The 55,514-nt window shown below is 61.4% G+C and carries 59 protein-coding genes and 1 other RNA gene (1 of these 60 running past the window's edge); 39 read left to right on the forward strand and 21 right to left on the reverse strand.

Features of this window, described 5'->3' with window-relative positions:
* Positions 1–271: 271 nt before the first annotated feature.
* Positions 272–700 carry a DUF4124 domain-containing protein gene (locus DES49_RS09420; protein ID WP_133736169.1) on the reverse strand — a complete coding sequence of 143 codons (429 nt, stop codon included), beginning with the start codon at positions 698–700 and terminating at the stop codon, positions 272–274.
* Between the two features lie 156 nt (positions 701–856).
* Between DES49_RS09420 and DES49_RS09425 the strand changes: the two genes are divergently transcribed.
* A complete protein-coding gene (locus DES49_RS09425) occupies positions 857–1,846 on the forward strand; it encodes a metallophosphoesterase (protein WP_133736170.1) in 990 nt (329 codons plus the stop codon).
* On the opposite strand, the gene DES49_RS09430 is transcribed toward DES49_RS09425, so the two are convergent.
* Both DES49_RS09430 and DES49_RS09435 read right to left on the reverse strand, forming a co-directional pair.
* A complete protein-coding gene (locus DES49_RS09430; protein ID WP_133736171.1) occupies positions 1,843–2,322 on the reverse strand; it encodes a CDP-archaeol synthase in 480 nt (159 codons plus the stop codon). The genes DES49_RS09425 and DES49_RS09430 overlap by 4 nt on opposite strands.
* A gap of 46 nt (positions 2,323–2,368) precedes the next feature.
* Positions 2,369–3,754 carry a class II fumarate hydratase gene (locus DES49_RS09435; protein ID WP_133736172.1) on the reverse strand — a complete coding sequence of 462 codons (1,386 nt, stop codon included), beginning with the start codon at positions 3,752–3,754 and terminating at the stop codon, positions 2,369–2,371.
* A gap of 274 nt (positions 3,755–4,028) precedes the next feature.
* Between DES49_RS09435 and DES49_RS09440 the strand changes: the two genes are divergently transcribed.
* Together DES49_RS09440 and DES49_RS09445 are read left to right on the forward strand one after the other, a co-directional pair.
* A complete protein-coding gene (locus DES49_RS09440; RefSeq protein WP_133736173.1) occupies positions 4,029–4,946 on the forward strand; it encodes an alpha/beta hydrolase in 918 nt (305 codons plus the stop codon).
* Between the two features lie 65 nt (positions 4,947–5,011).
* Positions 5,012–5,779, forward strand: a complete 768-nt coding sequence (locus DES49_RS09445; RefSeq protein WP_133736174.1) for a DUF8198 family protein — start codon at positions 5,012–5,014, stop codon at positions 5,777–5,779.
* On the opposite strand, the gene DES49_RS09450 is transcribed toward DES49_RS09445, so the two are convergent.
* Complete coding sequence (locus tag DES49_RS09450; RefSeq protein ID WP_133736175.1) at positions 5,749–6,030, reverse strand: polyhydroxyalkanoic acid system family protein; 282 nt, start codon at positions 6,028–6,030, stop codon at positions 5,749–5,751. The two genes, DES49_RS09445 and DES49_RS09450, sit on opposite strands and share 31 nt — an antisense overlap.
* Positions 6,031–6,139: 109 nt before the next feature.
* Between DES49_RS09450 and ubiE the strand changes: the two genes are divergently transcribed.
* The 10 genes from ubiE (at position 6,140) to DES49_RS09500 (ending at position 14,084) form a co-directional block, all read left to right on the forward strand.
* Positions 6,140–6,889, forward strand: coding sequence for a bifunctional demethylmenaquinone methyltransferase/2-methoxy-6-polyprenyl-1,4-benzoquinol methylase UbiE (gene ubiE / locus DES49_RS09455; protein ID WP_133736176.1), 750 nt, complete (start codon positions 6,140–6,142; stop codon positions 6,887–6,889).
* Complete coding sequence (locus DES49_RS09460; protein ID WP_133736177.1) at positions 6,889–7,518, forward strand: ubiquinone biosynthesis accessory factor UbiJ; 630 nt, start codon at positions 6,889–6,891, stop codon at positions 7,516–7,518. The genes ubiE and DES49_RS09460 overlap by 1 nt, the downstream gene beginning before the upstream one ends.
* Positions 7,515–9,167 (forward strand): ubiquinone biosynthesis regulatory protein kinase UbiB, encoded by a 1,653-nt coding sequence (gene ubiB, locus DES49_RS09465; protein WP_133736178.1) that lies wholly within the window; start codon positions 7,515–7,517, stop codon positions 9,165–9,167. The genes DES49_RS09460 and ubiB overlap by 4 nt, the downstream gene beginning before the upstream one ends.
* Positions 9,164–9,577, forward strand: coding sequence for a phosphoribosyl-AMP cyclohydrolase (gene hisI, locus DES49_RS09470; protein ID WP_133736179.1), 414 nt, complete (start codon positions 9,164–9,166; stop codon positions 9,575–9,577). Before ubiB ends, hisI begins: the two co-directional genes overlap by 4 nt.
* Positions 9,577–9,915, forward strand: a complete 339-nt coding sequence (locus tag DES49_RS09475; RefSeq protein WP_133736180.1) for a phosphoribosyl-ATP diphosphatase — start codon at positions 9,577–9,579, stop codon at positions 9,913–9,915. Before hisI ends, DES49_RS09475 begins: the two co-directional genes overlap by 1 nt.
* 231 nt (positions 9,916–10,146) lie before the next feature.
* On the forward strand, positions 10,147–10,398 hold the full coding sequence (gene tatA / locus DES49_RS09480) for a Sec-independent protein translocase subunit TatA (RefSeq protein ID WP_133736181.1): 252 nt from the start codon (positions 10,147–10,149) through the stop codon (positions 10,396–10,398).
* 11 nt (positions 10,399–10,409) lie between these two features.
* The gene (tatB, locus tag DES49_RS09485) at positions 10,410–10,778 is read left to right on the forward strand and encodes a Sec-independent protein translocase protein TatB (RefSeq protein ID WP_133736182.1); all 369 of its coding nucleotides are present in this window, start codon (positions 10,410–10,412) and stop codon (positions 10,776–10,778) included.
* Positions 10,775–11,536 (forward strand): twin-arginine translocase subunit TatC, encoded by a 762-nt coding sequence (gene tatC, locus DES49_RS09490; protein WP_133736183.1) that lies wholly within the window; start codon positions 10,775–10,777, stop codon positions 11,534–11,536. Before tatB ends, tatC begins: the two co-directional genes overlap by 4 nt.
* Positions 11,533–12,258 carry a 16S rRNA (uracil(1498)-N(3))-methyltransferase gene (locus tag DES49_RS09495; protein ID WP_133736184.1) on the forward strand — a complete coding sequence of 242 codons (726 nt, stop codon included), beginning with the start codon at positions 11,533–11,535 and terminating at the stop codon, positions 12,256–12,258. The genes tatC and DES49_RS09495 overlap by 4 nt, the downstream gene beginning before the upstream one ends.
* On the forward strand, positions 12,255–14,084 hold the full coding sequence (locus DES49_RS09500) for a chloride channel protein (RefSeq protein ID WP_133736185.1): 1,830 nt from the start codon (positions 12,255–12,257) through the stop codon (positions 14,082–14,084). Before DES49_RS09495 ends, DES49_RS09500 begins: the two co-directional genes overlap by 4 nt.
* Positions 14,085–14,246: 162 nt before the next feature.
* Here DES49_RS09500 and DES49_RS09505 read toward each other — a convergent pair whose 3' ends face one another.
* From DES49_RS09505 to DES49_RS09520, 4 genes are read right to left on the reverse strand one after another with little or no spacing between them, the layout of a single operon-like run.
* Entirely contained in the window at positions 14,247–15,503 is a 1,257-nt protein-coding gene (locus DES49_RS09505; RefSeq protein WP_243865002.1) for a UbiH/UbiF/VisC/COQ6 family ubiquinone biosynthesis hydroxylase, read from the reverse strand.
* Positions 15,496–16,752 carry a 2-octaprenyl-6-methoxyphenyl hydroxylase gene (ubiH, locus tag DES49_RS09510; protein WP_133736186.1) on the reverse strand — a complete coding sequence of 419 codons (1,257 nt, stop codon included), beginning with the start codon at positions 16,750–16,752 and terminating at the stop codon, positions 15,496–15,498. Before ubiH ends, DES49_RS09505 begins: the two co-directional genes overlap by 8 nt.
* Complete coding sequence (gene pepP, locus DES49_RS09515) at positions 16,745–18,088, reverse strand: Xaa-Pro aminopeptidase (protein ID WP_133736187.1); 1,344 nt, start codon at positions 18,086–18,088, stop codon at positions 16,745–16,747. Before pepP ends, ubiH begins: the two co-directional genes overlap by 8 nt.
* Positions 18,089–18,101: 13 nt before the next feature.
* Positions 18,102–18,713, reverse strand: coding sequence for a UPF0149 family protein (locus DES49_RS09520; protein ID WP_133736188.1), 612 nt, complete (start codon positions 18,711–18,713; stop codon positions 18,102–18,104).
* A gap of 143 nt (positions 18,714–18,856) precedes the next feature.
* Here DES49_RS09520 and DES49_RS09525 point away from each other — a divergent pair, with 143 nt between their 5' ends.
* From DES49_RS09525 to DES49_RS09540, 4 genes are all read left to right on the forward strand, one after another.
* Positions 18,857–19,063, forward strand: coding sequence for a TIGR02449 family protein (locus DES49_RS09525; protein ID WP_133736189.1), 207 nt, complete (start codon positions 18,857–18,859; stop codon positions 19,061–19,063).
* Positions 19,063–19,362 carry a cell division protein ZapA gene (locus DES49_RS09530; RefSeq protein WP_133736190.1) on the forward strand — a complete coding sequence of 100 codons (300 nt, stop codon included), beginning with the start codon at positions 19,063–19,065 and terminating at the stop codon, positions 19,360–19,362. Before DES49_RS09525 ends, DES49_RS09530 begins: the two co-directional genes overlap by 1 nt.
* 44 nt (positions 19,363–19,406) lie before the next feature.
* Positions 19,407–19,591: non-coding RNA, 6S RNA (gene ssrS, locus DES49_RS09535), on the forward strand.
* A 39-nt stretch (positions 19,592–19,630) separates the two neighbouring features.
* A complete protein-coding gene (locus tag DES49_RS09540; protein WP_133736191.1) occupies positions 19,631–20,245 on the forward strand; it encodes a 5-formyltetrahydrofolate cyclo-ligase in 615 nt (204 codons plus the stop codon).
* Between the two features lie 14 nt (positions 20,246–20,259).
* Here DES49_RS09540 and DES49_RS15505 read toward each other — a convergent pair whose 3' ends face one another.
* The 5 genes from DES49_RS15505 to DES49_RS09560 form a co-directional block, all read right to left on the reverse strand.
* Entirely contained in the window at positions 20,260–20,427 is a 168-nt protein-coding gene (locus tag DES49_RS15505; RefSeq protein ID WP_166646055.1) for a hypothetical protein, read from the reverse strand.
* Between the two features lie 191 nt (positions 20,428–20,618).
* Positions 20,619–22,136: a threonine ammonia-lyase, biosynthetic gene (gene ilvA, locus DES49_RS09545; protein WP_133736192.1), complete on the reverse strand. Its 1,518-nt coding sequence runs from the start codon at positions 22,134–22,136 to the stop codon at positions 20,619–20,621.
* A gap of 120 nt (positions 22,137–22,256) precedes the next feature.
* Positions 22,257–22,580: a c-type cytochrome gene (locus tag DES49_RS09550; protein ID WP_133736193.1), complete on the reverse strand. Its 324-nt coding sequence runs from the start codon at positions 22,578–22,580 to the stop codon at positions 22,257–22,259.
* Between the two features lie 126 nt (positions 22,581–22,706).
* Entirely contained in the window at positions 22,707–23,675 is a 969-nt protein-coding gene (locus DES49_RS09555) for a sigma-54 interaction domain-containing protein (RefSeq protein ID WP_133736194.1), read from the reverse strand.
* Positions 23,676–23,723: 48 nt separating this feature from the next.
* Entirely contained in the window at positions 23,724–24,404 is a 681-nt protein-coding gene (locus DES49_RS09560; protein WP_133736195.1) for a sulfite exporter TauE/SafE family protein, read from the reverse strand.
* Positions 24,405–24,637: 233 nt separating this feature from the next.
* Between DES49_RS09560 and DES49_RS09565 the strand changes: the two genes are divergently transcribed.
* On the forward strand, positions 24,638–26,611 hold the full coding sequence (locus DES49_RS09565) for a TonB-dependent copper receptor (protein ID WP_243865003.1): 1,974 nt from the start codon (positions 24,638–24,640) through the stop codon (positions 26,609–26,611).
* 127 nt (positions 26,612–26,738) lie between these two features.
* Complete coding sequence (locus DES49_RS09570; RefSeq protein ID WP_243865004.1) at positions 26,739–27,431, forward strand: alpha/beta hydrolase; 693 nt, start codon at positions 26,739–26,741, stop codon at positions 27,429–27,431.
* Here the strand turns inward: DES49_RS09570 and DES49_RS09575 are convergent.
* Complete coding sequence (locus DES49_RS09575) at positions 27,428–27,766, reverse strand: hypothetical protein (protein ID WP_133736197.1); 339 nt, start codon at positions 27,764–27,766, stop codon at positions 27,428–27,430. The two genes, DES49_RS09570 and DES49_RS09575, sit on opposite strands and share 4 nt — an antisense overlap.
* A 153-nt stretch (positions 27,767–27,919) precedes the next feature.
* Here DES49_RS09575 and nosR point away from each other — a divergent pair, with 153 nt between their 5' ends.
* The 7 genes from nosR to rpiA are packed head-to-tail and all read left to right on the forward strand — an operon-like array spanning position 27,920 to position 36,374.
* On the forward strand, positions 27,920–30,067 hold the full coding sequence (gene nosR, locus DES49_RS09580; RefSeq protein WP_133736198.1) for a transcriptional regulator NosR: 2,148 nt from the start codon (positions 27,920–27,922) through the stop codon (positions 30,065–30,067).
* 40 nt (positions 30,068–30,107) lie between these two features.
* Positions 30,108–32,021 (forward strand): TAT-dependent nitrous-oxide reductase, encoded by a 1,914-nt coding sequence (nosZ, locus tag DES49_RS09585; protein WP_133736199.1) that lies wholly within the window; start codon positions 30,108–30,110, stop codon positions 32,019–32,021.
* A 60-nt stretch (positions 32,022–32,081) separates the two neighbouring features.
* The gene (locus DES49_RS09590; protein WP_424955229.1) at positions 32,082–33,371 is read left to right on the forward strand and encodes a nitrous oxide reductase family maturation protein NosD; all 1,290 of its coding nucleotides are present in this window, start codon (positions 32,082–32,084) and stop codon (positions 33,369–33,371) included.
* A complete protein-coding gene (locus DES49_RS09595) occupies positions 33,368–34,300 on the forward strand; it encodes an ABC transporter ATP-binding protein (RefSeq protein WP_133736201.1) in 933 nt (310 codons plus the stop codon). Before DES49_RS09590 ends, DES49_RS09595 begins: the two co-directional genes overlap by 4 nt.
* A complete protein-coding gene (locus DES49_RS09600; protein WP_133736202.1) occupies positions 34,293–35,123 on the forward strand; it encodes an ABC transporter permease in 831 nt (276 codons plus the stop codon). The genes DES49_RS09595 and DES49_RS09600 overlap by 8 nt, the downstream gene beginning before the upstream one ends.
* Positions 35,124–35,138: 15 nt before the next feature.
* Complete coding sequence (locus DES49_RS09605) at positions 35,139–35,642, forward strand: nitrous oxide reductase accessory protein NosL (protein WP_133736203.1); 504 nt, start codon at positions 35,139–35,141, stop codon at positions 35,640–35,642.
* A gap of 60 nt (positions 35,643–35,702) precedes the next feature.
* On the forward strand, positions 35,703–36,374 hold the full coding sequence (gene rpiA / locus DES49_RS09610) for a ribose-5-phosphate isomerase RpiA (protein ID WP_133736204.1): 672 nt from the start codon (positions 35,703–35,705) through the stop codon (positions 36,372–36,374).
* An 8-nt stretch (positions 36,375–36,382) separates the two neighbouring features.
* On the opposite strand, the gene DES49_RS09615 is transcribed toward rpiA, so the two are convergent.
* A complete protein-coding gene (locus DES49_RS09615) occupies positions 36,383–37,531 on the reverse strand; it encodes an acyl-CoA dehydrogenase family protein (protein ID WP_133736205.1) in 1,149 nt (382 codons plus the stop codon).
* A 186-nt stretch (positions 37,532–37,717) separates the two neighbouring features.
* On the opposite strand from DES49_RS09615, the gene ppa reads away from it, so the two are divergent.
* Positions 37,718–38,242, forward strand: a complete 525-nt coding sequence (gene ppa, locus DES49_RS09620; protein WP_133736206.1) for an inorganic diphosphatase — start codon at positions 37,718–37,720, stop codon at positions 38,240–38,242.
* Between the two features lie 29 nt (positions 38,243–38,271).
* Here the strand turns inward: ppa and DES49_RS09625 are convergent, their stop codons facing one another.
* Positions 38,272–40,245 (reverse strand): EAL domain-containing protein, encoded by a 1,974-nt coding sequence (locus tag DES49_RS09625; RefSeq protein WP_133736207.1) that lies wholly within the window; start codon positions 40,243–40,245, stop codon positions 38,272–38,274.
* Positions 40,246–40,360: 115 nt separating this feature from the next.
* Here DES49_RS09625 and DES49_RS09630 point away from each other — a divergent pair, with 115 nt between their 5' ends.
* From DES49_RS09630 to purD, 10 genes are all read left to right on the forward strand, one after another.
* On the forward strand, positions 40,361–41,977 hold the full coding sequence (locus DES49_RS09630) for a diguanylate cyclase (protein ID WP_133736208.1): 1,617 nt from the start codon (positions 40,361–40,363) through the stop codon (positions 41,975–41,977).
* 120 nt (positions 41,978–42,097) lie between these two features.
* Positions 42,098–42,535: a type II 3-dehydroquinate dehydratase gene (aroQ, locus tag DES49_RS09635; protein WP_133736209.1), complete on the forward strand. Its 438-nt coding sequence runs from the start codon at positions 42,098–42,100 to the stop codon at positions 42,533–42,535.
* Positions 42,536–42,549: 14 nt separating this feature from the next.
* Complete coding sequence (gene accB / locus DES49_RS09640; protein WP_133736210.1) at positions 42,550–43,017, forward strand: acetyl-CoA carboxylase biotin carboxyl carrier protein; 468 nt, start codon at positions 42,550–42,552, stop codon at positions 43,015–43,017.
* 17 nt (positions 43,018–43,034) lie between these two features.
* Positions 43,035–44,378: an acetyl-CoA carboxylase biotin carboxylase subunit gene (accC, locus tag DES49_RS09645; RefSeq protein WP_133736211.1), complete on the forward strand. Its 1,344-nt coding sequence runs from the start codon at positions 43,035–43,037 to the stop codon at positions 44,376–44,378.
* A gap of 4 nt (positions 44,379–44,382) precedes the next feature.
* On the forward strand, positions 44,383–45,279 hold the full coding sequence (gene prmA, locus DES49_RS09650) for a 50S ribosomal protein L11 methyltransferase (protein WP_133736212.1): 897 nt from the start codon (positions 44,383–44,385) through the stop codon (positions 45,277–45,279).
* An 18-nt stretch (positions 45,280–45,297) separates the two neighbouring features.
* Positions 45,298–46,476 carry a DUF3426 domain-containing protein gene (locus tag DES49_RS09655; protein ID WP_133736213.1) on the forward strand — a complete coding sequence of 393 codons (1,179 nt, stop codon included), beginning with the start codon at positions 45,298–45,300 and terminating at the stop codon, positions 46,474–46,476.
* A 177-nt stretch (positions 46,477–46,653) separates the two neighbouring features.
* Positions 46,654–47,664 (forward strand): tRNA dihydrouridine synthase DusB, encoded by a 1,011-nt coding sequence (gene dusB / locus DES49_RS09660; RefSeq protein ID WP_133736424.1) that lies wholly within the window; start codon positions 46,654–46,656, stop codon positions 47,662–47,664.
* An 11-nt stretch (positions 47,665–47,675) separates the two neighbouring features.
* On the forward strand, positions 47,676–47,969 hold the full coding sequence (fis, locus tag DES49_RS09665) for a DNA-binding transcriptional regulator Fis (RefSeq protein ID WP_243865020.1): 294 nt from the start codon (positions 47,676–47,678) through the stop codon (positions 47,967–47,969).
* A 48-nt stretch (positions 47,970–48,017) separates the two neighbouring features.
* Positions 48,018–49,604: a bifunctional phosphoribosylaminoimidazolecarboxamide formyltransferase/IMP cyclohydrolase gene (gene purH / locus DES49_RS09670; protein ID WP_133736215.1), complete on the forward strand. Its 1,587-nt coding sequence runs from the start codon at positions 48,018–48,020 to the stop codon at positions 49,602–49,604.
* A gap of 8 nt (positions 49,605–49,612) precedes the next feature.
* Positions 49,613–50,899, forward strand: a complete 1,287-nt coding sequence (purD, locus tag DES49_RS09675; protein WP_133736216.1) for a phosphoribosylamine--glycine ligase — start codon at positions 49,613–49,615, stop codon at positions 50,897–50,899.
* Between the two features lie 14 nt (positions 50,900–50,913).
* Here purD and DES49_RS09680 read toward each other — a convergent pair whose 3' ends face one another.
* Positions 50,914–51,348: a PGPGW domain-containing protein gene (locus tag DES49_RS09680; protein ID WP_133736217.1), complete on the reverse strand. Its 435-nt coding sequence runs from the start codon at positions 51,346–51,348 to the stop codon at positions 50,914–50,916.
* A gap of 119 nt (positions 51,349–51,467) precedes the next feature.
* On the opposite strand from DES49_RS09680, the gene DES49_RS09685 reads away from it, so the two are divergent.
* Positions 51,468–52,181 (forward strand): DUF2914 domain-containing protein, encoded by a 714-nt coding sequence (locus DES49_RS09685; protein WP_133736218.1) that lies wholly within the window; start codon positions 51,468–51,470, stop codon positions 52,179–52,181.
* Between the two features lie 12 nt (positions 52,182–52,193).
* On the opposite strand, the gene arsH is transcribed toward DES49_RS09685, so the two are convergent.
* From arsH to DES49_RS09705, 4 genes are read right to left on the reverse strand one after another with little or no spacing between them, the layout of a single operon-like run.
* Positions 52,194–52,916 (reverse strand): arsenical resistance protein ArsH, encoded by a 723-nt coding sequence (arsH, locus tag DES49_RS09690; protein WP_133736219.1) that lies wholly within the window; start codon positions 52,914–52,916, stop codon positions 52,194–52,196.
* On the reverse strand, positions 52,909–53,943 hold the full coding sequence (gene arsB, locus DES49_RS09695; RefSeq protein ID WP_133736425.1) for an ACR3 family arsenite efflux transporter: 1,035 nt from the start codon (positions 53,941–53,943) through the stop codon (positions 52,909–52,911). The genes arsH and arsB overlap by 8 nt, the downstream gene beginning before the upstream one ends.
* A gap of 35 nt (positions 53,944–53,978) precedes the next feature.
* Positions 53,979–54,401, reverse strand: a complete 423-nt coding sequence (gene arsC, locus DES49_RS09700) for an arsenate reductase (thioredoxin) (protein ID WP_133736220.1) — start codon at positions 54,399–54,401, stop codon at positions 53,979–53,981.
* A complete protein-coding gene (locus DES49_RS09705; protein ID WP_133736221.1) occupies positions 54,401–54,760 on the reverse strand; it encodes a metalloregulator ArsR/SmtB family transcription factor in 360 nt (119 codons plus the stop codon). The genes arsC and DES49_RS09705 overlap by 1 nt, the downstream gene beginning before the upstream one ends.
* Before the next feature lie 165 nt (positions 54,761–54,925).
* On the opposite strand from DES49_RS09705, the gene DES49_RS09710 reads away from it, so the two are divergent.
* A protein-coding gene (locus DES49_RS09710) for an SAM-dependent methyltransferase (protein WP_133736222.1) crosses the window boundary here: on the forward strand, positions 54,926–55,514 show its start. Its footprint extends 737 nt past the window's final position; only the first 589 of its 1,326 coding nucleotides appear in the window; its start codon is at positions 54,926–54,928; its stop codon lies off the right edge, out of view.

Here is a 55,514-nt window from a genome sequence, read left to right on the forward strand (position 1 = left end):
CAAGCGATGACGGAACGGTCAGACCGAGAGTGACAGAGCCTGTTAAGCCTTACGGCTGATACAAGCCGACTAACGAATGAGGCCATCACTCACACCCATCATCATCCTGGCCCGGGCATAAGAGCCCACAAAGAGGCCGAATGTAGAGCTGCAGTCTCAAACCGCTTCGCAATCAAATGGCGTTGCTTGACCGCAGGGGGAGTCCATGTAGTAAAGGCTTAAAGCCTCGATTCGTCAGGGCTTTTTTATTGCCGAACAAGATAGGCCAACCCTACCTGCATTCATTGAACTCCTTCGACCGCAACCGGCGCCGCCTAGCACGCAGGCGGTTGCCCTTCGGTTCCCGGTAGCCTGCCCGCAACTGATTATTGATGCGCTCCAGCGCGGCCTCATACTCGCGGCACCGTTTCTCCTGCCGCAACTTTTCCTCACGAGCATGGGAGCCGCCAGCCTCGTCATCGTCCTTATCGGAAAGGTCGGGCCAATCATCCCGGGGCTCGGGTAACTGAAGATCGGAGTTGGGATTTTCCGGAGGCTCCCAGCGCTGGTAGTCCCGGGTTTCCGGAGGGCGATCGGAAAAACGCTGCTGACCGGTTTCGTCCTGCCACGTGTAGACCTCCGCCCGGGCGGTAGCCGTGATAACAAGCAGGATGAAAGGATGCAGAACGGACGGGGCTCGTCGGCCCAACATTACTGGCATGGTGCTTTCTTCCCTGAAAGAGGCTTCCAAAAACGCTGCGCAGGATCCTGATCCGGCTGAGCGCTGTCAATGTTTCGCCATACCGTAATGCTTCGGGGCGGCGCCAATGCTGTTATGCTATAGGGGACAATGCAGCTTCAGGGAGTCCGTTACGGCATGCATGGGCAACCCCCGGTTTCAGCCTCCAACGTCGACGATGTTGAAAGGCTCTATCAGCTCGAGCTTCGCCTGGGTGCGGACCACGCCCGGCGGCGGCTTGCCATTGAAAAGGAGAAGGAAGCCCGGGTACTCAGCCGCGAAGGCAAGCACCTGCACCTGGAGAACGCCTACTCCCTGCCCTCCATGATCCGACTCTGCCTGCAGATGAGCGGGCTTTACCGCCGGGCCCAGGCCAACAGCCGCGAACTTCGCGTTACCGAGAACCGTTTTATCCTGCCGGAGCTGCCCAGGGGCCTCGAGGGGCTGACGCTGCTGCAGCTGAGCGACCTCCACGTGGACATGGACGAGGCCAATCTCCATGCCGTCATGGAAACCGTCCGCCCCCTGGAGTATGACCTCTGTGTGATCACCGGCGATTACCGCCGGGATACCTGGGGAGACATCAACCCGGCCATGGATGGGATGCAACGCCTGAGGAACCACCTGAACGGGACGGTGCTGGCCATCCTTGGCAACCATGACAGCGTGCTGATGGTGCCCGAGCTCGAAGCCATGGGCTACCAGATGCTGATGAATGAGAGCTACCGGCTGGAGAAGAATGGAGAGAGCCTCTGGATTGCCGGCGTGGACGACCCGCACCTGTACCAGACGGACGACCTGGAAGCGGCTATCGCTGACATCCCCGCAGCGGCCACATCCCTGCTGCTCAGCCACACACCGGAAATCTACCAGGAAGCGGCCATGGCCGGCTTCGACCTCTACATGTGCGGCCACACCCATGGCGGCCAACTCTGCCTGCCCGGCGGTTTGCCGCTGACCCTGGACGCCAGGTGCCCACGCCACCTCGGGCGCGGCGCCTGGGAGTACGATGCCATGCAGGGTTACACCACCACCGGCGCAGGCACCTCCATACTCAACGTGCGCCTGAACTGCCCCCCGGAAGTGACCCTCCACCGGCTGACGCGCGGCCCCAACGGCGTGGGTTAGTGCGGACGGCGGCGAAGGCCCCAGCGATACAGCAGGGGCGATCCCCAGATATTGAGCACGGAAAAGATCAGTGCGGCCAGGAGCAGCACCCACCAGGGCGCGTCGAGCATCCACCAGGCGGGAATCGCCGGGAGCAGGCCTTCCGGTAACTGGTCCAGCCCCCGGGCACGATCCCCGGCAACCAGCCCCAACCGGCGCTTGGTAAAGCTCGAGGCCAGATCCCCCAGCATCGCGAAGGCCGCAAAGACCCCACCGAAGACCGCACCCAGCCCCATGAGCCAGGCAATCAGGCCGGTCGCAGCCACTGAAATAGCCAGTCCCCGCCAGCTCTTGCTGCGGCCAAACAGGCGCCGCCCGTCCCACAGTGTCCAGCCGCAGTCAACCGGATAGCCCCGGTGGCCAAGCAGGGTGCTGAGCACCATCGGGGCTCCGTTGGCAACGATCAGCAGCACGACAAGGTCCAGCGTAAGCAGCATCGTTCAGAGCCCCAGTATCAGGTGGTGCCCGCCGGCAAGTACCGGTTCAGGCGTCCGGCAGGCCTCCACGGGTCTGCTTGATCGGGTCGAGGAGGTCACGGAGCTCGGCTTCGGGGACATCCGTCTCCTCTTTCGCCACATCCAGTATGGACTGGCCTGTGGCATACGCCTTCTTGGCAACTTCCGCAGCCTTGGCGTAGCCGATGACCGGGTTCAGCGTGGTGACCAGCACCGGGTTCTTGCCCACGGCCTCGGCCATGACCTCACTGTTAACGGTAAAGCCGGCAATCGCCTTGTCCGCCATCAAGCGGGCCGTATTGGACAGGAGCTTGTTCATCTCCAGCAGGTTCCAGCCAACCAGCGGCAGCATCACGTTGAGCTGGAAGTTACCCGACTGGCCGGCCATGTTGACGGCCGTATCAAGGCCGGTGACCTGGGCTGCAACCATGGCGGCAGACTCCGGGATTACCGGGTTTACCTTGCCGGGCATGATGCTGCTTCCCGGCTGCAGGGCAGGTAACGTGATTTCCCCGAGGCCGTGGATCGGGCCGCTGTTCATCCAGCGCAGGTCATTGGCCATCTTCATGAACACGGTTGCAAGGCCGCGGTAGGCGGCGGACATGCCGACAGGGGCATCAATGGCACTCTGGCCAACAAAGGGATGTTCCATGGCCGTGAAATGATGGTCCGTCAGCGCGCTCAGTTCCTCGGCGAAGAGGCGGGCGAAATCCGCGTGCGCGTTCACCCCGGTGCCCACGGCCGTGCCGCCCTGGGGAATCTTCAGAAGCTCGGTTGCCGCGTTTTCCAGCCGTGTCCGGGCATTGCCGATCTGCTCCCGCCAGGTCCGCAGTTCCTGCGCCATGGTCACGGGCATGGCATCCATCAGGTGGGTACGGCCGGTCTTGACCACGGATTCGGTCTCGGATTCGCGCTTCTGGATGGTCGTGGCCAGGTGATCAAGTGCGGGCAACAGGTGCTCGTGCACCTGGGTCACCGCGCTCAGGTGAATCGCGGTGGGGATCACGTCGTTGCTGCTCTGGCTCATGTTCACGTGGTCATTGGGGTTGACCGGCTCCGGGCTCTGCTCGGTTGCCAGGCGTGCAATCACCTCGTTGACGTTCATGTTGGTGCTGGTACCGGAGCCGGTCTGATAAACGTCCACGGGAAACTGGTCTTCATGGGCACCGGAAAGGACGCGGTCGCACGCCTGCTCAATGGCGTGGGCGCGGTCGCCGTCAAGCAGCCCCAGCACCGCGTTCGCACGGGCCGCACTGCGCTTGATGCGCACCACCGCCTGGATGAAACCAATCGGCATCGCATGGCCGCTGACGGGAAAGTTATCCACGGCCCGCTGGGTCTGCGCGGCCCAGAGCGCACTTTCCGGAACTTCCACTTCACCCAGACTGTCTTTTTCGATGCGTTTATCGCTCATTACCGGCCTCCGTTATGTTGGCAACGCTGAACTTGGATGCGGCTATAGTGCCTTTAGCGGCGCCGGTTTTCCAGTACGGGGCGAGCCTGAGGAGCAAGCAATGGGCCCTGGGAACGCGACTCAGCGGCCCTGTGACCAATGTCGCACCTGGCGAATGCGATTACAAAAAATAACATTCGGCAGACAATCTGTTCCTATACTAGAAATTAAAGGAAATGTCATAACGTCGTAACAAAAGGCGATACCCAAGCCGTTCGACAGGAGACAGCGCCCAATGAAAGCCAGCGACGTACGAAAGCTCAAGAAGCGGATTGCTCCGGCCTACACCGAAATGTTCTCAGGGCGGGTGTACAAGGTTGGCGAGGGCGCTGTTTCCGTGCGCAACCACAGCGGCGAAGCCCGGCATACCGTGATCGGCGTCCATGGTTTCCTGGAAAACCACTGTTACTTCACCCAGCTCTATCAGGAGCCGACCACGGAACTGATCCTGCTGACCTGCTCGAACTACCACATCCCGGTCAGCGGCCCCAACATCGAGCGCCCGGCGTGGGTCCAACGCAATACCTACCCCGTCGCCACCATCGAGTACGATGCACGCATCCTCATCCAGACGCTGGAGAACCTGCCCTCTTCCCGGCAGGTGCGCGTCCATGGCCATTCCAGGGGCGGCGGTGTGATCATCGAGGCGGCGCGCCAGCGGCCTGAGCTCTTCCGCAATGTGGATGTGGTGCTGGAAGCGCCGGTACTGCCCCAGGGGCAACTCCACGCGCTGGTCCGCACCATCCTGGAGCCGGTCAGCCATGGCATGTGGCCCTGGATCGTGCGCGCCATCAACAGCACGCCCACCTCCACTTACGGACAGACCTTCTTCGGCCGTATGAACGGACGCAAGAAGCAGCTCCTGACCCGCATGTTCGCGGCTACCCAGGATCATCTGACCATTGTGCGCAACCTCGAGAACATCATGGCGTGGATGGAACAGTGGAACCCGGAAATACTGGCCAACATCCGCCAGGGCACCATCCTGATCCCGGAATCGGACCGGATCCTGGATCGCGAGATCATGCTCGAGAGGGCACGCCACCTGCCCACGGCCGTGCGCATCGTCGAAACCCACAACACCAGTCATTTCATCACCCTGGACAGCCTGGAATGGCTGCCTTCCATGGACGACATCCCCCGGGTCGCCTGAGCGCCCGGATTGTCGCTGGTGGTAATCCCCTCTAAAATGCCGCCCTTCACCCAGGGAGGACCGGCGTGTATCGCTACAAGCTCATCCAAACCCAGCCCCGCACCGCCAATGGCCAGCGCCTGCAGGAGCTGATGCTGGAATACCACGACTTCCGGCACGATCGGATCGGGCACCCGCTGACGGCGGAAGTGGAAGCCCTGGGCAGCTGGCAGGCCCAGCGGCTCCGCCATACCCACCGCGACCTCTACGAATCACCCCGCTACCAGGAAGCCCTGGATTTTCTCCTTGAAGACCTCTATGCCCCCAGGGATTTCACGCGTCGCGACGATGACATTGACCGGATCTTCCCCTACCTGATCCGCCTCAGCCCCGACAGCGCCCTCTTCACCCTCTCCCAGCTCGTGGAGCTGAACCTGCTCAGCCAGAAGCTGGACCTGGCCATGGCGGAGTGGCTGGTCGCCAACATGAGGATGGACGTGCGCGGCATTCTGGAAATGGACGAGGAGGACTACGCGAGCGCCTACCGGGCCTGCGGCCGGGAGACGGAACGTCAGCGCCAGATCGAGCTGGTGGATGCCGTGGGGAGGGACCTGGAGCACTATGTCAGCAACCGTTCACTGCGCATGGCGCTCAGGATGATGCATCGCCCGGCACAGATGGCCGGGCTTGGCGAACTCTACCGCTTCATCAGCGAGGGCGTACACGCCTTCCGCGCCATGGGTGGCGTGGATGAGATTCTGGGGACCATCACCGAACGCGAAACCCGCATCAAGGAGCGCATCATGGCAGGCGAGCCCATGGCTCAGTTCCGCGCCAGTATCTCCTCAAGCTGACGGATCACCTCACCCTCGATGCGGTGGCGGAACGGCCGCAGCATCATGCCCAGCTCCAGGTGGACACCGATCTCCTCCGGCAGGACCTCGACCTCGCCCTTGATACCGGAGCGTCTGAGCCGGAGCTTTTCCCCTTCCCAGTGCCACTCGAAGTCGTAGTGGGATTCCATCTCCCGCGCCAGCTCGTCGGCAACCCGCAGGGCATGCTCATGATCCATGGAGTGCGAGCGACGGACATCAATACGGGACATGGGCTCTTCCTCAATTCATCAATCAAAGCGCGGATTCTAGAAGTTTAGCAGCAAAGACAACAGCCCCACTTGTGGTTAGAATACGCCAAAGTCCCCGCGGAGGTTTCCCATGACGGATCAGGACACGACCCATTTCGGTTATCGTCAGGTTCCCAAGAAAGAAAAGGCCCGCCACGTCGGCCAGGTATTCAGCTCGGTGGCGAGTAAGTACGACCTTATGAACGACCTGATGTCCATGGGCGTGCACCGGCTCTGGAAACGCTTCACCATCGAGCTCAGCAGCGTCCGCCCCGGGCACAGCATCCTGGACATTGCCGGTGGCACGGGTGATCTCACCATGCAGTTCGCCGACCGTGTGGGCGCCGACGGCGAAGTCGTGCTGGCCGACATCAACCAGGAAATGCTGGAAGTGGGCCGCGACCGCCTGACCGACCGCGGCTACGGCGGGCGCATCAGTTACGTCCAGGCCGACGCGGAAAACCTCCCCTTCCCGGACAACCATTTCAACGTGGTCTCCATCGCCTTCGGGCTGCGTAACGTCACCGACAAGGACCAGGCCCTGCGGGAAATGACCCGGGTGCTCAAGCCCGGCGGCAAGCTGCTGATCCTGGAATTCTCCAAGCCGGTCAATCCGCTGGTCAGCAAAGCCTATGACGCCTACTCCTTCACCGCCCTGCCCATCATGGGCAAGCTGGTCGCCGGCGACAGTGAGAGCTACCGCTACCTGGCCGAATCCATCCGCATGCACCCGGACCAGGAAACCCTCAAGGGCATGATGGAAGAGGCCGGGCTGGTCCAGTGCCGCTACCACAACATGACGGCCGGGGTGGTAGCCCTGCACTCGGGGGTCAAGCCCTGATGTCACTGAGGGAGACCCTGGAACAGTCCCTGACGGGCCTGGCCGAGGCCGCCCTGAACCATGGTCTGGCCCTGGACCCGGGCACCCGTGCCTCGGTGCTGGCCCAGCTCGGCTCTCCCGTGAGTTTCCACCTGGAGCCGCCGGGGCTGGCCCTGAGCCTGGTACGATCCGGGGATGGCGTCCGCCTGACCCTGAACGATCCCACGGCACCCTCGGCGGTCGTACGCGGCACGCCGCTGTCCATGCTCTCCCTGGCGCTTGGCGACGCCACGCCCCTGCACCAGGGACGCCTCGTCATCGAAGGCGAGGAGGAACGGGTGGCCGCCCTCACCCATACCCTGGCCGAACTCGATCCGGACCTGGAATCCGTGCTTGCCGGCGTCATGGGCGATGTTCCCGCCCACCTGCTGGCCCGGCGCCTGCGCAGCGTCCTGGGCTGGACCCAGCAGGCCCATGAGGCGCTGTTTGCCAATATCGAGGACTACATCCAGGAAGAGGCGGGCGTGGTGCCGCCACGCAACGAGGCGGAAGTAATGTTCGAGGACGTCCAGAACCTTGCGGATCGGACCGACAACCTTGAGGCCCGCATCGAGGCGCTCAGCCAGCAATCCGGACCGGAGACGCCGTGATACAGCTCCACCGCCTGATCCGCATTCTCTGGGTTTTCAGCAAGTACCGCCTGGATGAGTTCCTGCGCCTGCTGAGCCTGCCCCTGGGCATACGGATCATCCTGGCAACAGCGCCCTGGCGCCTCTTCCCCGCCCGCCACGAGAGCCGCGGGGAACGCCTGCGCCTGGCCATGGAGGAGCTGGGCCCCGTCTTCGTGAAGTTCGGCCAGATCCTGTCCACCCGCCGCGACCTGCTGCCGGACGACATGGCCGAGGCGCTGCAGTATCTGCAGGACCGGGTACCCCCCTTCCCCAGCGACCAGGCCCGGGAGATCATCGAGGCGGACCTTGGCGGGGCCGTCGGCGATATGTTCAGTGAATTCGAGCGCGACCCGCTGGCATCCGCCTCCGTGGCCCAGGTCCATGGCGCGCGCCTGCACGATGGCCGCGCCGTGATCGTGAAGGTCATCCGCCCCGGCATTGAACGGGTCATCCGCCAGGACATCCGCCTGCTCTACCTGATGGCCGGCCTGCTTGAGCGTTACTGGTCCGAGGGCCGGCGCCTGCACCCGGTCGAGGTGGTCTCGGACTACGAGAAGACCATCTTCGACGAGCTGGACATGCAGCGAGAGGCTGCCAATGCCAGCCAGCTGCGCCGCAACTTCCCGGATTCCAGCCTGATCTACGTGCCCGACGTCTACTGGCCCTACACCTCCAAGCGGGTAGTCACCATGGAGCGGGTCAGCGGCATTCCCATCGGCGACACCCAGGCACTTCTGGACGCCGGCGTGGATATGAAGGTACTGGCGGAAAAAGGGGTGGAGATCTTCTTCACCCAGGTCTTCCGGGACAGCTTCTTCCACGCCGACATGCACCCGGGCAATATCTTTGTAAACGCGGCCAACCCCGCCGACCCCCAGTACATCGCCCTGGATTTCGGCATCGTGGGCACCCTGGGGCCCACCGACAAGAACTACCTGGCGCGCAACCTGCTGGCCTTCTTCGAGCGCGACTACCATCAGGTGGCGGTACTCCATGTGCAGTCCGGCTGGGTGCCGGCGGACACGCGCATCGACGAGTTCGAGGCGGCGATCCGCACCGTCTGCGAGCCCATCTTTGCCCGGCCATTGAAGGACATCTCCTTCGGCCACTTCCTGCTGCGCCTCTTTGAGGTGGCCCGGCGCTTCGAGATGGAAGTCCAGCCCCAGCTGGTGCTTCTCCAGAAAACCCTGCTGAATGTGGAGGGCCTCGGGCGACAGCTCTACCCGGAACTGGACCTCTGGGCCACCGCCCATCCCTTCCTGGAGGACTGGATGCAGAAACGCATCGGCCCACCCGGCCTGCTCCAGAGCCTGCGCCGCCAGCTTCCGGACCTGGCCGAGCAGGCCCCGGAAATGCCCCAGCTCATCCACGACGCCCTGGAGCACCTGGCCAGCGGCCAGGCCCCGGTGCAGCCACGCTCCGCGCCACAACCGGAAACCACCGGCAACAACAGCTCGGGCGCGCTTCTGCTGGGCGGTGCCCTGGCGGTGGCCGGAGCCGTGATTATCGCCGAGCCCGCCGCACGCGACTGGTTCCGCTCCCTGCCCCCGGCAAGCTGGATTCTGCTTGGAGTGGGCGGCGTGTTATTCTGGCGATGGACAACCCGTAATGGACGCTCGAAATCATGACTGTTTCCCCCGCCCCGGACTGGATCCGTGACGTCAGCTTCAATGAACAGGGCCTGATTCCCGCCATTGCCCAGGATGCCGAAAGCGGCGACGTCCTGATGATGGCCTGGATGAACGCCGACGCCCTGGAACAGACCGCCCGTACCAGCGAGGCGGTGTATTATTCCCGTTCCCGCGGCAAGCTGTGGCACAAGGGGGAGAGTTCCGGGCATGTCCAGAAGGTCCATGAGATCCGGATGGACTGCGATGCGGACGTAATTCTTCTGAAAGTGGAACAGCTAGGCGGCATTGCCTGCCATACTGGAAGGCGCAGCTGCTTCTATCGTCGCCTGGACGAAGGGGGCTGGACCAGCACCGAAGAGATTCTCAAGGACCCGGATGCAATCTACGGTAAAGAGGGGTCGCACTGATGACGGATGTACTCAGGGAGCTGGGCGCGGTACTCGAGCAGCGCAAAAACAGCGCCAGCCCGGATGAGTCCTATGTGGCGAAGCTTCACCACAAGGGGCTCAACAGGATTCTGGAGAAAGTCGGCGAGGAATGTACCGAAACATTGATCGCTGCCAAGGACGCGGAGCGCTCAGGCGACAATAATGAACTGATTGCGGAGACAGCGGACCTATGGTTTCACAGCCTGGTCATGCTGTCGCACCAGGGCGAAGGGCCGGAAGCCGTGCTCAATGAGCTGGCCCGGCGCTTCGACCTCTCCGGGCTCGAAGAGAAGGCCCGGCGGACAAAAGACTACTGATACGTTTGTTAGTAAGCGGACAGGTGTTTCCAGAACCGTCCGGAGCCATGGATGGCGGAGGCGAGCGTACAGGGGTTGACGCGGTTGAGCGTAAACGGGCTTACAGGAAGTAAGCCCTGGACCTTTTAGCGGAGCAGGACAGCGCAGCTAAAAGGTATTCACAGCGTGTTCTGGAAACACCTGTCCGCTTACTAACAAACGTATCAGTAACACATAATAGAGGAGACCATCATGGGTGGTATCAGCATCTGGCAGCTTCTGATCGTATTCGGCATCGTCGTGCTGGTGTTCGGAACCAAGAAACTGCGCAACATGGGCGGTGACGTTGGCGGCGCAATCCGCAACTTCAAGCAGGCCATGAACACCGATGACAGCGACAAGAAATCCGACGAGGAAAGCGAGGAGGCGGATGCGCCCCTGGAGCGCAAGGAAGCGGATTCCACCAAGGCCGGGGAAACCGAACGCAAACATGACCACTCCTGAGCCGGACGCCCATGTTTGACCTTGGCTTTCTGGAACTCTTCATCTGCGGCGTTATTGCCCTGCTGGTGCTCGGCCCCGAACGACTGCCGGGCGCCGCCCGTGCTGCCGGGCACTGGGTCGGCAAGGCCCGACGCATGACCCGCCAGTTCTCGGAAGAACTGGACCGGCAGGTCAAGGCCGAGGAGATCCGCGAGCGCCTGAAGCAGGAGAAAAGCGAAATCGGTTACGAGGACATCCAGAAGAATGTCCAGGAAGCCCTGGACGAAGCCAAAGACCATAACCACCTGGTCCACTCCGAGGACAACCAACGCAAATCCAATCCGGGATCCGGCACCTCCCGGACCCCAACGGATTCCGACAGCCAGTCCAGTAATCCATGACGAGCCCAGAGACCGACCCCGAAGAATCCTCGATGCCGCTGGTCGCCCACCTGATCGAGCTGCGCAACCGGCTCCTGAAGGCCATCCTGGCCATTCTCGCGATCTTCCTGGTGCTCTATCCCTTCGCGAACGAGCTCTATGCCTGGCTGTCCGGCCCCCTTCGGGCCTACCTGCCGGAAGGCACCTCCATGATCGCCACGGATGTGGCCGCCCCCTTCTTCGCACCGCTGAAGCTGACGCTGGTTCTCGGGGTCTTCCTGGCCATGCCGGTGGTGCTGTACCAGATCTGGCGCTTCATGGCGCCGGGGCTCTATAAGCACGAAAAGAAACTGGCATTTCCGCTGCTGGCCTCCTCCATAATCCTGTTCTACCTGGGCGCACTGTTCGCCTACTACGCGGTCTTTCCGCTGGTATTCGCTTTCTTCACCTCGGTAGGTCCAGCCGAAGTCACGGTCATGACCGATATGAGCAGTTACCTGGATTTCGTGCTCAAACTGCTCTTCGCCTTTGGTGTCGCCTTCGAGATTCCCGTCGCCATTGTGCTGCTGATTCTCAGCGGCGCCACGGATGTCGCCTCGCTGCGGGAAAAACGCCCCTACGTGGTCGTGGGCTGCTTTGTGGTGGGCATGCTTATGACGCCGCCGGACATCATCTCCCAGACCATGCTGGCCGCGCCCATGTGGCTGCTGTTTGAGGCAGGCGTGCTGTTCGGTGTGCTGGTCGAACGCCGTCGCGAGGAAGAAACGGACGCGCCATGAACCTGCTGCTCCTCCGTCCCGAACAGTTGACGTCGGACAGCCGCGCCCGGGTCCAAGGACGCCAGTTGCGCCACATGCTGGATGTGCACGGGGCGGGCATTGGGGATTCACTGCGTGTTGGCCTGGTTAACGACGCCATCGGAAGCGCCGTGGTCGCCGACCTAACCGATACCGAGGCCAGCCTTGAGATTACCTGGCAGGAAGATCCGCCGGCGCCCCTGCCGCTGACCCTGGTGCTGGCGTTGCCGCGCCCCAAGATGCTGCGGCGCATCATCCAGAGTGGCGTGGCCATGGGCGTGAAGCGCCTGGTGATCGTCAACAGTTACCGGGTCGACAAGAGCTACTGGCAGACGCCCTGGCTCGGCGACGAGGCACTGGCCGAGCAGATCACATTGGGGCTGGAACAGGCACGGGACACCCTCTGGCCGGAAATAATACAGCGCAAGCGCTTCAAGCCTTTTGTGGAGGACGAGCTGGCCGCCATGACCGAAGGCAGCCGACGCCTGATTGCCCATCCGGGTAGCGCCACTGCCTGCCCACAGGGACTGACCGAGCCCGTGAGCCTGTGCATCGGCCCAGAGGGCGGCTTTATTCCCTATGAAGTAAACCTGATCCGCGAGCAGGGCTTCGAGGCGGTCCATCTCGGGCCCCGGATCCTGCGTACCGAAACAGCAATACCCGCGATTCTCGGGCGACTTTTCGATATCATCAACCTGACATGAGCTCAGATACAGAGAACCCCACTCCCAGGACGAGCGGCCGCCAGGAGGAAGAGCACGAGGCGCAGCCCGTGATCTTCTGCCTGATTGCCATTGTGGTGGGCATTGTCACCGGCATCGGTGCCATCGCCTTTCACCACCTGATCAGTTTCTTCCATAACGTCTTCTTCTACGGACGCCTGGCCGTGGATTCGGGCAACGAAACCCTGCTGGAGCCCAGCATCTGGGGCCCCTTCGTGGTGCTGGTGCCGGTCATCGGCGGCCTCGGCGTCGTGACCCTGACCCGCACCTTCGCGCCCGAGGCACGCGGCAGCGGGGTTCCCGAGGTCATCGATGCGGTCTACTTCCGCGAAGGTCTTATCCGGCCTGTGGTGGCCGGCGCCAAGTCGCTGGCCTCGGCCCTGTCCATCGGCAGTGGGGCCTCGGTCGGCCGGGAGGGTCCGATCATCCAGATCGGCGCCTCTCTGGCCTCGAGCATCGCACGGCTTGTGCACCTCAGCACCTGGCAGCGGATCACCCTGATCGCCGCCGGCGCCGGGGGCGGTATCGCCGCCACATTCAACACGCCCCTGGGCGGCGTGATGTTCGCCATTGAGCTGATGCTGCCCGAGCTCAGCAGCCGGACCTTCCTGCCCGTTGTGCTTTCCACCGCTACGGCGGCTTACATTGGCAGGCTGGCGCTGGGCATGACGCCGGCCTTCCTGATTCCGGCCCCGGAGGCGGTCACGGCCGCCACTCTTGGCGTGCACAACATCCTGGCCATGAGCGTTCTGGGCGTGGCCTGTGGACTGGCCTCCTGGGGCTTTATCCAGCTCCAGTCGGTGACGGAGACGGGGTTTGAGCGGCTCACGCGCAACCACTATCTGCGCCATACCGCGGGGATGCTGATGGTTGGCTTCATCCTGCTGGCCGTGCAGCAGTTTTCCGGCCATTACCATGTGGCCGGCGCCAGTTACGCGACCATCAGCGAGATCCTCCACGGCAATCTGGTGGCGCTTCAGCTTCTGGTGTTCCTGTTCGTGGCCAAGCTCTTCGCGACCACGCTGAGTCTGGGATCGGGCTCGTCCGGGGGCATTTTCTCGCCCGCGCTCTTCCTGGGCGCCACGCTCGGGGCGGCTTTCGGCACGGCACTGTCCATTATCTGGCCTGGCGCGGACATCAATCCCATGAACTACGCGGTCGTGGGCATGGCGAGCATTGTGGGCGGTGTTACCGGGGCTGCTATGACGGCCATTGTGATGGTGTTCGAGATGACCCGGGACTATGTGATCATCATTCCGCTGATTATTGCGGTTGCGATTTCCATCGGGGTTCGCCGGGGCCTGCTGAACGAGACCATCTATACGATCAAGCTGGCGCGCCGGGGCAAGCACTTTTCGAGCGAGCGTCACCGGAATCTGTTCCTGCTGCGTCATGCGGAGGATTTCATGGAGGAGTCTTTCGTGCATCTGGCGCCGGATACGCTGGTGGATGATGCCTTTGAGCGGATTGGGCGGGATGCGGATGTGAATTACGTTCTGCTGACGAATGGGGTTGGCATTGTGACGGCGGTGCTGCCATTCAGTGAGTTGCTTAATGCGGAGCATGAGGGCAATGCGCATTCAATGCGCCTGGATGAGTTGGATGCGCAGGATTTTGTGTTTGTGCATGCGAACAACATCCTGAGTGAGGCGGTTAAGCAGCTGACGAATGCGGGGGTGCTTTATGCGGTGGTGATTCCGGACCAGAGTGAGGAGCCGCCTCCTACGCAGGTGCTGGGGGTTCTGGATAAGGATCATCTGGCCGACAGTGTGATGGAGCAGTTTAGGACCTTCAGTACCGGGGGGTGAGAGTAGGCGCCCGTGTCTGATTCGGCCGGCGGGGCGGGAGGGTTTTCCCGGGAACCGCTTTGAATACATCCATGTACGCTGCGCCTCCGCCATCCATGGCTCCGGAGCTTCCCGTGAAAACCCTCCCGCCCCGCCGGCCGAACCAGACACTAACTTAGAGTATTAAATGTCGAATCTCGGGAGGGGGTGACTCATGCCCATGGCTTCCGAGGCAATCCGGTTTTTGATGAACGTTTGCCCGTCCAGCCACCGCATGCCGGTATTTCGCAGCCAGCGTAGGGGCATTTCGTCGCGGCCGAAGAGTTGTTTGAAGCCTTCCATGGCCGCCATCAGGGAGAGGTTTTCCACCTTGCGGCGGCGCTGGTAGCGCTGTAGGGCGCTGAGGTGGGCGGGGTTGAGGCCGCGGTCCTGGGCTCGGCGGATTTCGTCGGCGAGGACGGCGACGTCGGCGAAGCCGAGGTTGACGCCCTGCCCGGCCAGGGGGTGGATGGTGTGGGCGGCGTCGCCGACCAGGGCGACGCCGGGGCGGATGTATTCTCGGGCGTGGCGTTGGCGCAGGGGGATGGCGTGGCGTTTGGAGATTTCCTGTACGTCGCCCAGGACGTTTTCGAGTGCGTCGCCGAGTTCCATGGCAAAGGCGCCGTCGTCGAGGTTCATCAGGCGTGCGGATTCGGGGACGTCCTGCGACCAGACGATGGAGACGAAGTGGTCTGAGTGCTGTTCGTTGGCCATTGGGAGGTAGGCGACGGGGCCGGTGCTCATGAAGCGTTGCCAGGCGGTGTGCTGGTGGGCGTTTTCCAGGCGAGCGGTGCAGACGATGGCCTGTTGGTCGTAGTCCCATTCCCGGGTGGCCAGGCCGGCCCATTGGCGGATGCGGGAGTTGGCGCCGTCGGCGCCGATGACCAGCGAAGCTTCGAGCCAGCGGCCGTTGCCGAGCATGACGGCGGAGCCGGTGGATGTGGGGCGCCACTGGCGGACGTGCTCGCTGTCCAGCCAGCGTATGCCGGGGCTGTGTTCCATGGCCTGGATAAGGGCGCTGAGGACGAAGCGGTTCTCGACGATGGTGCCGAGGCGTTCGGTCTGCAGGTCCGCCGAGTCGAAGTGGATGCTGCCGGTGCCATCCGCATCCCATACACGCATCTGTCGATAGGCGCAGTGGCGCGCCGACTCGATCACTGGCCAGGCACCCAGGTCTGTCAGAAGTTGGCGCGTGGACTCCGTGAGGGCGCTGACACGGGGTTCGAAGTCATGCACGGACTCGACCGGGTCTGCAGGATGAAGCAGGCTCTCGCGGGGCTGGGGCTCGATCACGGTTACGTTCAGCTCAAGGCGGGACAGCGCCAGCGCCAGGGCAGCGCCGACCATGCCGCCGCCGACAATCGCGATCTGGGTACGTTCGGTCATTGCCTCTTCACTCATGGCCGAGCGAGCTCCGTCTGCGGTTCAGGCCCATGTTCTGACGCGCCAGCCAGTGTCGGGCGCCGGGGGCCGCATCCAGCGCCAGCAGGCCCAGGTCCCGGATATGCCCCGGAAAACCGCTGGAACCGGAGAAGACGCGGATAATGCCGTCCGAGAAGCCGACGATGGCATCCACGTCCTGCTGGTGTTCGTCCAGGTAGGGCCGGAGGGTGTGAAGATCAGACAGGGACTGCCCATCCCGATGGGCCTGTGCGAGGCAAGCGCTCAGGCGCATCAGGCCACGCAGGGCCAGGTTGAAGCCCTGCCCCGCCACCGGATGCAGTGCATGGGCGGCATTGCCGACCAGTACCACGCCCGGACGCGCCGGCTCCGGCGCCTGTTCCAGCCCGAGCGCGTAGCTGTGGCGCCGCCCCACCCGTTCGAAGCGACCCCGGCGCCAGCCGAAAAGCCCCTGCAGCTCCTTCAGGAAGGCCCTGTCGTCCAGTGCCATGCGGCGTTCCACTTCCGTGGCCGGCATGGTCCAGACCAGCGCGTAATCATGGGACTTGCGGTGTGGGAGCAGGGCCACGGGGCCGTCGTCGGTGAAGCGTTCATAGGCCACGCCCTCATGGGGACGGGACGTGGTCACGGTGGCAACCATGGCATGCTGGTCATAGTCCCGGCGTTGGACGCTGAACCCAAGGGCCTCACGCAGTCCTGAACGGCCTCCGTCGGCCACCACCAGTAGGTCGCAGTGCCAGCTCTCCGTCGCGCCATCACGTTCAATCCGGACCTCGGCGCCCTGCTGGCTGCTCTGGGCGGACTGGACGCGGGCCGGGCAGAGCCATTGAATGTCGGCATTACCCAAAGCCGAAACCAGGTTCAGGCCCAGCCAGGCATTATCCACCACATAACCCAGGGCATCCTGTCCATGTTCAGCCGCGTCCATTCGGGCGGAGCCGAAGCGGCCGCGCTCGGAGACATGGATTCGGTGGATCCCTGTGGCGCCTTCGGCAATCGCCGGCCACAGGCCCAGATCCTCGTAGATCAATCGGGACCCGTAGGCCAGTGCCGTCGCGCGCGCATCGTAACTGGGCTGATAGTGCTCGTGCGGCGATACATCCGGAGTGATGGGCGCGGATTCGACTACTGCTACGCTCATATCGGGGGCGTGACGGGACAGGGCCAGCGCCAGCGAAGCGCCGGCCATACCCCCGCCCACGATCAGGACCTGGCAGTGGTGATCCACCGCTTCCCCTGATTCAGCCATCGGCCATCAATGCCTCGATATCAGCGATTTCCTTCGGCACCCCAGTGGTAAGATTCCGATAGCCGTCACGGGTGACGACAATATCGTCCTCGATGCGCACGGCAATCCCCCGCCAGCGTTCCTCGACCTGCGTGTTGTGCGGGCTGATGTACAGGCCCGGTTCTATGGTCATCACCATACCGGGCTCCTGCACGCGCCAGGCGCCGCCGATCTTGTAGTCGCCCACATCGTGGACGTCCATGCCCAGCCAGTGGCCGGTCCGGTGCATGAAGAAGTCCCGGTAATGGCCCTGCTCCACCACTTCCTCGAGCGTGCCCTTGAGGAGGCCCAGATCAAGCAGCCCCTGGCTCAGTATCTCGACCGCAGCTTCATGGGGCTGGTTCCAGTGGTTCTCCGGTTTCACGGCCTCGATTGCGGCCTTCTGGGCCGCCAGGACCACCTCGTACACGGCCTTCTGTTCCGCGCTGAAGCGGCCATTCGCCGGAAAGGTCCGGGTGATGTCCGCCGCGTACCCTTGATACTCACACCCGGCGTCAATCAGCACCAGCTCACCATCCGCCAGCACGCCGCTGTTCTCGATGTAATGCAGTACACAGCCATTGGCCCCACTGCCGACAATGGTGGGATAGGCCGGGAAGGCTGCTCCCTGGTCCCTGAAGTGATAGAGCAGTTCCGCCTCGAGCTGATATTCGCGCAGCCCCGGTTGTGCCCGGCGCATGGCACGGCAGTGGGCTTCGGCGCTGATGGTCGCCGCGCGCCCCATTGCCTTGAGTTCGGCACCGCTTTTATAGAGGCGCATGTCGTGCAGGGTGTGTTCCAGGGAGACAAACTCACCTGGCGGCTTGGCACCACTGCGGACCTTCGAGCGGATGCTGTTGATCCACTCCATGACCCGGGCATCAAAGCCTGCGTCGCGGCCGATGGAGTAATAGACCCGCGAGCGCCCCTCGATCAGGCCCGGAAGAATGTCGTCGATATCGCCCACCGGAAAGGCATCATCCATTCCGTAGTCGGAAACCGCCCCGTCCGGCCCGATCATGGAGCCGTCCCAGAGTTCACGATCCGGGTCCCGTTCCCGACAGAAAAGGACGCTTTCCCCATGCTCCCGCCCGGGGATCAACGCCAGGACAGCATGCGGCTCATCAAAGCCGGTCAGGTAATGGAAATCACTGTCCTGGCGGTAGGGAAACTCCGTATCCCGGCTCCGCGTCCGCTCTGGCGCTGCTGACAGGATGGCGATGCTGTCCGGTGCCATCTGTTCGATCAGGCGCTGTCGCCGCTCGGCGTATTCCCTGAGTGGAATAATCCGGTCGCTCTGTTTTGCTTGCGCATTCATAGACTGGGCTCGTTCAATGCAGGGTTTTCTCGTCCGGCTCGGGACGGTTGAATTCGGCGAAAACGTTCAGCACGCCAATACGAATGTACTCGCTTACTTCCTCGACCTCCCGATCACCGTCCTCGCTGTCGTCCGCATCATGCTCGACCTGACTGATGGCCACAAAGTCCCGCATCAGCTCACGGATGTCGTCATCCGCCCGACTCAGCGCGTCCCCAGCCGCCCGGGCCATTCCCTCCAGAAAGCCCCGAACCCAGTTCGAGAGCGCTTCCAGGCGCTCCCCCAGGGGTGCCTGCTCGGGCGGCAGCAGCAGCCGGAAGTCCATGTCCTCCGACTGCAGTGCCGCCAGATTGGCGGCGTAGAACGCATGCAGTAACGCCCTTGGGGTCGGCTGGTCCTCAACGGCATCATTGAGCAATTGATCGCATCCCAGATGCTCCAGGGCCAGTGCCTCCCAGCGGTCAGAGGACAGGCGCTCGCCTGCGGCAAGCTCCCCGGTCAGAAGACCATGCAGTTCGCTGGGATGGTTAATGGCACTGTGACGGGTGTGAAGGTCCGACCACAGGTCAAAGTCATAGAGTGTTTCCTGTAACCGGGCCTGGTCGTTGTCGTCGATATCGCTCATTCGGCAGTCTGCTCCTGTACGCTGCTCATCGCCCTCAGTGCGCTAGACTAGCATGATGGACAAGGCTGTCGTACCCACAAATTGACCGCTCCACGGGAGCGGCCTATAGTGAATCGCAAGAGGCGATCCCGGAGACGCGTACCATGGAGCAGTCGGAACTGGAAGCGCTGGCCGCGCGAATCGATCAGCTGATCGAACGCAACCGCCAGCTCTCCGCAGAAAACGCACGCCTGCGCCAGGCCCAGGAGGAATGGCAGCAGGAGCGCGTGCAGTTAATGCAGAAAAACGACATGGCGCGTCACCGGATTGAAGCCATGATAACCCGCCTCAGATCCCTGGAGCATCACTGATGTCCGAGAAGGAAACGGTCGCCGTCAATATACTGGACAAGGAATACCTGGTCGCCAGCCCTGAAGAGGAAAAGGGCGGGCTGGAACAGTCCGCGCGCTACCTGGATGAAAAAATGCGTGAAATCCGCGCCAACGGACGTGTGTTCGGCACCGAGCGTATTGCCGTGATGGCCGCGCTCAATATTACCCACGAACTGCTGCAACGCAGTGATATGCCGGCTTCCGCGGAAGCGACGCTCCAGGAAATCGACCGTCGGGTTTCCGAGGCACTGGAAAACAGCCACAAGGAAACCGGCTGAATCCCCGTTGCAAACGCCCCCCATAATCGGCCTATAATTAGGTCAGCTCTCTGGGCTGTGCGATTACCGGATGTTGTCCTCGAGCCGATGCATACTCAATAAGGGGGCCTCTCCCTGGTGATGTGAGCAAGTCCTCCATGCAGAGGAAAGCCTGATTCACCATTCAGCGACCCCCGCCTTGGACTCTAGGGTTCAAGGGCAGAATCCGGAACGGCAGCCCGGGGGGTTTTATACCCTCCGCATCCCTGTAACGCAGACGAGCAACCTCATGTCCCGCAGTCAATTGAGACGGGAGCTGCGCCAAAGGCGTCGTGAGCTCACAAGACACCAGCAGCGCCAGGCCTCCAACGCTCTCTGTCACCACCTCAAAGCCAGTGCCGACGTAAAACGGGCGCGCCATCTTGCCCTTTACTGGCCCAACGACGGTGAAATCGACCCAAGCCCCTTCCAGGCCATTGCACGGACGCTGGGCAAGCAATGCTATCTCCCGGTCCTGCACCCGGTGCATCACAACCGGCTGTGGTTCCTTGAGTTCAATGACGACACCCGCCTTGTCAGCAACCGCTTTGGAATACCCGAACCGGAAATCCGGCGCAACGGGTCACGGCCGGCCTGGGCGCTGGACCTGATCCTGATGCCGTTGGTTGGATTCACTGAAAGGGGGGACCGTCTGGGCATGGGAGGCGGCTTTTACGACCGCACCTTTGAGTTCCTGCATCATGCCGCCTGTCACAAACCAAAACTGATCGGACTGGCGCACGAATGCCAGCGGGTGCCAACGATGCCCACGGCGAGCTGGGATATTCCAATGGATGCCATCATCACCGACGGAGGGCATTACTCGGTGCGTCACCGGTCACTGCTCCCGTCGGATGGCGAATAGCTGGATAGGGACAGTCAGTTACTGCGCGCTGTGGCGTTCGGGGCGGCAATCCCCCCTGACATCTGCGCGGCTGACGTCGTGGAACGGTTATCCGAGGCCGCCAACGAGGTAATCCCGCTGATCAGAAGCCCCACCGCAAATACCATCACCAGAGTTCGAATCACATCGGGTCGGCGATTCATCGGTTGCTTTCTCCTGCCATTGTCCTGTTTTTTTCTTTTTAGGCGCCTTCAAACGCAGATCATTCAAGGACCTACGCGCTACTCTTCGGACGTTAGGAGAAAGTCTAACAGCAATAGAAGTTTTTACAATTTAAAGAGGTTTTGAAATATTAGCGTTTTGTAACGCATTATTGCCGGGGAACAGGCCCCGGTTACTTTCCCAGAAAAAGCCGATAGGCCGGATCATCACTGATTTCTTCGTACTCAAACCCAATATCGTCCAGCATCGCGCGGAAATCAGGCATCTCCGCATCCTCAACCTCGGCTCCCATAAGTACTCGGCTGTAGGCCGCACCATGGTTACGATAATGAAACATGGAGATATTCCAGCGGCTGCCCAGTGACATCAGGAACCCGATCAGCGCGCCCGGGCGCTCAGGAAAGGTGAACTGGAAAACCTTTTCATTGGTCACCGAAGGCGCATGCCCCCCGACCATGTGGCGGATATGCTGCTTGGCCAGGTCATTGTCCGTCAGGTCCAGAACAGGGTACTCCAGGTCCTCCAGTTCCGTGACCAGCTCATTGCGGCCAAGACCGCCGGACTGGATCTGGACCCCGACGAAGATATGCGCCTCCTCCGGCGAGGAATAGCGGTAATTGAATTCGGTGATGCTGCGCTTGTGCAACGCCTGGATGAACTGCCGGAAACTGCCGGGGCGCTCCGGGATGGTCACGGCCAGAATCGCCTCGCGCTGTTCCCCCACCTCGGTGCGCTCGGAAATGTAGCGCAGCCGGTCAAAGTTCATGTTCGCACCGCTGAGCACGCTGATCAGGTTCACATCCTCAACGCCTTCGCGCTGGACATACTTCTTCATCCCGGCAACGGAAAGCGCGCCGGCCGGCTCCTGAATGGAACGGGTGTCCTCGAAAACATCCTTGATCGCCGCGCAGATCTCGTCGGTGGTCACGGTGACCACCTCGTCAACGTGATCCTTACAGATATCCCAGGTGTGCTGGCCGATCTGCTTCACCGCCACGCCATCCGCGAAGATCCCGACCTGGGGCAGGACGACCCGCTCCCCTGCCTTGAGTGCCTCGGACAGGCAGGCGGAATCCTCGGGCTCGACGCCGATGACCCGGGTTTCCGGGCGCAGATACTTGATATAGGCCGCCATCCCGGCAATCAGACCACCGCCGCCCACGGGGATGAATACCGCATGGATCGGCTTAGTGAACTGCCAGAGCAACTCCATGGCCACGGTTCCCTGCCCCGCGATGGTGTCCGGATCGTCATAGGGGTGGATATAGGTGTAGCCGAAGGTCTCGATCTGCTCCTGGGCATAGGCCGCCGCCTCGTCGAAGGCATCGCCGATGAGCACCACTTCCGCGCCACTGTCGCGGACGGAATTCACCTTGATCTCGGGTGTGGTGCGGGGCATGACGATGGTGGCATGAATCCCCAGCCGGGTAGCCGCCAACGCCACACCCTGGGCATGGTTTCCGGCAGAGGCCGCGATGACGCCCTTGGCCTTCTGCTCATCCGTCAGCTGGGAAATCTTGTTGTAGGCGCCACGCAGCTTGAACGAAAACACGGGCTGCAGATCTTCCCGCTTGAAGAAAACATTGTTCCCGAAGCGCCGCGTCAGATTACGGGCCTGGCTGACGGGCGATTCAATCGCCACGTCATAGACGCGTGCGTCGAGAATTTTCTTGATGTATCGCTCAGGCATGACGGAGGCTCTTTTCGATGGACCGCGGAAAGCCTCTCAGTGTAAGGATCAGGCAGGTGGGACGTCCATGTTAAATCCCGCCATTTGCGGCCAGAGGCACGAAAATGGCGGGACCTCGCTTTACAGGGTTTCGCTGAGCATATAATCGACAGCGTTTTTCACTTCCTGCTCGGAGCAGTCAGCGCATGTCCCCTTAGGCGGCATGGCGCGGATGCCACTGATGGAATTTTCGTACAGGGTTTCCTTGCCCTTATCCAGACGATCACCCCAGCTCTCGGCATCACCGATCTTGGGGGCACCCGCTGCACCTGAGTCGTGACAGGCCGTGCAGTTATTGGAGTAGACTTCCTCGCCGGACCGCTCATCCTGGGCCAGCGCCGTGGTGGCGGCCCCCATAAGGACGATGGCGCCAAGGGTTGCAATCGGTTTGACGGTTGCCTTCATAACAGCTCCTTTATTTGTAATTAATCAAATGCACTATCTGTTTTGTACATTCTATAGGGTCCGCCATTCAAGTACATTGATGTACCGCAACAACGCCCTGCCATTTTCCAAATAATTCGCGAGCACTCACCCGTCATTCAGCCGGTATTTCCTGAGGCGATACAGGAAAGTATCCCTTGTCATCCCGAGGAGCTGCGCAGCCCTGCTACGGTTCCCCCCGGAGCGGGCCAGGGCCTGCTGAATCAGGTTGATCTCCACATGTTCAAGACTAACCCCCTCGGGCGGCAAATGCACCCCCAGCTGGTCTTCCGCCGCACAGGTATCGGCCAGCCACGCACCCGGAATATCAGCCGGATGAATGGTTCTTCCAGGCATCAGCACCACACAGCGTTCTACCAGGTTTTTCAGCTCACGCACGTTACCGGGCCACGTGTATCGAACAAACCGTTTCAGCGCCGCATCCGCAAAGACCGGCTTCTCCACGTCATGCTGAGCGGTCAGTTCATCCAGAAAATGCCCCAGCAGCAACCGGATATCACCGGTCCGTTCCCTGAGAGGCGGCAATTCGAGTGGTATCACGTTGAGCCGGTAATAGAGATCCGACCGGAAGCGCCCCTGAGCGGCCAGGGCTGAAAGATCCTGGTGGGTGGCCGCCAGGATTCGCACATCCAGTTTTTCAGGCCGGCCGGATCCAAGGCGCTGGCACTCGCCCTGCTCCAGAAAACGCAGGAGCTTGCCCTGCCCCGCCAGGGAGAGTTCCGCAATTTCGTCCAGAAACAGCGTACCGCCCTCTGCCTGGTGGACGAAGCCCGTTGCGTCCCTCTCAGCGCCCGTAAAAGCGCCCTTCCAGTAGCCGAAAAGCTCCGCCTCGACCAGTTCCGAGGGCAGCGCGGCGCAGTTCACCGGCACCCAGGGGCCTGCGTGGCGGCGACTCGATTGATGGACACCGCGGGCGAGCAGCTCCTTGCCAGTACCACTCTCCCCGGTTATCAGTGCCGTTGCATCCGTGGCCGCCACCAGTGCTGCAGACCGCAGCACGCTCTGCAGCTCGGGTGAATTACCCCCGAGAAGCGGAAAGGAATCACTACTGAACATCGCAACCATCCTGATATAACCCGTTAAAACCGTTCCCGACCTGTCCAGTTACTGCCCCGGAGCAAGCGCCATAGGCACCACAGCCAGCCCTATAATCAGTATCCCGGCAACCTGGCGGAACAGCGGCCGGCTCATGACACGGCTCACCCGCTCGGCCATGAAGCCCACCAGAAGCAGCGTGGGAATGGTTCCCAGCCCGAAAAACAACATAACGCCCATGCCCTGCCACACCGACCCCGTGCTCAGGCTGTACACCAGCGCCGAGTACACCAGGCCGCAGGGCAACCAGCCCCAGACAAGCCCGAAGCCGAATGCCTGGGGCAATGAACGAACCGGCAGAAGGCGGCGCCCTATCGGCTCCAGCCGCCGCCACAATGGGTGCCCCATGGACTCAACCCAGGCGAAGCGTGGGAACCAGCCGCCAATGTAGAGCCCCAGCATTACCAGAAACACCGCGCCTACCGCGCGCATGACCAGCGCACTGCCAGCACCAGCCAGGTCCTGGAACACAGCCGCGCCACCGGCCACCAGTGCGCCGGCCAGCACATAACTGCTGATCCGCCCCAGATGATAGTGCAGGCTGAACAGCACAAACTGCGCGCGGTTCTGGCGGATCCCCGGAGTCAGGCTGTAGGTCAGTGCGCCGACGATACCGCCGCACATGCCCACACAGTGGGTGCTGCTGACGAGCCCGAGCACAAAGGCCGTTGTCCAATCCGTCCACCACATCCTACACAGCTCCCGGGGCTGGAGACTTAAGGAATATCAACGACTGCGTGAAATCCCACAGCCAGCAGGGCATTTCACACAGCCCACCCGAGCTGCACCCAGGGGACAGGACCAGGCGCCTCCACAAAATCGTTCAATTCCAGCCACCTGAGGCATTCGGAAACAGATCGCAGACCTGGCTCGCCTTTTGCTGCCGCTGACGCACAACCGTTTCAACTACTATGGAGCATCCGATGATACACAAGCCTTCGGGAGGGCGCACCACACCCCTGGTGACTGCCAGCCTGCTCCTGGGCGCGACGGCCGCGGGCGCCCAGAATATGACCCTTGATCCTCTGGTGGTCACAACCTCCGCCATGGACACACCCCATGAGGTCACCACCGACCCCCGTAAACCACATACCTCACTCCCCGCCCAGGATGGAGGCGCCTACCTGGAGTCGGTCACCGGCTTCAATGTCAGCCGCAAGGGGGGAACCAGTGGCGAACCGGTCCTGAGGGGTCTGGGCGGCTCCAGACTCAATATCTCGACAAATGGTGGCGCCATCTTTGGCGGATGCCCAAGCCGCATGGACCCCCCAACGGCCTACATATTCCCGCAGTCCTATGACCGGGTGAACATCACCAAGGGTCCCCAGAGTGTCCGTTACGGTCCTGCCACGGCGGGAAGCGTTCGGTTTGAGCGTGACACACCGGACTTTTCAGAACCCACAACCAATGGGTTCGCAAGTTTCACAGCCGGCAGCCACGCACGGAATGACATGGCCACTGACGTCACCACCGGCGATGAGGATGGCTACGCCCGCTTTATCGGAACGCTCTCCTCACAGGACGATTATGAGGACGGCGGCGGTGAATCCGTCCATTCCGAGCATGAGCGCTGGAGCACGAGCGCCATTGCAGGCTGGACGCCCGGAGAGGATACCGAGCTTGAGTTCAGCTACGACCGCAGCAACGCCGAAGCCGCCTACGACGACCGCAGAATGGACGGCACCGAGTTTGATCGAACCAGCTATCGACTGTCCGGCTCCCAGGACAACCTTACTAACTGGCTCTCGAGGATTGAGGCGAACTTCTATTACAACGACGTTGACCACGTCATGGACAATTTCCGATTAAGAAACCCGGGGATGAGCGCAATGGCCCGCATTGTGGAACGCACCACTCTGGGCGGTCGTTTAAGCGCCAACATGGACCTGTTTCCCAGAACTGACATCCATGCCGGCCTGGACTTCTCCACCAATGAGCATGCCGACAGCGGTCCTATCATGGAAATGGGCACGCCCCTGGCTGGCGCCAATTTTCGAGGCACCGCGACCCCGGAAACGGCCGAGTTTTCGGATGTGGGTCTTTTTGCAGACATGGAGCGGCAGGTTGGCCGCAATTCATGGCTGGCCCTGGGGGTACGTGGTGATTACCATGAAGCCGAAGCACTGGCCGCTGACTTTGGGGGTGCCGACGAGGGCGAAACCGACGACCGCACCCAGTGGAGCAGCTTCGGCCGCTACGAAGTGGCGCTGCAGGATCTCCCCCTCAATCTCTATGCAGGGCTGGGGCGCTCGGAACGCGCGCCGGATTTCTGGGAGCGCGACAGGGACTTCGACATCGGCAACGAGACCCTTACCCAGGTGGATACCGGCATCTCGCTGGGCCACAAGCGGGTTAAAGGCACCATTGCCGTATTCTACGGGCAATATGATGACTACATCCTGATCACGGACGGTGGCGATAGTGCCCGTAACGTGGACGCAACCACGCGGGGTGCTGAAGCCGATGTTGCTGTCTCCCTGACGCCATCGCTGACCTTCAATTCAACGCTTGCGTATACGCGCAGCACCAATGACACCGACAACGAGCCGCTGGCGCAGACACCACCACTGGAAGGCACCCTGGGCCTGGATTACGAGAGCGCTGGCTACTCAGCCGGTATGCTCTGGCGCGGCGTTGCCCGTCAGGACCGGATCGATGAGGGCAACGGCACCATCTACAGCCTTGATACCCGGGAAACGCCCGGATTCGCAACATTCTCGCTGCATGCCGGCATGCGGATTCTTGAACAGAGCCGACTGAGCGTTGGCATTGATAACCTCTTTGACCGGCGTTACGCGGAGCACATCCAAAGGGGATCCGCGGATCTCGGAGCCAGCAGCAACCCAATCAATGAACCGGGCCGCATTCTCTGGGCAAATATCACAACCGAGTTCTGACGCTTGTCTCTCGCCTCTCTCGAGAGCTGCCGGTCCTGCGGGGCCGGCTTTTTTATGCCTCGCCACTTAACATCGGCGGCGTTGCCGGGTAGCCTTTAAACGCATTCAGAATGAATCAGGAGGCATGGTGAGCCCATCGAACGACAGACTGGAATTCCACACCAGGCGAAGTGTCGAAGCGACAACCGTCTGGCTTCATGGACAGGGCGCTGACTCCGAGGACCTGATACCGATCCTCAAGAACCTGACCGGTTCACGGGAACTCGGGCTCCGTTATCTGGCTCCCAATGCCCCCATGCGCCGGCTCAGGGCAAACGGAAATCGCCCCGGTCGTGCCTGGTACGACATGGCTGCCTCCGAGTCCGACGAACCGGACGCCGAAAGCCTGAACGAAAGCCACAACCGCCTTACGGAGCTGCTCGATACCGAGCAACAGGCGATGCCGACCAGCAGGACCCTCATTGGCGGCTTCTCCCAGGGCGGCGCCATGGCGCTGCACACCGGCCTCCAATACCCTCGCCAACTGGCGGGAATCATTGTGCTGTCCGGCGAACTCCTTGATCCGGAAACCCTCTCGGAGCGCATCCATACGGCGAACGCGCAAACCCCTATCCTGATGATCCACGGCGAAGAGGATGAGCTGATCCCTGTCGAGGAGGCCCGGGAAAACCGCGATACGTTGCGCGGCCTCGGATTACAGGTGGACTGGCATGAACTGCCGCTGGCCCACGAGATCAGCATGGATACGGTCGAAATCGTTGACCAGTGGATCCAGGCGCGCCTGAAGGAACAGGGCGTCACCGGCAACCGCGACGACTAATAGCCCGGCATCAGCCAGTCACTGCCTGGCGTGTGCCCCGCTTCCCGTGCTTTCTCATAGCCTTCGGTGAAGCTGGCAACCACCTCGCGCAACGCTTCCTCGGTGCTCGCATAGCGGGGGCTTTCCGGAACCGCCGGCTCCTTCATCCCCGGCGCCTGCAAATAGTAGTTCTGATCCGCCTCCACCCAGTCGGCATTAATCCCAGCGTAAATCCAGATCCGGATATGCGTTGGAATCCCCTCAAGCCGGAAGTCATATTCCGCAACAAGCTTTCTTGCCCCGAGAATCCCGGGTTGAGCAAAGATCCTCTCGACGCCTGCACCATCGCCACTCATTCCAAAAACTCCGTCATTTGTCAGTGATTCCCGCTCAGCTATATTAGTTCAAATAAAAGGAATCAATTCTTGGTTTAAATCAATGATTCCGGGATTGCTCGGTGTCAATCTGACACCAACAGAGAAAACGTTCCTCTCCGGAGTGTATTTTTTATGATGTACCAGCGCCTTTCTCAGTATCTGCTTCCGGGCCTGGTTTTGCTTTTCTTCTCCCTCCAATGTGCCGCGGAAAGCAGCGAGGAGGCAGCTTCCAGGTTCTTTCCCGACGCGGATGAGGTTAAGGCCATGTCGGGGGATCCCCCTGCTACCGGCGTGTACCGGGATGGCGAGCTGACCGGACTGGTCTTTGAAACCGTGGACTACGCGCCAATTCCCGCCTATTCAGGCAAACCCGTCAACATGCGGCTGGGCCTGAACCGCGATGGCGAACTGGTTGGCGGGGAAATCCTTGAACACGAAGAGCCCATTGTTCTTACCGGCATTCCGGAAAAGAAAATTGTCGACTTTCTCGATCAGTACGTCGGCAAGTCCATTCACGACCGCATGCGTGTCGGGCTCTCTTCGCGTAAGCGCGAAGGGTACGACTACGTGGACGCGGTATCCGGCGCAACGGTCACCGTTGTCGTCATGGGCGACACCATTATGCGGTCAGCGCGCCAGGCAGCCGTTGCCCACGGGCTCGCTGAAGCCGACGAAGTGGACCTGCGCGAGCCGGCTACGGTCAAGCCGGACACTTACGAGCAAGCCGACTGGGAAGCACTGCGCGAACAGGGCGCAATCAGCAGGATGACGCTGACGCGCGGAGAGGTGGACGACGCCTTTGAAGGCACCGAAGCCGAAGACGTGGACAACCCGCCCGAAGACGCCCGGGATGAAACCTTCATCAATCTCTATGCCTCCTACCTGAACACCCCGACCACCGGACGTAACCTGCTGGGCGAGGAACACTACAATGACCTGATGGAACGCCTGGATGAAGGCGAGCATGCCATCATGCTGATGGCGGACGGGCGTTACTCGTTCAAGGGAACCGGCTTCGTCCGCGGCGGCATTTTTGACCGGTTCCAGATCAACCAGAAGGACGCTTCAATCCAGTTCCGGGACAGGGACCTTGTTCGGGCGCCAGACTTTGTCCTCGATGACATCCCCGAAATCTCGGAAAAAGACATCTTCATCATCCGCGAGGAAAACCGCTTCGACCCGTCCGAACCCTGGGAGGTGCAACTGCGTGTGCGCCGCCAGTACGGAGCCCTGGATTCCTCCTTTGTGAATTTCTCCCTGGATTACGAACCCGTCAAGGCGTGGTTCGATATCCCGGATCGCAAGAAACTCAGCGATGAAAGTGACCAGCCTCTCTGGGTCTCCGTCTGGGAGGACCGCACTGTCCAGATCGCAATCCTGGGGGCCGGTCTCGGTGTCCTCGTCTTCATACTGCTGTTCCAGGACTGGCTCACCAAGCGCCCACGCCTGCTGCGTCCGCTGCGCATCGGTTTCCTGATCTATACCGTGGTGTTCATCGGCTGGTATGCCCTGGCACAGCTCTCGGTGGTCAACATCTTCACCTTTACGAATGCCGTGTTCACCGACTTCAGCTGGACCACCTTCCTGATGGATCCGATGATGTTCATCATGTGGAGCTTCGTGGCCGCCACGCTGCTGTTCTGGGGCCGCGGCGTCTTCTGTGGCTGGCTATGCCCCTTCGGCGCCATGCAGGAACTCATCAACCTCGCCGCCCGCAAGCTTAAGATTCCGCAGTTCGATGTTCCCTTTGCCGTACACGAGCGGCTCTGGGCTCTGAAGTACCTGATCCTGCTGGTGCTGTTCGGTATTTCGCTGCAGTCTCTCGGCGCCGCGGAACAGTACTCCGAGGTGGAACCCTTCAAGACAGCCGTAACCCTGCACTGGCAGCGCGAGTGGGGCTTTGTCCTGTACGCCGCGCTGCTGCTGGTCATCGGCATTTTCAACCACAAGTTCTACTGCCGCTATGTCTGCCCCCTGGGCGCGGGTCTGGCCATTCCGGCCCGCATCCGGCTCTTCGACTGGCTCAAGCGGCACAAGGAATGCGGATCGCCCTGCCAGATCTGCGCCAACGAATGCGAGATCGGCGCCATCCATCCGGATGGGCGCATCAATCCCAACGAATGCCATTACTGCCTGGACTGCCAGGTCACCTACTGGGACGACCAGAAGTGTCCGCCCATGATCCAGAAGCGCAAGAAGCGCGAGAAAATGGCGCGCACGGATGCAGATGACAGCAAAAAGAACCCAAGAAAAATACCCGCTGTTGATGTAACCGGCTAGGTATTCCGAAAAACCAGAGAGAGGCAAGGGAGACGTCGTCATGACAAGGCGCAATAACGACCAGAACGAGAACAGCAACACCGAGGAAGTCGCGAACCCAGGGAGACGTTCATTCCTGGGGGCAACCGCAACCGTTGGCGCACTCGGAGTGACCGGTGGTACCGGCACGGCGCTGATGATGGGCGGCTCCGGTGATGCCAAAGCCGCTGAAGGCGCCCAGAGCACCCATGTCCCCCTCGGGGAGCTGGATGACTATTACGGCTTCTGGAGCGGCGGCCATTCGGGTGAGGTCCGGGTCTTCGGGGTACCCTCGATGCGCGAAATCATGCGTATCCCCGTGTTCAACTACTGCAGCGCCACCGGCTGGGGGATGACCAACGAATCCAAGCGGATCATGGGCGACAGTAACAAGTACACCAATGGCGATGCCCACCACCCCCACCTGAGCTTTACGGACGGCAGCCACGACGGACGCTACCTCTACATCAACGACAAGGCCCACTCCAGGGTCGCACGTATCCGTCTCGATATCTTCAAGACGGACGCCATGGTCACTATTCCCAACATCCAGGCAGTGCACGGGCTGCGGCTGCAGAAAGCGCCGAAGACGGGCTATGTCTTCGCCAATGGTGAATTCCCTATTCCCCAGCCCAACGACGGCCGGGATATGGAGAACACGGACAAGTACTGGACGCTCTGGACCGCCGTTGACGGCGAGAAAATGGAGGTCGCATGGCAGGTGATGGTTGACGGCAACCTCGATAACATGGATGCCGACTACACCGGCAAATACGCCGCAGCCACCTGCTACAACTCGGAAAAAGCCACCTCGCTGGCCGGAATGCAACGGGCGGAGCGCGACTGGGTTGTGGTCTTCAACATCGAGCGCATTGAGAAAGCCGTTGAAAACGGGGATTACACCACCATCGGGGACTCCGATGTACCGGTTGTCGATGGCCGTAAGGGCTCTGACGTCACCCGCTATGTGCCGATCCCCAAGAACCCGCACGGCTGCAACACCTCGACCGACGGCAAATACTTCATTTGCGCCGGCAAGCTCTCCCCGACGGCAAGCATGGTGGATATCAGCAAGCTTGATGATCTGTTCGCGGACAAGCTCGATGATCCGCGCGACGTGATCGCGGGTGAACCCGAACTGGGGCTGGGGCCGCTTCATACAACCTATGACGGCCGCGGAAACGCCTATACCACGCTCTTCATCGACAGCCAGATCGTCAAGTGGAACATGGAGAAGGCAGTCCGCCACTACAATGGCGAGGATGTTGACTACATCGTGCAGAAACTCGACGTCCACTACCAGCCGGGCCACAACCACGCGACGCTTGCGGAATCCAAGGATGCCGACGGCAAATGGCTGTTCTCACTGAACAAGTTCTCGAAGGATCGATTCCTGCCCGTGGGTCCGCTGCACCCGGAAAACGACCAGATGATCGACATCTCCGGCGAGGAAATGAAGCTGGTCCACGATACGCCCACCTTCGCCGAACCACACGATACCGTGATCGTCACCCGGGATATGATCAACACCAAACAGGTGTGGGAACGTGATGACCCCTTCTTTGCCGAAACCGCCAAGATGGCGAAAGAGGATGGAATCACCCTGGAATCCGACGACAAGGTAATCCGTGATGGTAACAAGGTCCGGGTCTACATGACGTCCGTGGCACCGAATTTCGGCATCACCGAGTTCAAGGTTAAATCCGGGGATGAAGTCACGGTCGTGATTACCAACCTCGATTCCGTAGCGGACGTAACACACGGCTTCTGTATGATCGGCCACGGCGCTGCCATGGAAATCAGCCCCCAGCAGACGTCATCCATCACCTTTACCGCCGGATCGCCGGGCGTGTACTGGTATTACTGCAACTGGTTCTGCCACGCACTGCACATGGAGATGTCGGGTCGCATGCTGGTTGAACCCGCGGACGCCTGAACCGCATTGGCACGGCCGGGCACCTGGGTGCCCGGCTTCCTCTGATTAACGGTGGTGAATTTGACCCCAAAAACCGGTTTACTGGTACTGCTGCTGCATGTCGGCCTGGCACCCATCTGGGCCATTGCGGGCGTACAGCCAGGTGAGCTGGCCGACGCGCTCGAAAATGCGAATGAAGGCGATGTGCTGGAACTTGATCCAGGCTTGTATACCGGCAACTTCCGGATTGATAAACCCCTCACACTGAAGGGCAGCCCCGGCACCATTATTGATGGTGACCGTGAAGGCACCCCACTGACGATTAAGGCCCCCGACGTATCCGTGAGGGGGCTGCTTATCCGCAATGGCGGCAAGAACCTGACCAACCATGATGCGGCCGTTTTTATAGCCAATGCCGCGGAAAACGCCCATGTTCAAGGTAACCGGATCAAAGCCCGGGGCTTCGGTATCTGGATTGACGGGGCAGCTGATGCGCTGGTGGAACGGAACCGGGTCACCGGCGACGACTCGATACGCTCCCAGGATCGGGGTAATGGTATCCACCTTCACAACGTTACCGGCGCGATGATTCGGGACAATACCGTTTGCGAAGCACGGGACGGGATCTACATCAACGTCAGCCACAACAACACACTGGCCTCCAACCGGCTCTGCGACCAGCGTTACGGCATCCATTACATGTACTCCAACAACAATACAATCCGCAGGAACCAAAGCTGGGGCAATCGGACCGGTTACGCGCTGATGCAGTCCAAGCAGCTGAAGGTCATTGAAAACCGGGCGGAGAATGATCAGGGCTACGGATTCCTGCTCAATTACGTCACCCAATCCACGCTTCGCGGCAATGTTGCCCTCAATATCCAGGCATCGACCACCCCGGGTAGTGAGACCGATATCGAAGGCGGGGAGGGCAAGGCACTCTTCATCTACAACTCGCAACAGAACCGCATTCACAATAACCAGTTGGCTCGCACTGCCATCGGCATCCACATGACGGCCGGTTCCGAAGACAACGAGATCCACGAGAATTCGCTGATAAGCAACCGCACACAGGTCAAGTATGTCTCCACTCGCGCCCAGGAGTGGTCGAAGGACGGGCGCGGCAATTACTGGAGTGACTACATGGGCTGGGACATCAACGGCGACGGAATCGGCGACGCGCCCTATGAGCCCAATGACGCCGTGGACCGGATCCTGTGGACCTACCCGACGTCACGCGTGCTCATGAACAGCCCCGCCGTGGAACTGATGCGCTGGGTCCAGTCCGCGTTTCCCATACTCAAGCCCAGGGGCGTCAAGGACAGCCATCCACTCATGCGACCGCCGAAAACGCTGGAAGAGCAATCATGACCAACGCCGTGGATCTTGAGCAGCTGAGTTGCCATTTTGGCAACGTGAAGGCACTGAACCAACTGGACCTTGCCCTGCCCCAGGGTGAAATCCTGGGCCTGCTTGGTCATAACGGGGCCGGAAAATCCACTGCCATGAAGCTGATCCTGGGCATTCTCAGCCCCAGCTCGGGACAGGTCCGGGTCTTTGGGGAGGATCCCAGGGGACCGGATTCCGGGCGGCTGCGGTTCCAGCTCGGGTACCTCCCGGAAAATGTCAGCTTCTACGACAACCTGAGCGGCCGCGAGGTCCTCGCCTATTTCGCCCGGCTGAAACGGGTCTCTCCCGGAGAGGTGGATCGGCTGTTGACCCGGGTCGGCCTGGATCATGCCGCCAGACGCCGCGTGCGCACCTATTCCAAGGGCATGCGCCAGCGCCTGGGGCTGGCCCAGGCACTGCTTGGCGAGCCCCGGCTTCTGCTGCTGGATGAACCCACCGCCGGACTCGATCCTATGGCCACACGGGATGTCTACAGCACCATTGATGAATTGCGTGCCAGGGGAACCGCCGTCATTGTAAGCTCCCATGTTCTTCCCGGCATTGAAAAACACGTGGACCGCGTGGCCATACTCGGGCGTGGGCGTCTTCTGGCCGAAGGCACCATAGAGGCACTGCGCAGCCACGCAGAGCTGCCTCTGACCATTCGCATCCGGCAGAGCGACTGGGCCCAGCGTCCCGGTGCTGATCTTCATCCAGCCATTCAGGACGTCATCACCGAAACCGACAACAGTCTGGCGATCAGGGTCCGGACGGAGGATAAACTCCCTGTGCTCAATAAACTGCTCAGCCTGCCGGGACTTGAGGATGTGACGGTCGAACCGCCGACCCTGGAGAGTCTCTATGCCCATTTCGACACCCAGCTGAACAGTGAGGAAGCCCAGCATGCATGAATCCCTGGTGGTTGCAGGCAAGGAGTTCCGGGATGGCCTGCGTAACCGGTGGGTCCTCGCCATAACCCTGGTCTTCGCCCTACTGGCCATCGCCCTGGCCTGGTTCGGCGCCGCCGTGTCCGGCGAGGTGGGCTTTACACGGGTCTCCACCACCATTGCCAGCCTCGCCAGCCTGGCCGTGTTCCTGATTCCCCTGATCGCCCTGATGCTGGCCTACGACAGCATCGTTGGCGAGGATGAGAACGGCACCCTTCTGCTGCTGATGACCTATCCCCTGAGCCGGACCGGGCTGCTCGCGGGCAAGTTCATGGGACACGCCGCCATCATGGGCCTGTCCACCCTGCTGGGCTTTGGCATTGCGGGGGTGGTGATTGTTGTTTTCGATTCCGAGGCGACCCTTGCTGCCCTGGCCGGCCCCTTTGGCCTCTTCATCGGGAGCGCCATACTGCTGGGCTGGAGCTTTCTGGCACTGTCTTACCTGATCAGCGCCTTTGCGCGGGAAAAAGCCCGGGCGGCCGGCATGGCCCTGTTTGTCTGGTTTTTCTTCGTGCTGGTCTACGACCTTACGCTGCTGGGCATACTGGTGGGTACCGAAGGCAAGGTGAATGAGAATGTCTTCCAGGTCCTGTTGATGATCAACCCAACGGACATCTTCCGGCTGATCAACCTGACCGGCTTTGAACAGGTGGCCGAGGCCAGCGGCATGCTCGCCATCGCCACCAGCGAGAACCATTCAATCATCGGCCTGGTGGCCCTTCTCGGGCTCTGGGTGATCGTGCCACTGGCAGCCGCCGCTGCCGTCTTCCGGCGGCGGCGCACCTGATAGAGAGGAACCGGAATGACAACCCGACGCGAGATCATTGCCTTTATTGGTGCCCTGCCCATCCTTTCCCTGGCCGGGTGTGGGCCGGGGGACGACAGCGCCGCCAGCTGCAAGCCGATCGTGCTGGGCGACGACCGCGAGTGCGCGCTCTGCGGCATGACCATCAGCAACTTCCCCGGCCCCAAGGGCCAGGCCTGCCTCGACAGTGATGAAACAAAGGGGTTCTGCTCCACCAATGACCTCTTCTCCTGGGCCTGGCAGCCGGAATCCAAACCCCGGATCAGCGCGCTTTACGTCCATGACCTGAGCCGGACGGGATGGCAGGACCCGGGGAATGAGGACTGGATGGACGCCAGGGACGCCATTTATGTAATAAACCATGACCAGGAAGGCGCCATGGGCCACTCACCGGCGCCATTCTCCAAACGGGAGGATGCGGAAGCCTTTGCCAGCGATCATGGCGGACAGGTACTGGCCTTCGAGGATCTTGACTGGGACGCCCTCAAGACCCCCTCCTAATCAGGCGCCAGAGTCCGTATACTCGGGGTTCCAGACCGCACAACGGAGAAGGAGCCCCCAATGAGCCAGGACAGCCACAAGCAGGAAGCCGCCAGGGCCGCGCTGGACCATATCCTGCCCGATCTGACATCGCGCAGCATTCTGGGCATCGGTACCGGCAGCACGGTCAACTTCTTCATCGAAGCGCTGGCCAAGGAAAAGGACCAGTTCGAGGGAGCCGTCGCCAGCTCGGAAGCCACGGCCGAACGGCTCAAGCAGCACGGCATCCCGGTCTATGAGCTCAACGCCGTGGAGCCGCCCCGGTTCTATATTGACGGGGCCGACGAGGCGAACAAGCGGCTGGAGCTCATCAAGGGCGGCGGCGGCGCGCTGACCCGGGAGAAAATCCTGGCGGCTGCATCGGAGACCTTCCTGTGCATCGTGGACGAGACCAAGGAAGTGGACATCCTGGGTGCATTCCCGCTGCCGGTGGAAGTCATTCCCATGGCACGCAGCTATGTGGGGCGTGAACTGGTGCGCCTGGGCGGGGACCCGGAATACCGTTCCGGTTTCGTCACGGACAATGGCAACATCATCCTGGATGTCCATCACCTCGATCTCAGTCGCCCGATCAAGGCGGAAGAGGCTATCAACCAGATTACCGGTGTGGTCACCAACGGCCTTTTTGCCCGCCGCCCGGCGGACAAGCTGTTTGTAGCCACCAGCCAGGGAGTTCGGACGGTTAACCGGTAACCGCTGCCTTAGAGCTTCAGCTGCTTGGCAATCAACTCCTTCATAACCTCCGTGGTGCCCCCGCCAATCGCAAGAATACGGGCATCACGGGCAAGGCGCTCAACGCCGGCCTCACGCATGTAGCCCATCCCGCCGTGAATCTGTACCGCCTCGCGGGTGACGGATTCGGCCACCGAGGCCGTGTAGTTCTTGGCCATGGCCACTTCCTTGACCGGCGCCTTGCCCGCGTCCATCAGCGCCGCGCAGTGGTAGGTGTACTGGGTGGCCAGCTCAACCTGGGTGGCCATATCAACAAGCTTGTGGCGAGTCACCTGGAAACCGCTGATTGAACGACCGAACGCCTCCCGCTCGCGGCTGTAGGCCATGGCTTTCTCAAGTGCCAGGCGTGCCGTCATGGCGCCCATGATACAGAGCATCAGCCGCTCCTGGAGGAAGTTGGTCATGATGACCATGAAACCGCCGTTTTCCTGGCCGATGAGGTTCTCCGCCGGCACCCGGACGTCATCAAAGAACAATTCGGCGGTGTCGCTTGCCCACCAGCCGGTCTTCTTCAACATACGCCCGCGCGTAAAGCCGGGCCTGTCCCGCTCAACCAGGAGCATGCTGATGCCGCCGTGGCCGGGTTCGCCGGTCCGCACCGCCACGGTGTAGTAGTCCGCCCTGTGCCCGCTGGTGATGAAGGTCTTGCTCCCGGAGATGCGATACTCATCTCCTTCCTTCACGGCCCGGGTTTTCAGGTTGGCCACATCCGATCCGCCTCCGGGTTCGGTGATGGCCAGAGCCGCCACCGCCTGCCCGGACAGCACCTCGGGAACCACGCGTTCACGCATGGCCTTCGGGCCCCACTTCACAATGGGCGGCAGCGCAATGTCGTGGGAGCCGAGCCCCGCCACGAGACCGCCGGAGGTGCTGCGCATCAACGCTTCGCTCACCGCCACCTTCAGGAAAAGGTCGCCTTCGCCGCTGCCGCCCAGGGCCTCCGGGTACCCCACACCCAGCAGCCCGGCGTCGGCTGCCTTGCTGTAGAGCTCGCGGGGAAACTCGCCAGCCTCCTCCCAATCATCAATATGCGGCAGGATCTCGCGTTCCACGAAGCGCATCGCGGAGGCCCGTGCCTGTTCATGGGTCTCGTTGAAGTACCCTCTGTCTTCACTCATTCACCCTGTCCTTTTCCCTTAAAGCGACCAGATCCAAGTGTGCCGCAGCCATATATACCAAGCAAGCGCTTGGTTTACACGTCGACCCAGTCAATCCGGTCAATTTTTATCTCATCCCCCTTGCGCGTATAATGCGCCACCTGATTAACGAGCTTTCCATCCATCCACAAGGTAAAGGACAGAGTCATGAATTTTGACCAGATCCCCCCCGGCAAGAACCCGCCGGAAGACATTTTTGTTGCCATCGAGATTCCGGCCAACTCCTCACCGGTCAAGTACGAGATCGATAAGGACATGGACGCCGTGCTTGTGGATCGCTTCATGGCAACGCCCATGTTCTACCCGGCCAACTATGGCTTCATCCCGAACACCCTGGCCGACGACGGCGACCCGCTCGACGCCCTTGTCGTCGCCCCCTACCCGGTACAGCCCGGCTCCATCATCCGGTGCCGTCCGGTGGGCGTACTGAACATGGAAGACGAGGCGGGCGAAGACGCGAAGCTGGTCTGTGTTCCCCACGACAAGCTCACCACCGCCTACAAGGATGTAAAGGACGTCGAGGACATCCCGGAGCTGCTCAAGGAGCAGATCAAGCACTTCTTCGAGAACTACAAGACACTCGAGGCCGGCAAGTGGGTCAAGGTGCGCAACTGGGACAATGCCGAAGCGGCCCGCAAGGCTGTGGAGGAATCCGTCAAGGCGGCGAAGTAACGCCCTGTCGGAAAGAGCGCGGGCGCCCGCTACCCGCGCTCCCGTTCCACGGAAGGCTGATCCTGGGGCCGGCACAGGTGAAAGCCCATCACCGCATCCACGGCCATTGACTGGATGACCTCCCATTCATCGGCCACTTCCACGCCGCTGACGAATACCTGCATGCCCTGTTGCTGAATCACCGGCACCATGGATTCCAGGAAGAACCGCGCATCCTCGCGCTGGTGAATATCCCGCACGTATTGCTGCCCGATCCGCACCCCCTGAATCCGTATCCGTGCCAGGTAGTCAAAGCTGATGCCGCCGGTACCGAACTGATCCACCATCAATCGCACCCCGGTCTGCTCCGCATAATCCTCAAGGGTGGCAACCGCATCCGGGAGGGCCTGGACAACGCGCTCGGGGAATGCCAGCCAGAGACGGGTGGTCAGGTTCCCGGCTCTTTCAAGCCTGAGCCCGAGCCAGTGAAGGAACGCCTCATCCGCCAGGGAGGCCTGCCCCAGCGCCACCGAAAACACCTGCTCCGGATGCTGTTCCAGTTTTTCAAGTGTTAGCTCAAGCACCCGTCGATCCAGCGCTGAGGTCAACAGGTAACGCTCAAGAAAGGGAATGAACTGGGCCGCACTCATCCATTGACCCTTGATGGCGAGGCGCGCGAGCACCTGCTCCATTACCGGGTGCCCCAGCGGGGAGTAACAGGGCTGCCAGACCAGCGTCAGCCCATCGCCCGCCAGAGCCGCATCCAGTGTGGTACGCCAGTCCGTGGTATCCGAAGGAGACACTGGGAGAGCATGCCCCCACACAACAACGGGTTGATCGCCGCTCTCCGCCTGCTGTAAACCGCTATCCGCACGGGCCAGGATCTCGCCAGGCTGAAGCGCCGGATCCGCGACCGTGGCGCCAACCTGGACCACGCCCACACCAGGGGCCGCATGGGCGCTGTAACGTTCCGACATTTCATGGACGAGCTCAAGCAACCACTGGTCCCCATCGGCGATTCCGGCGTGAGGCAGAAACAGGGCTATCTCGGCACCCTGGCCCCGGCCACTGATCACTCCCGGATGTCGGACTTCGAAGTATCGGATAATGTCGCCACAGTCGCTCAGCAACCGATTTCCGGCAGGACGCCCTTTATTCCGATTGAATGCGGAAAAGTCCTGCAGCCGGAAAATGGCAAGCACCCCTCCAGCTGAATCCTCCCTGGAATACAACAGGGTGTTGAGCTGCTGCTCAAAGGTCTGGCGGTTATTGAGACCAGTGACCGGGTCCTGGCTTACCTGCCGTTGCAGCTCATCTATAACCCGTACCTGGCGTCTGAAGGTCTGGCTCAGCTGTTCCGCCATCCGGTTCATGGCGCGCACGACCGGTGCCAGCTCCCGCACCTCCGGCTCGGGTGTGCGAACGCTGAAATCCCCTGCCTCAAGGGACAACGCCTGTCCCTCCAGGCGGCCCAGGGGTTTCAGGAGTCGTCTGGTGCCGCGCCATAGTACCCAGAGCGATAGGAGCAGTATCACCCCCACCCAGACAAGATCCGTCAGAAAACTCTGCCACAGATTGGTGAGCGCCGGCCCGGGATCCCCTCTGACAATCACCTCCCCACTGGGCTCCCAACCAGCCACAACAGCAGCACGTCCCTGAGGCGCCGGCAACGCCGCCCAGGACCTGAACCATTGGGGAACGCCCTGGTCCGCGGATTCCCGGCCCCGCTTGTGGCGGGTTTGCCCGTTCGGGCCCTGCAACTTAATGGAGCGGTAGGCGCCACTGTCGAACATCGCATCAATGATGCGCCGGGCTTCGCCGTCCGTCTCGACGGTGGACAGCGAAACACCCAGGGCTACAGCCGCATCGCGGGTCTGTACCTGAAGCTGGTATGCCAGGTATTGGGTAAAGCGGCTTGCGCTCAGGTAGGTGCCGGCCACCAGAACAGAGACCATCAGTGCCGTTACAAACACCATCAGCAGCCAACGAAGGCTGTAACCGGGGGCACCGTGACCCTGATTCATAAGGTTATCTCCCCGCCCTGAAAGGGTGCACCAGATTGACACAAATCTTTTTCAAACAGCTATAGTGAATAGCCAGAATGTGACGCAGAACAACATCACTAAAAGGTCAACGTTCATGACCGACAGGAGTCAGCAGGAAAAACTCCGCCAGCATTTCGCCCATCGGGTCACGACCCAGGCCCGGCTGATCCTTGAAACCTGGCAGAAATACCTGGATCAGGGGGAGCCGGCTCACGGCCTTCGCGAGGATCTGCTGGCCGCTAACGAAAAGCTCCTCAAATACGCGCGGCGCTTTGAGATGCAGGATCATGAAACGGCTGCCCGCGCCCTGTCGGCTGCGCTCGACACCTGGGGCGAACAGGCGCCCATTGATACGCATATCCGGGATGCGGTTCAGGCAGCGATGGATCAGCTCCGCCACTGCACCCTTCGCCAGTCGGACGAGAACGAGGAGACTCCGCCCGCGACCTTCCTGAGACCCCCGATCTACCTGGCTTTCAATGATACCGAATACGCCCAGCGCATTGTCAGGCTGATGGAATTCTTCGGGTTCCGCACCACCGCTTTCGCCAGCCCCGGGGATCTTGAGAACGAGTGCGCGCGGCATAAGCCGGAGACCATCGTTATCGACGTGGATTTCGGGGGCGATGCTGAGGGCGTTACCGGCATCGAGACCGTGGAACGCATCCAGAAGAACCACGAGACCCCCGTTCCCATCCTCTACATGAGCGAGACGGATGGCTCCATCGCAACCCGCCTCAGGGCAGTGCGTTCCGGCGGTGAAGAATTCTTCTTCCGGGGACTGGACCCGGGGCAGCTGATCGAGAAGATTGAAACCTATTCCTACGCCAATCCCATTGAGCCCTACAGGGTCCTTGTCATTGATGATTCCCGGGCCCAGGCCAAATTCATGGAGAACGTGCTCAAGAAGGCCGGCATGCATTCACGGGTTCTCACCGATCCCATGGAGGTGGTGGAGGCTCTGGAGGATTTCTCTCCGGAAATCATAATCCTGGACATGTACATGCCAAGCTGCAACGGCACCGAGATCGCCAAGGTCATCCGCCAGCAGGATCATTTCCACGGCGCGCCCATCATCTATCTCTCGGCGGAAGACGATACCTCAAAGCAACTGCATGCCATGAGCCTGGGCGGTGATGACTTCCTGACCAAGCCGATCGACCCCAAGCACCTGGTGGCAACCCTCCACAACCGGGGACGCCGCGCGCGCTCACTGCTGGCATTAATGGTCCGTGACAACCTGACCGGTCTCTACAATCACACCCATACCCTGCACCTGCTGGATACCGAGATCAGCAGGGCGAAACAGAATGGGAGCGCTCTGTCCTACGCGATGCTCGATCTGGATTGCTTCAAGAAGATCAATGACACCTACGGCCACTCCATTGGCGACCGGGTCCTGCGCAGCCTATCCCTGCACCTCAAGCAGCGGCTGCGCAAGAGCGACCACGTGGGCCGTTATGGGGGCGAAGAATTCGCCATCATACTTCCGGATACGGGGCTGGAAGGGGCCAGGACGGTGATGGACGAAATCCGCGAAAAATTCAGCGAACTGCGCCAGCCCGCCGCGGGCACCGATTTCACGGTTACCTTCTCCTGCGGCCTGGCAGAGTGGCAGGGCGAATCGGCCAAGGAACTCTGCGAGAGGGCCGACAATAGTCTCTGCAGCGCCAAGGAAGGCGGGCGCAACCAGGTCATGACAGCCCAATGAAATTTTCCGGAGCCGGCTCTTGATCTTCAGCTAACATGCGTTCACACTTTCGTGAACGTGCTCTGATCTATACTCGAAAAAACCGAAATCGTCACAAAAACAAAGAATCCTGAACGGACTATGGCCACGTTACTCGTCCTCCACGGACCCAACCTGAACCGACTCGGGAGCCGCGAACCCGGCACCTACGGCAACGCAACCCTGGCGGATATCAACCAGCGGTTGCATGAACAGGCAACCCAGGCGGGCCATCATCTGCTCAGTCTTCAGAGCAACGCGGAATACGAACTGATTGAACGGATTCACGAGGCGCGCGACGAAGGTATTGATTTCCTGATTTTCAATCCGGCCGCCTTCACCCATACCAGCATCGCCCTGAGGGACGCTCTGCTGGCCGCCGCCATTCCGTTTATTGAAATCCACCTGTCGAACGTGCATGCCCGTGAACCCTTCCGCCAGCACTCGTATTTCTCGGATATTGCCGAGGGCGTGATCAGCGGACTGGGTGCCCAGGGGTATGAGCTGGCCCTCGCGGCCGCGCTTCACAAACTGGCGTGATTGAGAGCCCATTTATGGACATTCGCAAGGTCAAGAAATTAATCGAACTCATCGAGGAATCAGACGTCGAAGAGCTGGAAATCAAGGAAGGCGACGATTCAGTCAGAATCAGCCGCCGCAGGGCCGAAGCTGCCCCCCTGGCTCCAGCTCCCGCCCCGATGCCACAGCCCCAGCAGCGCCCGCAGGCGGAGAGCAGTGGCGGGGAATCCAGTGACAGCGGAGAAAAGACGGAACCGGACGAGCCGGACGGGCACCTGGTTCGCTCCCCGATGGTAGGCACCTTCTATCGGGCGCCTGCTCCCACTTCGGCCTCTTTCGTGGAAACCGGCCAGAAAGTGCGGGCGGGCGATCCGTTGTGCATTATCGAAGCCATGAAAATGATGAACCAGATCGAGGCCGATATCAGCGGAACGGTCTCCCAGATACTGGTCACAGACGGCGAACCGGTTGAATACGACCAGCCCATGTTCGTCATCACCTGACAGCGAAGCGCCGCACCATGATCAATAAAGTACTGATTGCGAACCGGGGCGAAATCGCCCTGCGCATACTGCGAGCCTGCAAGGAACTCGACATCCGCACCGTGGCCGTGCACTCCGCGGTCGACCGCGACCTGATGCACGTACGCCTGGCCGACGAGTCCGTCTGTATAGGGCCCAACACCGCCACGGACAGCTACCTCAACATCCCGGCCATCATCAGCGCGGCCGAGGTTACCGACGCCGATGCCATTCACCCGGGGTACGGTTTCCTCGCGGAAAACGCCGACTTCGCCGAACAGGTGGAGAAAAGCGGGTTCCGGTATATCGGTCCCTCGGCGGAGACCATCCGCCTGATGGGCAACAAGGTCTCCGCGATCCGCTCCATGATCCGCGCTGGCGTGCCCACGGTGCCCGGCTCCAACGGCCCTCTCACCGAGGACGAGGAGCGCACCAAGGCCGTGGCCCGGGAGATCGGCTACCCCGTGCTCATCAAGGCCGCCTCCGGTGGCGGTGGCCGTGGCATGCAGGTGGTGCACTCCGAACACGCCCTGCTCAAGGGGGTGCACGTCACCCAACGCGAGGCGCAGGGAGCTTTCGGGGACGAAACCGTCTACCTGGAAAAATACCTCGACCGGCCCCGGCATGTGGAGGTTCAGGTCCTGGCGGATGCCCACGGCAACGTCATCCACCTGGGGGACCGGGACTGCTCGCTGCAGCGCCGGCACCAGAAAGTGATGGAAGAGGCGCCGGCACCCAACATCAACCCGGAATCCCGGGAACGCACGCTCCAGGCCTGCCTCGCAGCCTGTCGGGAGATCGGCTATGTGGGCGCCGGAACCTTTGAGTTCCTGTACCAGGACGGCGAGTTCTTCTTCATCGAGATGAACACCCGGGTCCAGGTGGAGCACCCGGTATCGGAGATGGTCACGGGTGTCGACATTGTGGCGGAACAGATCCGCATCGCCTCCGGCGAGCAGCTGCGCTACACCCAGGACGATATCGAGATCCGGGGTCATTCCCTGGAATGCCGGATCAACGCCGAGGATCCCAAGACGTTCGCGCCCAGCCCCGGCCGGGTCGAACGTTTCCACCCGCCGGGTGGACTCGGGATACGCGTGGACTCGCACCTGTACTCCGGCTACAGCATCCCGCCCTACTATGATTCACTGGTGGGCAAGCTGATCACCTTCGGTGAGAGCCGCGATACCTGCCTGGCCCGCATGCACAACGCGCTGGATGAGCTGATCGTGATCGGCATCAAGACCAATTCGGCGCTGCACCAGCGCCTGATACGGGATGAGGCGTTCAGGAAGGCGGATATCACCATCCACTATCTTGAACACCTGATTCGACGGGACTGAGGCGATGCCCTGGGTACAGCTTCACATCCAATCCGACCGTGAGCACGCCGAGCTGCTTGAGGAGCTTCTCCTTGAAGCCGGCGCCGAGGCGGTCAGCATGGAAGACAGCGAGGATACGCCGCTGTACGAACCCGAACGCGGCACCACGCCGCTCTGGGACAGCACCCGCGTCACCGGCCTCTTCCAGGGTGAAGCGGACCTGGAAAGCGTGCGCAGCCAGGTAAGCGAGGCCTGGCACGCCGCCACCCAGACGCATCTTGAGTCTATTGAGACGGAACTGCTGGAGGATCGGGAGTGGGAACGTGCCTGGATGGACGATTTCCGGCCCGAACGCTTCGGCGACCGCCTCTGGATCTGTCCGAGCTGGCAGGAACCGCCCGACCCCGAAGCGGTAAACCTGGTCCTGGACCCCGGCCTGGCATTCGGTTCCGGCACCCACCCGACCACGCGACTGTGCCTGGAGTGGCTTGACCAGGCCGACGTCAGGGGACTGGACCTCATTGATTACGGCTGTGGCTCCGGAATCCTGGGGCTGGCGGCACTTAAACTCGGCGCCCGCCATATGGTCGGAGTGGACAATGACCCGCAGGCGCTGGATGCCAGCCGTGACAACGCTCAGCGCAATGGGATCAGCGACGAGGCCCTCGACCTGTACCTGCCGGAGGAGCAGCCGTCACAGGACTGCAGTCTGATGCTTGCCAATATACTGGCCCAGCCCTTACTCTCTCTGGCACCGACACTGGCCGCGCAGGTCCGCCCCGGCGGCAGAATTGTTCTTTCGGGCATTCTTTCGACCCAGGCCAATTCGATCAGTGACCGCTATGCCCGCTGGTTCAGCATGGAGTCGCCAACGGAGCAGGAAGGCTGGGTCTGCATCACCGGCACACGCTACACGGATTAGGGTGGAGAAGGCGGCAACATGAGCAGCACACCAGATACCCTCACACGCTGCCCTCACTGCGAGACACGATTCCGGGTCACGAAGAAGCAGCTTGCCGCGGCCAGCGGCAAAGTCCGCTGTGGCCACTGCCTGCGCGTATTCAATGCCATAGAGCATGCCCAGCCGGAAGAACCCGAGACCCAGGAACCCGAGCCTCAGGAACCCGCGCCTCAGCAATCCGAGACACAGAAACCCGCCCCCCAGGAGCCTGAGGCTCCGGAAACTGAAACGCCGGAAAACGATGAGGACCTGGTCTTTGACGACAACCCGGAGGAGGATGCCGCCGAAGGCCGGTATGCGGGCCGTAAGCCCCAGTCGGATGAGGACGATTTCAGCGAGGCCCTCCTCGACATGGAGCGGGGTGAAACCCCGGATTTCTATGATGCACCCGCCGAGGACGAGGAAGTACTCAAAGAGGATGATGACGACAGCTGGGCAGAATCCCTCCTGCAGGAGGAGGAGCACGAAATGCCCGATCCGAGTCCGCTCGAGAATGAACGTGCTTCCCTGTCGCAGCAGCCCAAACCCGATCGCATGGTACGGCAACAACCTGAACCATCGACGACGGAAAGCGAGCCCAGCCCCGAACCAACCCCGGAAAACACAGCGTCAAAGGAGCCCGTCTGGGCCAACCTGAACTCCAGTCCCGTTGCCCCGCCTCGGGTTGACCGAAGCCCGGAGAGACGACGCTGGTTCTGGGGGCTGACCGCACTGATCGCCGCGGGCCTTCTGGTTTATCAGCTGGGCTGGCAACACTTTGAGCGCCTGGCCCTGTACGAGCCATTGCGCCCCTGGGTTGCCAGTGCCTGCAACCTGGCCGGCTGCGAGCTTCCCCCACTGCGCGCGGCGGACAAAATCAAGAGCCGTGAGCTGGTGGTGCGCAGCCATCCGGATCAGGACAACGCCCTGCTGCTCGAGGTCACCATACTCAACCAGGCCGGGTTCGATCAGCCCTACCCGGCCATTGCCCTGAGCTTCTCCAACCTCAACAATGATATCGTCGCCCAGCGTGTCTTCCAGCCGGAGGATTACCTCGGCGATTCGGCACTTGCAGCGCAATCCCTGCCCGCCAACCAGGGTCGCCGCATCCGGCTTGCCCTGCGCGACCCGGGCAAGGATGCCATCAACTACCGCATCGATTTCCTTCCCTCGCAGTAACAGATGGAACAGACCGGGCTGATAAGTCAACCGATCTGAGCGAAAAATAATCAATTTTTCCCCTTGGCGCCCCCTTTAACGCCATCCGAGCCCGGAGTATCATTGTTTCCCCCTAGCTGGTTGAACTTTGACCAGTCCAGCCGAATCGGCGTGTTACGCCAGCGGTTTCTGCAGGATATGGATCGCCAGGAGAATGCTGTGGTCGCCATTGGCCCCCATACGCTACCCAACAATCTGGTTCTGGCCCCCATGGCGGGCGTTACGGATCGACCTTTCCGGCTGCTATGCCGGGCAATGGGGGCCGGACTGGCCGTCTCCGAAATGGTGACCTCCGACGCCAGTCTCTGGAATACCCGCAAATCCCGCCTGCGCATGGACCACACCGGCGAGCCCGAACCCATTGCGGTGCAGATTGCCGGCGGAGACGCGCCCATGCTGGCGGAAGCCGCCCGCCTCAATGAGGCCCATGGCGCCCGGATCATCGACATCAACATGGGCTGCCCGGCCAAGAAGGTCTGCAACAAGGCCGCCGGTTCCGCGCTGATGCGCGATGAAGCCCTGGTGCGCGAGATACTGAACGCCGTTACCGCCGCCGTGGACGTGCCCGTCACCCTCAAGATGCGCACGGGCTGGGACCGGGAGAACCGCAATGCCGTCGCAATTGCACGCATGGCCGAGGACGCTGGCATCCAGGCGCTGTCCGTCCACGGGCGCACGCGGGCGGATGCCTACAAGGGCGAGGCGGAATACGACACCATAGCCCGGGTCAAGGACGCGGTTGATATACCGGTCCTTGCCAACGGCGATGTGAACTCGCCGCGAAAGGCGCGCCAGGTGCTTGCTGAAACAGGCGCCGACGGCCTGCTGATCGGGCGCGCCGCCCAGGGCCGCCCCTGGCTTTTCAGGCAGATCAACCACTATCTGGCGACCGGGGACGAGCTTCCCGACCCAACGCTCGACGAAGTGCGTGACATTCTCCTGGGCCATGTTCAGGCCCTTCACGCGTTCTACGGGCACTACATGGGCGTACGCATTGCGCGCAAGCACGTGGGCTGGTATCTAGAGGAACAGGATCCAACCCGTCTGTTCCGGAAACAGTTCAACCGGGTCGAGGAGGCCGCAACCCAGCTGGGCTTTCTCAAAGACTACTTTCAAGGCATTCAGACAGAAGAGGTACGTGTCGCATGAACACTGAATTCATGGCCGAGGACCAGCAGGCCCGGCAAACGGATGAGCCCCTGACGACGGCAACAGGTAACGGCCAGACGGTTACGTTGCGCGACAGCGTTGAGCACGCCCTGGAGAACTACTTCTCCCAGCTCGACGGCGCACCGGTCACGGATGTCTACCAGCTGGTGCTGTCCGAGGTGGAAGCCCCCCTGCTGGAGAAGGTCATGGAATACACCAGTGACAACCAGACCCGTGCCTCCGCCATGCTTGGCCTCAACCGGGGAACACTGCGCAAGAAGCTCAAACAGTACGGCCTCCTATAAGGCACTGCGACCAACTACGTTTTCACCCGGAACCACGACAGGAACATCATGGCACAACAGGACTCACAGACCCCCATCCGCCGCGCGCTCATCAGCGTGTCGGACAAGACCGGCATCGTTGAATTCGCCCAGGCCCTCGAGAAGCAGGGCGTGGAGATCCTCTCCACCGGCGGCACCTTCCGTCTTCTCAACAGCAACGACATCAAGGTCACCGAAGTCTCCGACCATACAGGCTTCCCGGAAATCATGGCCGGCCGGGTGAAGACCCTGCACCCGCTGATCCACGGCGGCATCCTCGGGCGCCGCGGCACCGACGATGACGTGATGGCCGAGCAGGGTATCGCGCCCATCGACATGGTGGTGGTCAACCTCTACCCCTTCGAGGAAACCGTTGCCGACCCGGAATGTGACCTCGCCACCGCCATCGAAAACATCGACATTGGTGGGCCCGGCATGCTCAGGGCCGCCGCCAAGAACCACAATGACGTGACCGTGGTCGTGAATGCCGACGATTACCAGCGCGTGCTCGATGAAATGGCCAAAAACGACGGCGGCCTGCGCCAGGACACCCGCTTCGACCTGGCCACCCGGGCCTTCGAGCATACCGCCGCCTATGACGCCGCCATTGCCAACTACCTGGGCAGCCGCGTTGAGAACCGCCACGAACCCGCCCGCTTCCCGCGCACCTTCAACGGCCAGTTCGAGAAGCTCCAGGACATGCGCTACGGGGAAAACCCTCACCAGCAGGCCGCTTTCTACCGCGAACGAGGGGCCGCCGAAGCCTCTGTTTCCACCGCCCGGCAGCTCCAGGGCAAGGAACTGTCCTACAACAATGTGGCGGATACCGATGCGGCACTCGAATGCGTCAAGCCCTTCGCGGACCCGGCCTGCGTCATCGTCAAGCACGCCAACCCATGTGGCGTGGCCATCGGCGCCGACCTGAAACAGGCCTACGACCTGGCCTTCGCCACGGATCCCACCTCCGCGTTCGGCGGCATCATCGCCTTCAACCGCCCGCTGGATGCCGAGACGGCTTCCGCCATTGTTGAGCGCCAGTTCGTGGAAGTCATCATCGCCCCGGAAATCACCCCGGAAGCCGCCGAGGCCGTTTCCGGCAAGAAGAATGTACGGCTGCTTGCCTGTGGTGCCTTTGACAGTGGGCGGACTCCGGGTTCCGATTTCAAACGAGTCACCGGCGGCCTGCTGGTACAGGACCGGGACCTCGGCATGGTCGACGCCAACAGTCTGCAGATGGTCACCGAACGCTCCCCTTCCCAGGACGAACTGGAAGACCTGCTCTTTGCCTGGGAAGTGGCCAAGTACGTGAAATCCAACGCCATCGTCTATGCCCGCCATGGCCGCACCATCGGCATTGGCGCGGGCCAGATGAGCCGGATCTACAGCGCCCGCATCGCCGGCATCAAGGCGGCGGACGAGGACCTGGAAGTGAAGGGCTCCGTGATGGCCTCCGACGCCTTCTTCCCCTTCCGCGACGGCATCGACCAGGCCGCCGAGGCGGGCATCAAAGCTGTTATCCAGCCAGGTGGTTCCATGCGGGACCAGGAAGTCATCGACGCGGCCAATGAGCATGGCATCGCCATGGTCTTCACTGGTATGCGCCACTTCCGCCATTGAGGTGTGACATGCAGATTCTGATCATCGGCGGCGGTGGCCGCGAGCACGCACTGGCCTGGAAGGCGGCTCAGTCAAAGGATGTGGACACCGTCTACGTGGCTCCTGGCAATGCCGGCACGGCACGGGAACCCGGCGTCGAGAATCTGGATCTGGGCGCCGAGGATATTGATGGACTGGTGCGCTTCGCAGCGGACAAGCGCATTGACCTGACGATTGTTGGGCCGGAAGCGCCCCTGGTGGCCGGGATTACCAACCGGTTCCGGGAAAAGGACCTGCCCGTCTTTGGCCCGGACCAGGCCGCTGCCCAGCTTGAGGGCTCCAAGACCTTTGCCAAGGATTTCCTGGCACGCCACAGCATCCCTACCGCCGACTACCGGAGCTTCACGGAGACGGAAGCTGCTCTTGAGTACGTGCGTGAAAAAGGCGCTCCCATCGTGGTCAAGGCCGATGGCCTGGCCGCCGGCAAGGGTGTAGTTGTGGCCGAGACGCTGGCGAAAGCCGAGGACGCGGTCCGCAACATGCTCTATGGCAACCTCTTCGGGAACGCGGGCCACAGCGTGGTCATCGAGGAATGCCTCCAGGGCGAGGAAGCCAGCTTTATTGCCATGGTGGATGGCAGCAACATCCTGCCGCTGGCCAGCAGCCAGGACCACAAGCGCGCCGGCGACGGCGACACCGGCAGCAATACCGGCGGCATGGGCGCCTACTCCCCGGCGCCGGTGGTCACCCCTGAGGTGCACGAGCGCATCATGCGGGAGGTCATTGAGCCCACCGTCGAAGGCATGGCCGACGAGGGCCACCCCTACACCGGCTTCCTCTACGCAGGATTGATGATCACCCCCAACGGCAGCCCCAAAGTCATCGAATACAACTGCCGTCTGGGTGACCCGGAAACCCAGCCCATCCTGATGCGTCTCCAGTCGGACCTGGTGCAGCTCTGCCTGGCCGCCACCGAGGGGCAACTTGATCAGCAGGACTCACAGTGGGACGACCGCGCCGCGCTCGGCGTAGTCATGGCGGCCGGCGGCTATCCGGACAAGTACCGCAAGGGCGACGTCATCCAGGGGCTCGAAGGCCTGGACTCGGACGCCTGCAAGATCTTCCACGCCGGAACCAGCGAACAGGAGGGCGAGATCGTCACCAGCGGCGGCCGCGTGCTCTGCGCCACGGCACTGGGTAACACGGTTGCGGAAGCCCAGGCCAGCGCCTACAGGGCCGTTAAGGCGATCCATTGGGACAACGCCTATTACCGTAGCGATATCGGGTTTCGGGCCATCGCACGAGAGCAGGACTGAGCGGCCGACACCGCTCAGCCTCCTTTCGGCCTTCGCGCATCCAGTGGTCTGTAACCGCGCCGCTGCCGAATCCAGTTAATCGATCGAAACACCGCCCCCCGCGAAATCACCCATCGCTCAAGTCGGTACTTGCCTGGAAAGTTCAGCAGCGTCAGGGACACGAACATGGTGATCAATCCCTGGCCTGGCAGCACCAGCATGGCAATACCGGCAAGCAGCAGAACAATGCCGAGCAGGTTCTTGAGAACCAGAAGCAGGGTTCCCACCGCCGTGCCGAAACGATACACAAGCGTGGTTTGCCGTTCAGGATGCGAGAAATAGTCGGACGGAATCCGGATTACCACGATGGGAACCGCAATCAGGGTTCCCACAAAGGTCACCACGGAAACGCCACCAAGCCACCAGAGTACGGTGTCGTTGGCCTGGAACCACTCGATCAGGAACGTCATGGCAGACGCGACCTCTGCGAAGAATACCGGGCCAGTCTAAACCATATGGATTATCGTGAAACCAAGATACAATCCCACCGCAGAGCGCTCTTCCAACTCGCCAGGGATAACGGCAAATCATGCAGGAACACGGATCAACCCTCTCCATGAGGGTTTACATCGACGACACCCATCACGATCATCAAGCTGAAGAGATCATCGAGTACCGCTGGGACCGCATAATCGGTGCAATGCTGGCTCTGGTGCTGCTCCTGGCCGGTACTGTCGGCGGCTGGTACCTGATGAGGCCTTCTCCCACACCAGCGCCGCTGTTCACCCCCGTGCCGGTAATCGTACCTGTCGATCGGCCAGAGCCCGAAAAAGCGGCCGAGGCGGCCCCGCCAACGGTGGTGGCCCTTGAAGAGAGCCCCGGCCACACCGGTGACGACAGCAAGCCAGCTTCCAAAGGAGTGCAGTCACAGCCTTCGATTGTTGGCGCCACACTCTCGCGGGTACAGATCCTCTCGGAAGCGCTGGTGCGGGCCCGATTGACCCGCGATGTTGTTAACCGGGAACCCGTGGGCACGGCCTCGGCACTCATTCCCATGAATGCCGGGGGATTGATCCGGGTTTACCTGTTCACTGAAATGGACGGCCTGAAGGGACAGACCATCCACCACGACTGGTACCTGAACGACCAGCGCATGGCACGGGTCACGATGCGCCCCCAGGGCGAACGCATCGCCGCCTCGTCCAGCAAATACATCGATCAGAACATGCGCGGCGCTTGGCGGGTCGAGGTCACCACGGAGCAAGGCGAACCGCTGGCACGGAGTGAGTTTGAGGTTCGTTGAAACGCCTCGAAGCTACTCCGTTGTCGCTTCGACAATGCCCGGTTCGGTGACGACAGGTCTGCCATCCGCCTTACGCTCGCTGTAGCGATCCACCAGGTACCCGGAACGATCCCGCAGCAGCAGCGTAAACTTCACCAGCTCTTCCATCACGTCCACCACCCGGTCATACAGCGGCGATGGCAGCATACGCCCCGCCTCGTCAAACTCCTGGTAAGCCTTGGGCACAGAGGACTGGTTCGGGATGGTGATCATGCGCATCCAGCGCCCGAGAATACGCAGGTTGTTCACGGCGTTGAAGGACTGGGACCCTCCGGAGACCTGCATTACAGCCAGTGTCCGCCCCTGGGTCGGCCGAATGCCGGCAACCGCCAGCGGCAACCAGTCAATCTGCGTCTTCATGATCCCCGTCATGTTGCCGTGACGTTCCGGGCTGACCCAGACGTGCGCTTCGGACCACTGGGAGAGTTCGCGCAACTCCTGCACCTTCGGATGATCAGCCTCGGCATCGTCCGGGAGCGGCAGCCCCGAGGGATTGAACATACGGGTCTCGGCACCAAACTCGTGCAGCAGCCGCTGCGCCTCCTCGGCCAGCAAACGGCTGTAGGAGCGCTCGCGCAGCGAACCATAGAGCAGCAACACCCTTGGCGGATGGGAACTGCCGCTGGCACCGAGTTTGTCCAGCGTGGGATGATCGAGGTAGTTCCGATCAACGTTGTGAAGTGTTCGATCAGGCATTTGTCTCCCCTGGAAAGTATTGCCGCGTGTGGTTCGCGATCTTCACCAGCCCCAGCATCAGCGGCACTTCCACCAGCACGCCGACCACCGTCGCCAGGGCCGCACCGGACTGGATTCCGAACAGGGCGATAGCTGCGGCCACCGCAAGCTCAAAGAAATTGCTCGCCCCGATCATGGCGCCCGGCGCCGCCACACTGTGCGGCACCCGCCAGGCCATGGCCCAGCCGTAGGCAACGGCGAAGATCAGGAAGGTCTGGAGGATCAGCGGCACAGCGATCAGCACAATGTGCAGCGGATTCTGCAGGATGACCTCACCCTGGAAGGCAAACAGCAACACCAGGGTCAGAATCAGCCCGATGGGCGTGACCGGCGCGAGACGCTTCATGAAGACATTGTCGAAGTAGGCGTTACCGTATCTGGCAATGACCCACCGACGTGTGGCATAACCCGCCGCCAGCGGAATCACGATATAGAGAATCACCGATAGTGCGATCGTCTGCCAGGGAACAATCATGTCCGACAGCCCGAGCAGGAACATCACAATGGGCGCGAACGCGAACAGCATGATGATGTCGTTGAGCGACACCTGCACCAGCGTGTAGGCAGCATCGCCCCGGGTCAGGTAACTCCAGACAAAGACCATGGCAGTACAGGGCGCAGCCCCCAGCAGAATCGCGCCGGCCAGGTACTGACGCGCCAGGCCGGCCTCGATGAGGGGCTCAAAGACCACCAGCAGGAAAAACCACGCAATCACGAACATGGTGAACGGCTTGATCAGCCAGTTGACCGTGGTGGTGATGACCAATCCCCTGGGCTGGCGCCGCACACCGGCAATAGCGGCGAAGTCGATCTGTACCATCATGGGAAAGATCATGGCCCAGATCAGCACCGCCACCGGAATCGAGACCTGCGCGTATTCGAAGCGCGACAGCACATCCGGCACCACCGGCAACCATTGCCCCATGGCAATACCAATCACGATCGCCAGCGCCACCCAGACCGACAGGTAGCGCTCGAAAAGCCCCATACCCTCTCTGATATCCGGATCATCGGTCTTCTGTGTCACACCTCACCTCCATCAACTTCCTGCAGGAGTGTCTGCACACGCTGTTCAATATCATCACGCACCCTGCGGAACTCACTCATGACAGTTTCCTCATCGCCCCTGGCGCGCGCCGGGTCAGGCAGGCCCCAGTGAAGCTTACGCGTACCCGGCGGCAGTATGGGGCACGACTCGTCGGCATCCCCGCAGACCGTCACCACCAGGTCCGCCCACTGGAGTTGGACGTTGGTCAGCACGGTGGATTGCTGCTGGTAAATGTCCACACCCACCTCGTCCATCACCTTTATGGCACGAGGGTTCTGGCCGTGAGCCTCAAGTCCCGCCGAGTCCACCGCTACCCGATCACCCCCCAGATGACGCAGGAACCCCTCGGCCATCTGCGACCGGCAGGAGTTGCCCGTACAGAGAAAAAGTATGTTCATCAGACACCCTCGTTGCGTTGAAACGACTGATTTGTGGCCAGGGAGGGACGCTCGGGCATCGCCGCAAGCCGTTCAGTGAGCCCCTCCAGATCCCGCGAAGCCAGAACGGCTCTCAGCGTATCCCGGGCCCAGTCCGGCAAGTCTTCGCTCAGCCGGTAGTGCACCCACTGCCCCCGGCGTTCGTCCTGGACAATACCCTGATCCCTCAGCTGCCCCAGGTGCCGGGAAATACGCGGCTGGGACAGACCCAGCGCCTGCACCAGTTCACAGACGCAGAGCCGCCTTTCCTGCTCAAGCAACAGAAGGCTGTTAAGACGGGTTGTATCCGAAAGCGCGCGAAAGAACTGCTCAGGTGTCATTATATGCGCATATCCATATATATTGATTATTAATGATTACAGACAATGACCCGGGTTGCAATCAGGAAATATCGCCCATATCACGGATTCCAGTGTTGCCCATTGTTTATGTGCCTACTTATACTTGAAACAATTGGATTAATGTCATGATGCTGGGAGGCCGACATGGAACAAAGTACAAAAACACGGGAAACGGCGCGCACCGTGGCGCCTGAGCGCTTCACGCCGTACAGTCTGAAAGAGTCATTTCTGCAACCGAATACCACGCCACTTCCACCGGAACGATGGATGGCCGAAAAGTTCCTGGCCCTGTCTGGTCACCCGCCAATGGCGCTGGATCTATGGGGTGCGGAGCGCGTTGAACCCCGGGGGGACGTACAGGCCAAGTACACCCTGCATGTGGCGGACCGTTCGGCGCTCTATGAGCTGATAACCAACCCGAACCTCGCCTTCGGAGACCTCTACAGCGAAGGGCGACTGACCATGGACGGCCATCTCCCCGACGTGCTCACGGACCTGTATATCGCGCTTGACCGCTCCTACGAGCAGCTCCCGCTCTTCCTGCGCTTTATCTGGCGCAACCAGGCTCCGCGCTCCACCAGCCTGAAGGCCGCCAAGGACAACATCCACCACCATTACGACATGGGCAACGACTTCTATAAGCTCTGGCTGGACAAGGCGCAGATGCAGTACACCTGCGCCTACTACGAAGAGCCCGGCATCAGTCTGGAGCAGGCCCAGCTCGCCAAGCTGG

The sequence above is a fragment of the Halospina denitrificans genome, assembly GCF_004364635.1.
Taxonomy (GTDB): domain Bacteria; phylum Pseudomonadota; class Gammaproteobacteria; order Pseudomonadales; family Oleiphilaceae; genus Halospina; species Halospina denitrificans.

Bases quoted from the DNA above. Each gene is read 5' to 3' on its own strand.
- DES49_RS09685 (WP_133736218.1), top strand. From the start codon at position 51,468: ATGCAGGAACACGGATCAACCCTCTCCATGAGGGTTTACATCGACGAC.
- ilvA (WP_133736192.1), bottom strand. From the start codon at position 22,136: ATGCCTGAGCGATACATCAAGAAAATTCTCGACGCACGCGTCTATGAC.
- DES49_RS09530 (WP_133736190.1), top strand. From the start codon at position 19,063: ATGTCCGAGAAGGAAACGGTCGCCGTCAATATACTGGACAAGGAATAC.
- DES49_RS09425 (WP_133736170.1), top strand. From the start codon at position 857: ATGCATGGGCAACCCCCGGTTTCAGCCTCCAACGTCGACGATGTTGAA.
- DES49_RS09600 (WP_133736202.1), top strand. From the start codon at position 34,293: ATGCATGAATCCCTGGTGGTTGCAGGCAAGGAGTTCCGGGATGGCCTG.
- DES49_RS09565 (WP_243865003.1), top strand. From the start codon at position 24,638: ATGATACACAAGCCTTCGGGAGGGCGCACCACACCCCTGGTGACTGCC.
- DES49_RS09525 (WP_133736189.1), top strand. From the start codon at position 18,857: ATGGAGCAGTCGGAACTGGAAGCGCTGGCCGCGCGAATCGATCAGCTG.
- nosR (WP_133736198.1), top strand. From the start codon at position 27,920: ATGATGTACCAGCGCCTTTCTCAGTATCTGCTTCCGGGCCTGGTTTTG.
- dusB (WP_133736424.1), top strand. From the start codon at position 46,654: ATGGATCGCCAGGAGAATGCTGTGGTCGCCATTGGCCCCCATACGCTA.
- tatA (WP_133736181.1), top strand. From the start codon at position 10,147: ATGGGTGGTATCAGCATCTGGCAGCTTCTGATCGTATTCGGCATCGTC.
- DES49_RS09555 (WP_133736194.1), bottom strand. From the start codon at position 23,675: ATGTTCAGTAGTGATTCCTTTCCGCTTCTCGGGGGTAATTCACCCGAG.
- arsH (WP_133736219.1), bottom strand. From the start codon at position 52,916: ATGCCTGATCGAACACTTCACAACGTTGATCGGAACTACCTCGATCAT.
- DES49_RS09550 (WP_133736193.1), bottom strand. From the start codon at position 22,580: ATGAAGGCAACCGTCAAACCGATTGCAACCCTTGGCGCCATCGTCCTT.
- DES49_RS09440 (WP_133736173.1), top strand. From the start codon at position 4,029: ATGAAAGCCAGCGACGTACGAAAGCTCAAGAAGCGGATTGCTCCGGCC.
- accB (WP_133736210.1), top strand. From the start codon at position 42,550: ATGGACATTCGCAAGGTCAAGAAATTAATCGAACTCATCGAGGAATCA.
- hisI (WP_133736179.1), top strand. From the start codon at position 9,164: ATGACTGTTTCCCCCGCCCCGGACTGGATCCGTGACGTCAGCTTCAAT.
- DES49_RS15505 (WP_166646055.1), bottom strand. From the start codon at position 20,427: ATGAATCGCCGACCCGATGTGATTCGAACTCTGGTGATGGTATTTGCG.
- purD (WP_133736216.1), top strand. From the start codon at position 49,613: ATGCAGATTCTGATCATCGGCGGCGGTGGCCGCGAGCACGCACTGGCC.
- DES49_RS09495 (WP_133736184.1), top strand. From the start codon at position 11,533: ATGAACCTGCTGCTCCTCCGTCCCGAACAGTTGACGTCGGACAGCCGC.
- purH (WP_133736215.1), top strand. From the start codon at position 48,018: ATGGCACAACAGGACTCACAGACCCCCATCCGCCGCGCGCTCATCAGC.
- ubiE (WP_133736176.1), top strand. From the start codon at position 6,140: ATGACGGATCAGGACACGACCCATTTCGGTTATCGTCAGGTTCCCAAG.
- nosZ (WP_133736199.1), top strand. From the start codon at position 30,108: ATGACAAGGCGCAATAACGACCAGAACGAGAACAGCAACACCGAGGAA.
- DES49_RS09420 (WP_133736169.1), bottom strand. From the start codon at position 700: ATGCCAGTAATGTTGGGCCGACGAGCCCCGTCCGTTCTGCATCCTTTC.
- accC (WP_133736211.1), top strand. From the start codon at position 43,035: ATGATCAATAAAGTACTGATTGCGAACCGGGGCGAAATCGCCCTGCGC.
- DES49_RS09540 (WP_133736191.1), top strand. From the start codon at position 19,631: ATGTCCCGCAGTCAATTGAGACGGGAGCTGCGCCAAAGGCGTCGTGAG.
- DES49_RS09705 (WP_133736221.1), bottom strand. From the start codon at position 54,760: ATGACACCTGAGCAGTTCTTTCGCGCGCTTTCGGATACAACCCGTCTT.
- DES49_RS09680 (WP_133736217.1), bottom strand. From the start codon at position 51,348: ATGACGTTCCTGATCGAGTGGTTCCAGGCCAACGACACCGTACTCTGG.
- aroQ (WP_133736209.1), top strand. From the start codon at position 42,098: ATGGCCACGTTACTCGTCCTCCACGGACCCAACCTGAACCGACTCGGG.
- DES49_RS09575 (WP_133736197.1), bottom strand. From the start codon at position 27,766: ATGAGTGGCGATGGTGCAGGCGTCGAGAGGATCTTTGCTCAACCCGGG.
- DES49_RS09560 (WP_133736195.1), bottom strand. From the start codon at position 24,404: ATGTGGTGGACGGATTGGACAACGGCCTTTGTGCTCGGGCTCGTCAGC.
- DES49_RS09435 (WP_133736172.1), bottom strand. From the start codon at position 3,754: ATGAGCGATAAACGCATCGAAAAAGACAGTCTGGGTGAAGTGGAAGTT.
- DES49_RS09520 (WP_133736188.1), bottom strand. From the start codon at position 18,713: ATGAGCGATATCGACGACAACGACCAGGCCCGGTTACAGGAAACACTC.
- tatB (WP_133736182.1), top strand. From the start codon at position 10,410: ATGTTTGACCTTGGCTTTCTGGAACTCTTCATCTGCGGCGTTATTGCC.
- DES49_RS09460 (WP_133736177.1), top strand. From the start codon at position 6,889: ATGTCACTGAGGGAGACCCTGGAACAGTCCCTGACGGGCCTGGCCGAG.
- arsC (WP_133736220.1), bottom strand. From the start codon at position 54,401: ATGAACATACTTTTTCTCTGTACGGGCAACTCCTGCCGGTCGCAGATG.
- ppa (WP_133736206.1), top strand. From the start codon at position 37,718: ATGAATTTTGACCAGATCCCCCCCGGCAAGAACCCGCCGGAAGACATT.
- DES49_RS09430 (WP_133736171.1), bottom strand. From the start codon at position 2,322: ATGCTGCTTACGCTGGACCTTGTCGTGCTGCTGATCGTTGCCAACGGA.
- fis (WP_243865020.1), top strand. From the start codon at position 47,676: ATGGCCGAGGACCAGCAGGCCCGGCAAACGGATGAGCCCCTGACGACG.
- DES49_RS09625 (WP_133736207.1), bottom strand. From the start codon at position 40,245: ATGAATCAGGGTCACGGTGCCCCCGGTTACAGCCTTCGTTGGCTGCTG.
- DES49_RS09655 (WP_133736213.1), top strand. From the start codon at position 45,298: ATGAGCAGCACACCAGATACCCTCACACGCTGCCCTCACTGCGAGACA.
- pepP (WP_133736187.1), bottom strand. From the start codon at position 18,088: ATGAATGCGCAAGCAAAACAGAGCGACCGGATTATTCCACTCAGGGAA.
- DES49_RS09450 (WP_133736175.1), bottom strand. From the start codon at position 6,030: ATGTCCCGTATTGATGTCCGTCGCTCGCACTCCATGGATCATGAGCAT.
- prmA (WP_133736212.1), top strand. From the start codon at position 44,383: ATGCCCTGGGTACAGCTTCACATCCAATCCGACCGTGAGCACGCCGAG.
- DES49_RS09630 (WP_133736208.1), top strand. From the start codon at position 40,361: ATGACCGACAGGAGTCAGCAGGAAAAACTCCGCCAGCATTTCGCCCAT.
- DES49_RS09500 (WP_133736185.1), top strand. From the start codon at position 12,255: ATGAGCTCAGATACAGAGAACCCCACTCCCAGGACGAGCGGCCGCCAG.
- tatC (WP_133736183.1), top strand. From the start codon at position 10,775: ATGACGAGCCCAGAGACCGACCCCGAAGAATCCTCGATGCCGCTGGTC.
- rpiA (WP_133736204.1), top strand. From the start codon at position 35,703: ATGAGCCAGGACAGCCACAAGCAGGAAGCCGCCAGGGCCGCGCTGGAC.
- DES49_RS09475 (WP_133736180.1), top strand. From the start codon at position 9,577: ATGACGGATGTACTCAGGGAGCTGGGCGCGGTACTCGAGCAGCGCAAA.
- DES49_RS09605 (WP_133736203.1), top strand. From the start codon at position 35,139: ATGACAACCCGACGCGAGATCATTGCCTTTATTGGTGCCCTGCCCATC.
- DES49_RS09505 (WP_243865002.1), bottom strand. From the start codon at position 15,503: ATGAGTGAAGAGGCAATGACCGAACGTACCCAGATCGCGATTGTCGGC.
- DES49_RS09595 (WP_133736201.1), top strand. From the start codon at position 33,368: ATGACCAACGCCGTGGATCTTGAGCAGCTGAGTTGCCATTTTGGCAAC.
- arsB (WP_133736425.1), bottom strand. From the start codon at position 53,943: ATGGGGCTTTTCGAGCGCTACCTGTCGGTCTGGGTGGCGCTGGCGATC.
- DES49_RS09615 (WP_133736205.1), bottom strand. From the start codon at position 37,531: ATGAGTGAAGACAGAGGGTACTTCAACGAGACCCATGAACAGGCACGG.
- ubiH (WP_133736186.1), bottom strand. From the start codon at position 16,752: ATGGCTGAATCAGGGGAAGCGGTGGATCACCACTGCCAGGTCCTGATC.